General features: G+C 36.4%; 59 protein-coding genes (2 of these 59 running past the window's edge). 26 read left to right on the top strand and 33 right to left on the bottom strand.

Features of this window, described 5'->3' with window-relative positions; translation table 11 throughout:
- The 5 genes from J2786_RS03865 to J2786_RS03845 form a co-directional block, all read right to left on the bottom strand.
- Positions 1-202, bottom strand: the 5' portion of a protein-coding gene (locus tag J2786_RS03865) for an acetyl-CoA C-acyltransferase (protein WP_156121426.1). Its footprint begins 974 nt before the window's first position; only the first 202 of its 1,176 coding nucleotides appear in the window; the start codon lies at positions 200-202; the stop codon falls past the left edge of the window.
- Positions 203-356: 154 nt separating this feature from the next.
- Complete coding sequence (locus J2786_RS03860) at positions 357-857, bottom strand: endonuclease V (RefSeq protein ID WP_047431194.1); 501 nt, start codon at positions 855-857, stop codon at positions 357-359.
- A 9-nt stretch (positions 858-866) separates the two neighbouring features.
- A complete protein-coding gene (locus tag J2786_RS03855; RefSeq protein ID WP_047431196.1) occupies positions 867-1,229 on the bottom strand; it encodes a VOC family protein in 363 nt (120 codons plus the stop codon).
- A complete protein-coding gene (locus J2786_RS03850; protein ID WP_047431199.1) occupies positions 1,226-1,675 on the bottom strand; it encodes a GNAT family N-acetyltransferase in 450 nt (149 codons plus the stop codon). The genes J2786_RS03855 and J2786_RS03850 overlap by 4 nt, the downstream gene beginning before the upstream one ends.
- Before the next feature lie 116 nt (positions 1,676-1,791).
- Positions 1,792-2,832 carry a M28 family metallopeptidase gene (locus J2786_RS03845; RefSeq protein ID WP_047431202.1) on the bottom strand — a complete coding sequence of 347 codons (1,041 nt, stop codon included), beginning with the start codon at positions 2,830-2,832 and terminating at the stop codon, positions 1,792-1,794.
- A gap of 161 nt (positions 2,833-2,993) precedes the next feature.
- Here J2786_RS03845 and J2786_RS03840 point away from each other — a divergent pair, with 161 nt between their 5' ends.
- Positions 2,994-4,133, top strand: coding sequence for an aminotransferase class I/II-fold pyridoxal phosphate-dependent enzyme (locus J2786_RS03840; protein WP_047431204.1), 1,140 nt, complete (start codon positions 2,994-2,996; stop codon positions 4,131-4,133).
- A gap of 141 nt (positions 4,134-4,274) precedes the next feature.
- Here J2786_RS03840 and J2786_RS03835 read toward each other — a convergent pair whose 3' ends face one another.
- Positions 4,275-7,007 (bottom strand): sodium-translocating pyrophosphatase, encoded by a 2,733-nt coding sequence (locus J2786_RS03835; protein WP_047431207.1) that lies wholly within the window; start codon positions 7,005-7,007, stop codon positions 4,275-4,277.
- 134 nt (positions 7,008-7,141) lie between these two features.
- Between J2786_RS03835 and J2786_RS03830 the strand changes: the two genes are divergently transcribed.
- Complete coding sequence (locus tag J2786_RS03830) at positions 7,142-8,863, top strand: amidohydrolase (protein ID WP_310024037.1); 1,722 nt, start codon at positions 7,142-7,144, stop codon at positions 8,861-8,863.
- A 25-nt stretch (positions 8,864-8,888) separates the two neighbouring features.
- On the top strand, positions 8,889-9,848 hold the full coding sequence (locus J2786_RS03825) for a SphA family protein (protein WP_047431213.1): 960 nt from the start codon (positions 8,889-8,891) through the stop codon (positions 9,846-9,848).
- Positions 9,849-9,943: 95 nt separating this feature from the next.
- Here the strand turns inward: J2786_RS03825 and J2786_RS03820 are convergent, their stop codons facing one another.
- From J2786_RS03820 to J2786_RS03770, 11 genes are all read right to left on the bottom strand, one after another.
- Entirely contained in the window at positions 9,944-10,555 is a 612-nt protein-coding gene (locus J2786_RS03820) for an inorganic pyrophosphatase (RefSeq protein WP_047431214.1), read from the bottom strand.
- Positions 10,556-10,573: 18 nt separating this feature from the next.
- Entirely contained in the window at positions 10,574-11,086 is a 513-nt protein-coding gene (locus J2786_RS03815) for a DUF7935 family protein (RefSeq protein WP_047431217.1), read from the bottom strand.
- A 24-nt stretch (positions 11,087-11,110) separates the two neighbouring features.
- Positions 11,111-12,286, bottom strand: a complete 1,176-nt coding sequence (locus J2786_RS03810) for a hypothetical protein (RefSeq protein ID WP_047431219.1) — start codon at positions 12,284-12,286, stop codon at positions 11,111-11,113.
- A gap of 88 nt (positions 12,287-12,374) precedes the next feature.
- Positions 12,375-13,271 carry a phytanoyl-CoA dioxygenase family protein gene (locus tag J2786_RS03805; protein WP_310024034.1) on the bottom strand — a complete coding sequence of 299 codons (897 nt, stop codon included), beginning with the start codon at positions 13,269-13,271 and terminating at the stop codon, positions 12,375-12,377.
- Between the two features lie 109 nt (positions 13,272-13,380).
- A complete protein-coding gene (locus tag J2786_RS03800; protein WP_052186975.1) occupies positions 13,381-14,295 on the bottom strand; it encodes a hypothetical protein in 915 nt (304 codons plus the stop codon).
- The gene (radC, locus tag J2786_RS03795) at positions 14,292-14,969 is read right to left on the bottom strand and encodes a RadC family protein (protein ID WP_047431223.1); all 678 of its coding nucleotides are present in this window, start codon (positions 14,967-14,969) and stop codon (positions 14,292-14,294) included. The genes J2786_RS03800 and radC overlap by 4 nt, the downstream gene beginning before the upstream one ends.
- Before the next feature lie 25 nt (positions 14,970-14,994).
- Positions 14,995-15,573 carry a murein L,D-transpeptidase catalytic domain-containing protein gene (locus J2786_RS03790; protein ID WP_047431226.1) on the bottom strand — a complete coding sequence of 193 codons (579 nt, stop codon included), beginning with the start codon at positions 15,571-15,573 and terminating at the stop codon, positions 14,995-14,997.
- 16 nt (positions 15,574-15,589) lie between these two features.
- On the bottom strand, positions 15,590-16,258 hold the full coding sequence (locus tag J2786_RS03785) for an ABC transporter ATP-binding protein (RefSeq protein ID WP_047431228.1): 669 nt from the start codon (positions 16,256-16,258) through the stop codon (positions 15,590-15,592).
- 304 nt (positions 16,259-16,562) lie between these two features.
- Positions 16,563-18,158, bottom strand: a complete 1,596-nt coding sequence (locus tag J2786_RS03780; RefSeq protein ID WP_310024028.1) for a dihydrolipoyl dehydrogenase family protein — start codon at positions 18,156-18,158, stop codon at positions 16,563-16,565.
- 108 nt (positions 18,159-18,266) lie between these two features.
- Positions 18,267-19,268, bottom strand: a complete 1,002-nt coding sequence (gene pdhA, locus J2786_RS03775; RefSeq protein WP_047431233.1) for a pyruvate dehydrogenase (acetyl-transferring) E1 component subunit alpha — start codon at positions 19,266-19,268, stop codon at positions 18,267-18,269.
- 317 nt (positions 19,269-19,585) lie between these two features.
- Positions 19,586-20,014: an NIPSNAP family protein gene (locus J2786_RS03770; RefSeq protein ID WP_047431236.1), complete on the bottom strand. Its 429-nt coding sequence runs from the start codon at positions 20,012-20,014 to the stop codon at positions 19,586-19,588.
- Positions 20,015-20,215: 201 nt separating this feature from the next.
- Between J2786_RS03770 and J2786_RS03765 the strand changes: the two genes are divergently transcribed.
- From J2786_RS03765 to J2786_RS03755, 3 genes are read left to right on the top strand one after another with little or no spacing between them, the layout of a single operon-like run.
- A complete protein-coding gene (locus J2786_RS03765) occupies positions 20,216-20,818 on the top strand; it encodes a phosphatase PAP2 family protein (protein WP_047431240.1) in 603 nt (200 codons plus the stop codon).
- A gap of 8 nt (positions 20,819-20,826) precedes the next feature.
- Positions 20,827-21,324 (top strand): BlaI/MecI/CopY family transcriptional regulator, encoded by a 498-nt coding sequence (locus J2786_RS03760; protein ID WP_047431243.1) that lies wholly within the window; start codon positions 20,827-20,829, stop codon positions 21,322-21,324.
- A 24-nt stretch (positions 21,325-21,348) separates the two neighbouring features.
- Positions 21,349-23,133 (top strand): DUF4153 domain-containing protein, encoded by a 1,785-nt coding sequence (locus J2786_RS03755; RefSeq protein ID WP_047431246.1) that lies wholly within the window; start codon positions 21,349-21,351, stop codon positions 23,131-23,133.
- Positions 23,134-23,195: 62 nt separating this feature from the next.
- Here the strand turns inward: J2786_RS03755 and J2786_RS03750 are convergent, their stop codons facing one another.
- Both J2786_RS03750 and rbp read right to left on the bottom strand, forming a co-directional pair.
- Positions 23,196-23,948 (bottom strand): hypothetical protein, encoded by a 753-nt coding sequence (locus J2786_RS03750; RefSeq protein ID WP_052186976.1) that lies wholly within the window; start codon positions 23,946-23,948, stop codon positions 23,196-23,198.
- A 137-nt stretch (positions 23,949-24,085) separates the two neighbouring features.
- Positions 24,086-24,436, bottom strand: coding sequence for an RNA-binding regulator (gene rbp, locus J2786_RS03745; protein WP_034696719.1), 351 nt, complete (start codon positions 24,434-24,436; stop codon positions 24,086-24,088).
- A 367-nt stretch (positions 24,437-24,803) separates the two neighbouring features.
- Between rbp and J2786_RS03740 the strand changes: the two genes are divergently transcribed.
- From J2786_RS03740 to J2786_RS03695, 10 genes are all read left to right on the top strand, one after another.
- Positions 24,804-25,217, top strand: coding sequence for a DUF6157 family protein (locus tag J2786_RS03740; RefSeq protein ID WP_047431248.1), 414 nt, complete (start codon positions 24,804-24,806; stop codon positions 25,215-25,217).
- A 95-nt stretch (positions 25,218-25,312) separates the two neighbouring features.
- Entirely contained in the window at positions 25,313-25,708 is a 396-nt protein-coding gene (locus tag J2786_RS03735; RefSeq protein ID WP_034696721.1) for an acyl-CoA thioesterase, read from the top strand.
- Complete coding sequence (locus J2786_RS03730) at positions 25,705-26,265, top strand: helix-turn-helix domain-containing protein (RefSeq protein WP_047431249.1); 561 nt, start codon at positions 25,705-25,707, stop codon at positions 26,263-26,265. The genes J2786_RS03735 and J2786_RS03730 overlap by 4 nt, the downstream gene beginning before the upstream one ends.
- 222 nt (positions 26,266-26,487) lie before the next feature.
- Positions 26,488-29,349: a heavy metal translocating P-type ATPase gene (locus J2786_RS03725; RefSeq protein WP_047431252.1), complete on the top strand. Its 2,862-nt coding sequence runs from the start codon at positions 26,488-26,490 to the stop codon at positions 29,347-29,349.
- A 4-nt stretch (positions 29,350-29,353) separates the two neighbouring features.
- Positions 29,354-30,082, top strand: a complete 729-nt coding sequence (locus J2786_RS03720; protein ID WP_047431255.1) for a DUF72 domain-containing protein — start codon at positions 29,354-29,356, stop codon at positions 30,080-30,082.
- A 296-nt stretch (positions 30,083-30,378) separates the two neighbouring features.
- Positions 30,379-31,248 (top strand): polysaccharide deacetylase family protein, encoded by an 870-nt coding sequence (locus J2786_RS03715; protein ID WP_047431256.1) that lies wholly within the window; start codon positions 30,379-30,381, stop codon positions 31,246-31,248.
- Between the two features lie 74 nt (positions 31,249-31,322).
- Positions 31,323-31,982 (top strand): YggS family pyridoxal phosphate-dependent enzyme, encoded by a 660-nt coding sequence (locus tag J2786_RS03710; protein WP_047431257.1) that lies wholly within the window; start codon positions 31,323-31,325, stop codon positions 31,980-31,982.
- 56 nt (positions 31,983-32,038) lie between these two features.
- Positions 32,039-33,223: a sigma-54-dependent transcriptional regulator gene (locus J2786_RS03705; protein WP_047431258.1), complete on the top strand. Its 1,185-nt coding sequence runs from the start codon at positions 32,039-32,041 to the stop codon at positions 33,221-33,223.
- A gap of 101 nt (positions 33,224-33,324) precedes the next feature.
- Positions 33,325-34,686, top strand: coding sequence for an MATE family efflux transporter (locus J2786_RS03700; protein WP_047431260.1), 1,362 nt, complete (start codon positions 33,325-33,327; stop codon positions 34,684-34,686).
- An 85-nt stretch (positions 34,687-34,771) separates the two neighbouring features.
- The gene (locus J2786_RS03695; RefSeq protein ID WP_047431263.1) at positions 34,772-35,260 is read left to right on the top strand and encodes a hypothetical protein; all 489 of its coding nucleotides are present in this window, start codon (positions 34,772-34,774) and stop codon (positions 35,258-35,260) included.
- A 121-nt stretch (positions 35,261-35,381) separates the two neighbouring features.
- Here the strand turns inward: J2786_RS03695 and J2786_RS03690 are convergent, their stop codons facing one another.
- Together J2786_RS03690 and J2786_RS03685 are read right to left on the bottom strand one after the other, a co-directional pair.
- Positions 35,382-35,885, bottom strand: coding sequence for a GNAT family N-acetyltransferase (locus J2786_RS03690; protein WP_047431266.1), 504 nt, complete (start codon positions 35,883-35,885; stop codon positions 35,382-35,384).
- A 327-nt stretch (positions 35,886-36,212) separates the two neighbouring features.
- Positions 36,213-36,776 carry a Crp/Fnr family transcriptional regulator gene (locus tag J2786_RS03685; RefSeq protein WP_047431269.1) on the bottom strand — a complete coding sequence of 188 codons (564 nt, stop codon included), beginning with the start codon at positions 36,774-36,776 and terminating at the stop codon, positions 36,213-36,215.
- 77 nt (positions 36,777-36,853) lie between these two features.
- On the opposite strand from J2786_RS03685, the gene J2786_RS03680 reads away from it, so the two are divergent.
- Positions 36,854-37,543: an HAD family hydrolase gene (locus tag J2786_RS03680; RefSeq protein WP_047431272.1), complete on the top strand. Its 690-nt coding sequence runs from the start codon at positions 36,854-36,856 to the stop codon at positions 37,541-37,543.
- Positions 37,544-37,701: 158 nt separating this feature from the next.
- On the opposite strand, the gene J2786_RS03675 is transcribed toward J2786_RS03680, so the two are convergent.
- On the bottom strand, positions 37,702-40,104 hold the full coding sequence (locus tag J2786_RS03675; RefSeq protein WP_082001964.1) for an alpha/beta hydrolase family protein: 2,403 nt from the start codon (positions 40,102-40,104) through the stop codon (positions 37,702-37,704).
- Positions 40,105-40,222: 118 nt separating this feature from the next.
- Between J2786_RS03675 and J2786_RS23080 the strand changes: the two genes are divergently transcribed.
- Positions 40,223-40,372, top strand: a complete 150-nt coding sequence (locus tag J2786_RS23080; RefSeq protein ID WP_310019254.1) for a bacteriocin-like protein — start codon at positions 40,223-40,225, stop codon at positions 40,370-40,372.
- 58 nt (positions 40,373-40,430) lie between these two features.
- Here the strand turns inward: J2786_RS23080 and J2786_RS03670 are convergent, their stop codons facing one another.
- Complete coding sequence (locus J2786_RS03670) at positions 40,431-40,859, bottom strand: DoxX family protein (protein ID WP_047431274.1); 429 nt, start codon at positions 40,857-40,859, stop codon at positions 40,431-40,433.
- Between the two features lie 68 nt (positions 40,860-40,927).
- Positions 40,928-41,803, bottom strand: coding sequence for a GTPase Era (gene era, locus J2786_RS03665; RefSeq protein ID WP_047384549.1), 876 nt, complete (start codon positions 41,801-41,803; stop codon positions 40,928-40,930).
- 318 nt (positions 41,804-42,121) lie between these two features.
- Between era and J2786_RS03660 the strand changes: the two genes are divergently transcribed.
- The 4 genes from J2786_RS03660 (at position 42,122) to J2786_RS03645 (ending at position 44,132) form a co-directional block, all read left to right on the top strand.
- The gene (locus J2786_RS03660; RefSeq protein ID WP_047431278.1) at positions 42,122-42,685 is read left to right on the top strand and encodes a Crp/Fnr family transcriptional regulator; all 564 of its coding nucleotides are present in this window, start codon (positions 42,122-42,124) and stop codon (positions 42,683-42,685) included.
- Positions 42,686-42,734: 49 nt separating this feature from the next.
- Complete coding sequence (locus J2786_RS03655; protein ID WP_156121428.1) at positions 42,735-42,881, top strand: hypothetical protein; 147 nt, start codon at positions 42,735-42,737, stop codon at positions 42,879-42,881.
- Positions 42,882-42,941: 60 nt separating this feature from the next.
- Positions 42,942-43,274, top strand: a complete 333-nt coding sequence (locus J2786_RS03650) for a DMT family transporter (RefSeq protein WP_047431281.1) — start codon at positions 42,942-42,944, stop codon at positions 43,272-43,274.
- 147 nt (positions 43,275-43,421) lie between these two features.
- Positions 43,422-44,132: a T9SS type A sorting domain-containing protein gene (locus J2786_RS03645; protein ID WP_047431284.1), complete on the top strand. Its 711-nt coding sequence runs from the start codon at positions 43,422-43,424 to the stop codon at positions 44,130-44,132.
- A 48-nt stretch (positions 44,133-44,180) separates the two neighbouring features.
- Here the strand turns inward: J2786_RS03645 and J2786_RS03640 are convergent, their stop codons facing one another.
- The 6 genes from J2786_RS03640 to J2786_RS03615 all read right to left on the bottom strand — a co-directional run bounded on the left by J2786_RS03640 (position 44,181) and on the right by J2786_RS03615 (position 50,206).
- Positions 44,181-44,948: a class I SAM-dependent methyltransferase gene (locus J2786_RS03640; RefSeq protein ID WP_047431287.1), complete on the bottom strand. Its 768-nt coding sequence runs from the start codon at positions 44,946-44,948 to the stop codon at positions 44,181-44,183.
- A complete protein-coding gene (gene map, locus J2786_RS03635) occupies positions 44,948-45,757 on the bottom strand; it encodes a type I methionyl aminopeptidase (RefSeq protein ID WP_047431289.1) in 810 nt (269 codons plus the stop codon). The genes J2786_RS03640 and map overlap by 1 nt, the downstream gene beginning before the upstream one ends.
- A gap of 157 nt (positions 45,758-45,914) precedes the next feature.
- Positions 45,915-46,346 (bottom strand): BT0820 family HAD-type phosphatase, encoded by a 432-nt coding sequence (locus J2786_RS03630; protein WP_034696738.1) that lies wholly within the window; start codon positions 46,344-46,346, stop codon positions 45,915-45,917.
- Between the two features lie 87 nt (positions 46,347-46,433).
- Positions 46,434-47,411 (bottom strand): acyl-ACP desaturase, encoded by a 978-nt coding sequence (locus J2786_RS03625; protein ID WP_047431293.1) that lies wholly within the window; start codon positions 47,409-47,411, stop codon positions 46,434-46,436.
- 150 nt (positions 47,412-47,561) lie between these two features.
- Positions 47,562-49,103 carry a 2,3-bisphosphoglycerate-independent phosphoglycerate mutase gene (gene gpmI, locus J2786_RS03620; RefSeq protein ID WP_047431295.1) on the bottom strand — a complete coding sequence of 514 codons (1,542 nt, stop codon included), beginning with the start codon at positions 49,101-49,103 and terminating at the stop codon, positions 47,562-47,564.
- A 173-nt stretch (positions 49,104-49,276) separates the two neighbouring features.
- Positions 49,277-50,206 (bottom strand): DUF2268 domain-containing putative Zn-dependent protease, encoded by a 930-nt coding sequence (locus J2786_RS03615; protein ID WP_047431297.1) that lies wholly within the window; start codon positions 50,204-50,206, stop codon positions 49,277-49,279.
- A 162-nt stretch (positions 50,207-50,368) separates the two neighbouring features.
- Here J2786_RS03615 and J2786_RS03610 point away from each other — a divergent pair, with 162 nt between their 5' ends.
- The gene (locus J2786_RS03610; RefSeq protein ID WP_034696743.1) at positions 50,369-50,692 is read left to right on the top strand and encodes a translation initiation factor; all 324 of its coding nucleotides are present in this window, start codon (positions 50,369-50,371) and stop codon (positions 50,690-50,692) included.
- Positions 50,693-50,694: 2 nt separating this feature from the next.
- Here the strand turns inward: J2786_RS03610 and J2786_RS03605 are convergent, their stop codons facing one another.
- Together J2786_RS03605 and J2786_RS03600 are read right to left on the bottom strand one after the other, a co-directional pair.
- The gene (locus J2786_RS03605; RefSeq protein WP_047433303.1) at positions 50,695-51,594 is read right to left on the bottom strand and encodes a leucine-rich repeat domain-containing protein; all 900 of its coding nucleotides are present in this window, start codon (positions 51,592-51,594) and stop codon (positions 50,695-50,697) included.
- A 58-nt stretch (positions 51,595-51,652) separates the two neighbouring features.
- Positions 51,653-53,806: an alkaline phosphatase PhoX gene (locus J2786_RS03600; RefSeq protein ID WP_047431300.1), complete on the bottom strand. Its 2,154-nt coding sequence runs from the start codon at positions 53,804-53,806 to the stop codon at positions 51,653-51,655.
- Positions 53,807-54,273: 467 nt separating this feature from the next.
- Between J2786_RS03600 and J2786_RS03595 the strand changes: the two genes are divergently transcribed.
- The gene (locus J2786_RS03595) at positions 54,274-54,669 is read left to right on the top strand and encodes a helix-turn-helix domain-containing protein (protein WP_226798616.1); all 396 of its coding nucleotides are present in this window, start codon (positions 54,274-54,276) and stop codon (positions 54,667-54,669) included.
- A gap of 161 nt (positions 54,670-54,830) precedes the next feature.
- On the opposite strand, the gene J2786_RS03590 is transcribed toward J2786_RS03595, so the two are convergent.
- Complete coding sequence (locus J2786_RS03590) at positions 54,831-56,660, bottom strand: cytochrome-c peroxidase (protein ID WP_047431305.1); 1,830 nt, start codon at positions 56,658-56,660, stop codon at positions 54,831-54,833.
- Between the two features lie 229 nt (positions 56,661-56,889).
- Between J2786_RS03590 and J2786_RS03585 the strand changes: the two genes are divergently transcribed.
- Both J2786_RS03585 and J2786_RS03580 read left to right on the top strand, forming a co-directional pair.
- Positions 56,890-57,375 (top strand): hypothetical protein, encoded by a 486-nt coding sequence (locus J2786_RS03585; RefSeq protein WP_047431309.1) that lies wholly within the window; start codon positions 56,890-56,892, stop codon positions 57,373-57,375.
- Positions 57,376-57,400: 25 nt separating this feature from the next.
- Positions 57,401-57,671, top strand: partial view of a nucleoside phosphorylase gene (locus J2786_RS03580; RefSeq protein ID WP_047431311.1) — the beginning only. 584 nt of this gene lie beyond the right edge of the window; 271 of the gene's 855 nt are visible here — the first part of the coding sequence; the start codon lies at positions 57,401-57,403; its stop codon lies beyond the right edge, outside the window.

Raw genomic sequence — 57,671 nt, 5'->3', positions numbered from 1 at the left:
GCCTGGCTGGTGACTGGCCAAGTCCGGCACTCAATACATTTCCCATATACACACTGTCAATGTGCTCAGGAGAAAGTCCAATACTTTCATAAGCATTCTGAATGGCCAAAGCTCCCAGCTGAGGTGCTGTAAATCCGGACAGGCTTCCCATAAAACCACCAACCGGGGTTCGTTTTGCTGCTACGATAAATACTTCTTTCATAGATTTTATTTTTATAATATACCGATCGGTACATTTTTGATTTAAAAAAATCCCTTTTATTTGATCAGGGAATTACAACAAAGATAACTAAAATATACCAATCGGTATATTTATAGATAAGAAAAAATCTTACTTTTTGGTAAGACTTTATTATTTATGCTCTGCTTAGCTGATCAAGTTTTTTTAATAATGCAGGAATTCTGTAAGCACCGTGCATCTGTTCTACTTTCGATTGAACTTCATCTACATTCATTCCTCTGGCAGTTACAAAAAGTGGCGTTTTGCTTTCTCCACGCACGACACTTCTTCGCTGGGAATCCGGTGTTGTAAATTCATTTTTTGCAATCCCCACTACAGGATACTTTCCTTCCAATTCTTCATAAAGGTGTCCACCCAGTCCAATTTTCCCATCATTATCCAAGGTAACATATCCGTCAACAATGATGATATCTTCTGGTTTTAATGTTATTTTCTTCAACAGGCTTACAATGCAGGGCAATTCTCTTTTGTAAAAGGCTCCGCTTTCATATTCTGAACTCACAGGAGTCTGTTCTATAAAAGTTTCCACTTCCTTTTCAGAGGTCCAGTCTTCAAATGCAATACACACGGTATTGGCATAATCCTCATAATAGTAGGTATCAAATGCGTAAATCATATTTCTTTTTTAAAAAAACTCACCGAAATGCCACAAAATCCCTGAAGGATCATGCACAAAACACTCTTTTCCCCAAGCCATCGTTCTGACAGGAGTGAGTTTTACATGTTCATATTTATCCGTAAGCCCCAGAGACAAAAGCTCTTTCCAGAATTCATCGGTATTGTCCACTTCCATAAAGATCATGGTATTGTCAATCCAGTCTTTTGTATAATAATCCTGAAGATAAAATCCAATTTCTTCACGGATAAACAATGATAATTTAGCTTCCAGAACAACTTCTTCAAATCCCAGATCTCTATAAAAATTTCTGCTGACATCAAAATTCTGTGCTCCAATAAAAGGTCTGATAGATTTTAATTTCGGTATCATAATTTTTTACTTTTCCAGTTTTCAAAGGTCATTTCAAATTTGATTTCTCCTTTTCCATGGATTCCTGTTTCTTTCCAGCCGGATTTTCTGTAAAAGATTTCAGCCCTTGTTTCAGGTGAAGTACCCAGCCATACGAAATCTTTATTTTGTTCAAAATACCAGTCGAGCATAATATCATGGAGTTTTCTGCCAATTCCGTGATTTTCAAATTCCGGATGTACAAAGAGTGCCCAGATATTATTTTCTTTCAGATCTGCAATGGAAAAACCAACAATCCGATCTTCAACCTCAACTACCCATCCTTTTCCTCTTTGAAAAAGAAATTCCTCACAGTCTTTATCTGTAACCAATCCCGGATCTGACAATGTATTTTCTTTCACCGAATTTCTTACAACCTGTATTTGCGGAATGTCTTCCGGTTTTGCTTCTCGTATGATGGTTTTCATGGTAATGGTTTTATTGTGCAAGGATTTTATCTCCGATAAAATCTGATCCTGTTGAAAGCGTCTTTAAACTCTTAATCCTTGTCAAGGTTTTGAACCTTGACAAGGATGATATCTGTTTATTTTCTATCCACTACAATTCTTTCTTCTCTGTTGGCGATGTCCCAGGCCGTTGTAAAAATAAGCTGGGTTCTTTTCTCCAACAACTGGTAATCAATCTTTTCAGGATCATCTCCCGGTTTGTGGTAATCTTCATGAATACCGTCAAAGAAAAATGCTACAGGAATATTATGTTTGGCAAAATTATAGTGATCTGAACGGTAATATAATTGTTCAGGATCATTTAAATCATCATATTTGTAATTTAGTTCAAGATTATTGGTTCTCTTATTCGCTGCTTCATTGATTACTTTAAGCTGAGAACTTAACATTTCAGAACCAATTACATAAACATATTGCTTTCCTCTGTTGGCAGGATCATCACGTCCGATCATATCAATATTAAGATCAACAACGGTATTGGCTAATGGGAAAACAGGGTTCTCTGAATAATATTCCGAACCAAACAGTCCGTGCTCTTCCCCTGTAACATGCAGAAACAGAATTGATCTTTTAGGTCCCTTACCTGCTTTTTTAGCCTGCTGAAATGCTTTAGCAATTTCCATTACGGCTACAGTTCCGCTTCCGTCATCGTCTGCCCCGTTGTATACTACTCCATTTTTTGTTCCTACGTGATCATAATGTGCAGAAACTACTACAATCTCGTCCGGTTTTTCACTTCCTTCAATAAAAGCTAAAATATTTTCAGAATCCGGCAGGTTCCCTCCTCCTCTTTTCTTCATGAATTCAGACGGTACTTTCTGATAGTAAGAGCCTAATGCTTTAGGGGCTGCAATACCCAGATTTTTATAGTAATTAATCATATATTCGCCTGCTTTTTTCTGTCCTTTGCTTCCGGTGTCACGACCTTCCATATCGTCTGCTGCAATGACATACAGGTTTTTCTTTAAATCCTCTGCATTAATCTCTTTATAGGCATTATTAAATGCTTTATTATGTTTTGTTGAAACAGGATGCGAAGCATTTCCGTCAGCTATTTTTGCCGTTCCACAACTGGTCACTACAGCCATTGCGAATAACGGAATAAGTATTTTTTTCATAAAGAATAAATTTCTTAAAAATAACAATTTTTATTGAATCCCCGCATCAATAATCACGAGGACAAAATAATATGCATTTCATTATAATTCTGACAATACATAGATTTTAAGTATAATTTTGATATTAAAATTTTATTATATTTGATTAAAATACAAAATAGATGGATAAAATTTACGGATTTACTCATTACTCCTTTTTTACGGAGATGTCGGAACTGGCAACCAGGCACGGAAGCTTTGATCTTTCTTTGGGACTCCCGGATTTTGATATTGATGAACGCCTCTCCGAATTTTTAAAAGAAGCTGCTGAAAAAAACACTTACCATTATGAACCTCTTGCCGGCAGCCCTCTGCTGATAGAAAGTATCATTCGTTTCAACACAAAACGGGCTCACAGTATATCAGTCACCAATAGGGAAATTACTATTGTTCCCTGTGCAACCTTTGCTTTATATACTTCCCTGAAATCAATTCTGAATCAAGGCGATGAAGTCATCATTATTCAGCCTTCTTATTATACTTATGGGCCGGCTGTTGTGATGAATGGCGGTATTCCAGTTTACTATGATCTTGATGGCGACTTTACAATCAAATGGGATCTTTTCAAAAAATGTATCACTCAAAAAACAAAAGCCGTCATTGTCAATTCTCCCCAGAATCCAACCGGAAAAGTATGGAAGAAAGAAGAATGGAACCAGCTTTATGAACTGATTAAGGATCACGATATTTATTTAATTTCTGAAGAAATATATGATACTTACTGTTATGATGAAGAAGAACATTACAGTTCTTTTATTCATCCGGGACTTAGGGAAAGGACTTTCTGCATTTTTTCTTTTGGTAAAATGTTTCATACTTCTGGCTGGAAAGTGAGTTATATGCTCGCTTCTGAATGTTTAACCTCAAGATTTCAATGTCATCAGCAGTATATTTCATACAGCGCGAATGCTCCGGCACAATATGCTATCGCAAAATATCTCGATGTATTTGATCCGGATATCAATAAAAAATTCATGCAGAAGAAAAGAGATACTTTTAGTGCAATGATTAAAGAAACACCATTTCTGATCGAACAGCAATCCGAAGGAAGTGTTTTTCAGGTGGTTAATTTCAGGACTATTTCTAAAAGCATGACGGATGTAGAGTTTTCAAAATGGCTGACGATTGAGAAAAAAGTTTCCTGTCTCCCGCTTTCTGCTTTTTATAATTCCAGAGATAATTCAGATTATATCAGGTTTAGTTTTGCTAAAAAAGATGAGCTCATTATTCAGGCCTTGGAACATTTGAGAAAGAGTCTTTAATCTTGTCACATATTTTTTCCCACAGATTGCACGGATTTTCACAGATGATGATGGATATTTTTGGCTGCATTTATTTTTTAGGACCTGAATAGATACGAAAAAGCACCGCCCGGGCGATGCTTTTATTATACTTTTTTGATTTTAAAGAGCGAGTACTCTTACGTCAATTCTTCTGTTTTTTGCTTTACATTCATCAGTGTCATTAGTTTCACATACAGGATGTAGTGACCCATATCCTTCTGCTTCTATTCTATCTGCTGAAATACCTAACTCAAGAAGTTTCAGTTTTGCTGTCTGTACTCTCAGATTAGATAATTTGATATTGCTATCCTCATTACCGCTATTATCTGTGTATCCACCCAATTTTATTTTCAGATCGGGATAAGCATTTAAAATTTCTGCCAACGTATTAAGCTGAAGTGCGGATTCTGCTTTCAGATCACTGGAACCTGTTTCAAAATAAAGGTTTTCAATGGTGTACCATTTATTAGGATCTAAAGCCGATTTATCTTTTTGTTTCACCACATTATAAAGCTGGTAAAGCTGGCTTCCATCACCAATAGCAATTGTTTTTCCTCCATCCAGTTTTATTTTCTGAATATTTCCTGTTTCATATACAAAGTCTCCGTTTTCATTAAGATGTCCTTTAACTTCTCCCGGAATGACCGTAATTATTTTAGAATCTCCATTTACAGTGGGTGCACTGCTTGAAATTCCTGTAAGACTTTCAATTTTTGCTTTTCTGTTAGCCTCAATTTTATCTTTATGTAAAACCGCCAAAGTAGGTGCAATCACCAGAGAAACAATTGACATTAGTTTGATCAGGATGTTCATAGATGGTCCTGATGTATCTTTAAACGGATCTCCCACGGTATCTCCTGTTACGGATGCTTTATGAGGTTCCGAACCTTTGTAATACGTCTGTCCATTGATATCAACTCCTTTTTCAAAGGATTTTTTAGCATTGTCCCAGGCACCTCCTGCGTTGTTCTGGAACATTCCCATTAAAACACCACATACGGTAGCACCAGCAAGAAATCCTCCCAATACTTCAGGGCCGAAAATAAATCCGATTAATAAAGGGGAAACAATGGCAATAGCACCAGGAAGCATCATTTTTCTGATGGATGCATCGGTAGAAATGGCAACACACTTCTCATATTCAGGCTGTGCTTTCCCTTCCAGAATTCCCGGAATTTCGCGGAACTGTCTTCTTACTTCCTCTACCATCGCCATGGCCGCCTGTCCCACCGCTGTAATGGCAAGTGATGAAAAGATAAACGGAATCATTCCTCCGACAAAAAGTCCGGCAAGAACATCTGCTCTGTAAATATCAATACCATCAATTCCTGCAATTCCTACAAAAGCTGCAAATAAAGCCAAAGCTGTTAAAGCAGCTGAAGCAATGGCAAATCCTTTTCCGGTAGCTGCCGTTGTATTTCCTACAGCATCCAGAATATCTGTTTTTTCACGTACTTCTTTGGGAAGTTCACTCATTTCAGCGATACCTCCGGCATTATCTGCAATGGGTCCGAAAGCATCGATAGCAAGCTGCATTGCTGTAGTCGCCATCATTCCGGCAGCTGCAATAGCTACACCGTAAAGTCCTGCACACAAATAAGAGCCATAGATTCCTCCTGCAAGTACAATAATAGGAAGTAAAGTAGATTCCATCCCCACAGAAAGTCCGCCGATAATATTGGTTGCATGCCCTGTAGAAGATTGTCTCACAATACTGGAAACCGGTCTTTTCCCCATAGCAGTGTAATATTCTGTAATAATACTCATTAAGGTTCCTACAACCAATCCAACCATTATCGCTCCGAATACTCCCATTTTCGTAAACTCATGTCCTCTCAGAACCATTTTTTCGGGAAGGATATAGGTTACCAGAAAATAGGACGCAATGGCAGTAATTACAATACTTCCCCAGTTTCCAAGATTTAATGCGTTTTGTACGCTGGAAGTGGATGACCCTTCATTATCATTAATTTTCACAAATAAAGTTCCGATCATTGAAAATATAATTCCTGTTCCTGCAATCAGCATGGGTAAAAGGATTGGAGCAAAACCTCCGAAAGCATCATCGGAAACAGTTTCCCTGCCTAATACCATGGTAGCCAGAACTGTCGCTACATAAGAACCAAAAAGGTCGGCTCCCATTCCCGCAACATCTCCTACGTTATCTCCTACATTATCTGCAATGGTAGCGGGATTTCGGGGGTCATCTTCAGGAATTCCGGCTTCTACTTTTCCTACAAGGTCAGCACCTACATCTGCCGCTTTTGTATAAATACCACCTCCTACTCTTGCAAAAAGCGCTATGGATTCAGCTCCCAGAGAAAATCCTGTAAGAATTTCAATTGTTCTTTCCATTTCATGGGAATCCACTGTAGCTTCAGGGGCAAAAATCTGTTTAATAATCAGAAATAACGCTCCCAAACCTAAAACAGCAAGTCCGGCAACGCCCATTCCCATTACAGAACCACCTGTAAAAGATACTTTAAGTGCCTTTGATAATGAAGTTCTTGCTGCTTCTGCCGTTCGGACATTAGCTTTGGTAGCTATTTTCATCCCGATAAAGCCAGCACATGCTGAAAATATGGCACCTACTGCAAAGGCGATACCGATACTCCAGTGGGAATTGGCATTCGTTGATCCCATCACTGCTAACAGAATGGCGACAACTACAACAAAGTAAGTTAAGATTTTGTATTCAGCCTTTAGAAAAGCCATTGCACCATCTGCAATATGGCCGCTGATTGTTTTCATTTTTTCATTTCCGGCATTCTGCTTGTTGACCCAGTTGCTCTGAAGAAATGTATAAAGCAAAGCTATGACACCAAAAATTGGCACTAACATAAATAGATCCATAGTTTATTATTTTATATTAAAAATTGAGATTAGTCTTATAAATATAATGAAATTATAAACACATAATAAAATTCACTAATAATAATCTATTATTTTGTAAATTTGTTTCTCACCATGATTTGAATTAATTATTTATGAAAAGGATACTATATACTCTTTTATTATCTGCAGGCATAAGCAGCTGTCACCATAAGATTCCACAAGAAAAAGCTGAGATCCTCTATTTTGGAGGTCCTATTATAACAATGGAGGATTCTTCTCCCCAGGTTGAAGCTGTAGCAGTAAAAGATGGTAAAATACTTTTTGCCGGAACAAAATCGGATGCAGAGCGCTTTTCAGAGCCAGCCACAAAATTGATTAACCTCAATGGAAAAACTCTTCTTCCCGGCTTTATAGATGTCCATGGGCATCTTACTTCAAGAGCCGGGATGATGGACGCTGTAGACTTATCGCCTGAACCTTATGGAACGGTGAATTCAATTAAAGATTTACAGATTACGGTTAAGAACTACATCAAGGACAATAAAATCACAGGTAAGCAGCCGATTATCGGAAATGGTTATGATGATGCCATTATGACAGAACATCGTCATCCTACAAAAGCAGAGCTGGATGTTATCAGTAAAACCAATCCTATTATTGTTATTCATGCTTCTGGTCATGCCAGCGTAGCAAACAGTGCGATGCTGCAACTTCTGGGAATCACAGAAGCCTCAAAAGATCCTGAGGGAGGACATATCGGCAGGGATAAAAAAACAGGAAAACTGAATGGTAAATTAGAAGAGAACGCAAGTTTCACTGCTTTACTGACCTTAACGGAAAAAATGAATAAGGGCAAAGATACCCAGGTTCACTCCATAAAAAATCTGATGAAAGCCCAGGATGAATGGCTCAGCTATGGACAAACTACTATTTGTGATGGAAGAACTATGGGAGAAAGTGTTGCTCCGTTAGAAAAAGCAGCGTCCCAGAATCTTTTTAAAGCCGATATCGTTTACTTTCCTGATTATGAGTATTTCAAAAAGGATTTCAGCCGTTTCAAACCAAAGTATATGAAGTATGAAAACCGCCTGAAACTGGCTGGGTTCAAATTTTCTGATGATGGTTCTCCACAAGGAAAAACAGCCTGGCTGACTCAACCTTATTTAGTTCCACCTGAAGGCCAGTCTAAAGACTACAAAGGATTTCCCATATTTACGGATGAAATATTGTATAATGATCTGAAAACACTATTCCAAAATCAGATAACCGCACAGCTTCATGTGAATGGAGATGCCGCAATAGATCAGGCTATACGTGTTATTAAAAGGTTAAAAGATGAAAATATATACAAACCGGAATTACGTGCCACATTGATTCATGTACAAAACAGCCGCCCTGATCATATTCAAAAGATAAAAGAATTAGGGGTAATTCCTTCTTATTTTTCTACTCATGCTTATTTATGGGGAGATTGGCATTACTCAAGTGTTTTTGGTCCTGAAAGAGCTGCTTTTATAAGTCCTGCTCACTCAGCATTAAAAGCAGGAATTACGTTTACCATTCATCATGACGCCCCGGTTACACCACCAGATCTGATCACTGGAGTATATGCCGCAGTGAATAGAAAAACACGTTCAGGGATGATTTTAGGACCCAATGAAAGAATCACTCCTCTTGAAGCCTTGAAAGCGATTACCATCAACGGAGCTTATCAACTGCAGGAAGAAAACAGAAAAGGGTCTATTAAAGCGGGTAAACTGGCAGACTTTGTTATTCTGGATCAGAATCCTTTAACGATAAGTCCTGAAAATCTTAGAAACCTCAAAGTTTTAGAAACCATCAAAGAAGGTAAAACTTTATATAAAAGAGATTAAGATGATGACTAACTGATCATTGACTATGAAAAAAATTATTATACTTATTTTGGGCCTTTTATGGGGAATATCCGCTTTTGGACAAGGTCACTACACGGGTTCTTCATTCAACCCCAATGATTATTTTGCACCACATCCCGGATGGATTATTCCCGTATGGTACGGCTATGCCAACATGGACTATCATAATGCTTCCGGCCAAAAGTCTGACCAGCTTATTAATCCTGCTCCGGGAAATCCTACAGAATTGCATATCAAGCAGAATGTAAAGACTCATTCTTTTATTCTGATGGCCATTTATGGAGGAAAAGGAAAAATTCTAGGAGCCAACTGGGGAATGATGATCATCCCTACCCTGAATAGTCCTACCGCCAATATTGCACTGGATTATTACTCCAGCCAGACCGGATCAGGGAATTATGTTTTCACCAATAAAAGTATTGGGTTTGGAGATATGTACATTCAGCCGATATGGCTATCCTGGACCAAAGGAAAGTTTAGCTATGCTTTTAATTATGGAGTTTGGGCTCCTACAGGAAAATACAAACCTCATGATCTGGATAATGGAGGGCATGGGTATTGGTCTCATAATATCCGTGTAGCCGGAAAAATGAAGCCGACCTCTAAGACCAATATCAGTATTGCCACGACTCTGGAGGTCAATCAGTGGCAGAAAGATACCGATTTTAAAGAAGGAAGTCACTTTACAGTAGATGCCGGCGGGTCATTTGTTTTAGATTCAAGGGGGGATGAAGTGGGTATTTTTGGTCATTATACAACTCAGGTTGGAAATGATAAAGGAACGAATGGCGGCTTTGTCTCTGATCAGATCGCTGGAATTGGTGCCTTTGCTTCTTACTGGATTGTTCCTATGAAAATTGGATTGATGGGAAGAATCACTCAAAACTTCGCTGTGGAAAACAGGTTTGGCGGAACGGCTGTTCAGGTGGGTCTTAATTTCTTACTCCCAAGCACCGCTCATTAGTATTTCAAAAAAAATCGAAGATTATTTCAATGATATCAATCAAAAAGGCAGATGAATTTTTCATCTGCCTTTTTAGTATGTCTGTAAAGGAAATATTATCCTCCGAATTTATCTGCGTAGTCTGTCTGAGAAGCTTTAATCACTTTTCTTGCATGTTCAGCTCCATAAACTTCCTGAATTCTGCATTTTGCAGGCTCATCTGGTAAATTCTTGTACGTTAGAAAGTAGTGCATTAATCTTCTAACTTCTGCTTCAGGTAATTCAGCGATATCTCTGAAATGTCCGAAAGCATGGTCGTTGATCATTACGGCTACAATTTTATCATCAGCTTCTCCACCATCGATCATTTTAAAACCTCCGATTGGAATAGCTTCCATCAATAAACCTCCAGCATGAATATTGTGAGAACTTAAAACACAAATATCAAGAGGGTCATGATCTCCCATTGTAACATCCGTAGCTCCTGCTTCTACAGCAAGTTTCATCACTTCCTTATCACAGTATGTTCTTGGAACAAAACCATATAAAGCAGGGATGATGTTAGAAAATTTCTGCGGTCTGTCTACCTTTAAGTATCCTGTTTCTTTATCTACTTCATATTTAATAGTATCTGAAGGAACAATTTCCACAAATACGTTTACAACATTTGGCGCATCTTCTCCTGCAGAAATTCCGTGCCATGGATGTGCTTTAAAATTTGGAATCATTATTTATCTGTTATTTTTTTAAGTTATTATTAAAATTTCTTTTCGTAAATCTTCTATGGTTTCAGCAATATAATCATTGCTTTCCATATAGTTCATGATGAAAATCGTTTTGAATTCATCCAGCTGAACTTCTCCTTTCAACCCGTCATACGTTTTGTGAAGCAGTTCTATAATCGCATTTTTTGAGTCTACGATATTCTTCCATGAATTTTTTGTAATGTATAACTGCTGTGAAGAGTTATACTCAAATTCTTCATTGATTGCCTTTTCAGTCAGGTAAATAAACTCATGAACAGCTAATCCCCTGTCAAACCTCTGTATAAGGTTTGAAGGTTTCATTCTGTCCAGAAACAAGGTCATTCTTTCATAGGAATGTGCTTTGTTCTCTGAATTTGACTTCACAGTGAGTAATTTGATTTCCTGGTTTTTAAGCGTAATGTATGAGTGTACAAATTGTCTGAGCAAAACCAGAAAAGGAATTGCAATAATCAATGCAAATGCATAGGGTAAATATCCTGAGAGACTCGTCATAATTTTAGACTGCAAAATTACTAATTATTTTCCGTCTTCTAAAGAGTTTTTAAAGATATCCACTTTAGAAATTTGTATATAGACTAATGCAAGCATAATTATAAGATAAAAGCCAAGCATCATCCTGTTTACCAGAGACGGAAAAACCAAAAATCTCAACATAACAGCTCCATAAATAATAGCAAAAAACAAGAGCTGAGCCTGATTTTTTTTATTATAAAATGAAAAACGATTCGCCAAAATGATTACCATGAAAATCAACAAGATTGGAAAATAGGAAGAGTTGAATTCCAACATTATATTCCTTTTAATAAAATGAATATAATCTGAAAAGGAAAACGGATCGGGCTGTGACAGAGGATAAATCTGCACTTTTGTAAACTGATTCATAAAAAGTGTAGACCACAAAACCTGATTAAAAGCCTGTATTAAAAAGAAGGAAAGAAATACATATCCGTAAGATATCAATAAGGTACCTGTTTTAATCCGGAGATTATTCCTGTAAAAATAAATAAAGGCGTATAAGAATGAGTACAATATAAAATATTCCGGCCTTGTGAGGACACACAGCATAGCTAATATGCCTGCAAAAAAGAAATTTTTCCTCACTAAAAACACATAAAAGCTCAAAAGAAGCAACAGACATGATAAGGAATCTGCTGAAACATGGCGGGCCGACTCCGGCAAAGGTTTGAATAGTGAAATTAAAATAGTAAGGATAAAGGCCAGAGGATAATTTTTCAGAATTTTTATCAAAAAGATGAAAATGAGAATAAGTATCAAAGCATACGAAATAACTGAAATTAAAGAGATGGAGGCAGAAGCACTGAAACCAAGCTTAAATAATGACCAGCCGATAAAATTATAAAAAGGTTTTACCACAAAAAGCTGCAGCTCTTCTTCGTAGGCTTTGGGATTTTGCGAAATGATTTTATAGTATGTGCTCTCCCCTTTTGCTATTTCTTCAACCATTGGATCAACAGGGCCAAGTCCGGCAAAATCCGGATTCTTTTCCCTCAGCTCGTCATATACCTTCTGATGAATTTCTTCAATTTTCATTTCAGGATATTCCGTTTTATAAATCAGCCCCATATAGGCTTCCATATCAGTGTTGTAATAATGGTTGTTATACAGGTAGTATGACATAAAGCATACATACATTGAAAATATTAAAACAAGAATATTCTTCTTTTTTTCCATACACTGATATTATGAATACAAATGTAAAAAAACTATCTTTTAAACTTATATTCTTATAAAAGCTTTTATAATAAAGGATAAGCCTTAGTTAAAGTTCAAAGAGCGCCGGCCTTTGAGTTACTTCGTGATAGCACACACTATTTTCGTCAAAGAAATGATATACAAGACTTTTTCTCGTTCTGTTTTTATTTGTGTGAGGCTCTCCTCCGTGAAGAATATTGGCATGCCAGATTAGTAAATCCCCTTTTTTTGCTTTAAAAATTTCTTTTTTTAAACCTAATTCTTTTACTTTATCTTCAAGGAAAGTTTCATAAGCTCTGTAGCTTTTCTTTCCTATTTTCAGGGATGTCCCTTCATTATCGTAATCTGAATTCAAAAAATAAGGGAGTTTATGGCTTTTAGGAATATAGTGAAGAGCACCGTTACTTTCATCTACATCTTCCAGCGCAATCCATACTCCAAGTAATCCTCCCAATGGATATGTGGTCATGTGAATACTGTCAGAATGGGTTTTCTGCTGGCTTCCGTTGATGAAGTTGATACTTTGGAAAAGCTTCGATTTTCCATCCAGCAGAACAGATAAAAAGTCTAAAAGTTCTTTATTACTTCCTATATTTTTAATGATTTCAGAATGATGGATTGCAAACATCAGTTTTCCTCCATAGATAAATTTCAAAGTTCCATCCTCCATCAATTTATCAATTTCAGTATTGATCTGATCTGCTGTTTCCGGAGTGAGGTAATTCCTCAGAATCATATAGCCATTCTCATCATACTGAAGAGCACTTTCTTTATTTTCTTCAGAAAGTTTCTTAAAAAAAGGAGTTTCCTGCAGTTTTGTATCATCCAGAGTCCTTTCGCTGGCGGGAAGGTGGGCAAAATCTTTGCTTGAAATACTTGAAAAATAGCTCTTATTGATTCCGTATTTTTTATATAAGGGAATATTATGCTTTAATTTATTTTTTTTAAATAAGTTATAAAGCATGTATGACAATTTGTACTGACGAATCTGTTGTAACATAACTGTTTTACTAAGGATTTTATAAAGTTACGGAATATTACTTAATTAGAACCAATCTAAACAATGCTTTTCATCATAAAAAAGACCTTCCTCTTACTACAAGATATGCTAACTTTTTGAAAAGGTTCATTTTTGAATTTTCAATAATTCCGTAAGGTCTTAATTCGGGGCGAAATCCCCTGAAAAACTCTTCAATATTGGGAAGTTCTCCTCCTTCGAAATCAAAGATATGAGTTTCTATATTTTCTTTAATAACATGATCAATCAATACAGATGCTCCTGATAATCTGACATAATCTTTATCATTAAAATTCCCTAAAAGTGCTACCATATTACTATCCGAATACGTAGCAATCACATTAGCAATCTTTTTCTGATAGTAAAAAGCTGTGAATTTCAGATATCCGGACTTATAAAAGCTCTCGAAAATTCTCATGAATTCAGAAAGATCATGGTCTTTGTTCAGCCCTATCGTATTGGATTCAATAAAAGCTTTTGCTTTCTCATAAGGAATTGTTTTAATTTCTGATTCTTTTACAACAGCTTCATCTAACCGAAGTTTTCTTTTTCTTTTGGGTGAATATCTCGAATATACTTTCTCATAAGCCTCAGGATATAGTAAAAAGTTTTTCTTGATTCTGATCTTTGTACGAAGCTGATTGACATCATTGAAAGGATATGCCCTTATCATATAATTTTTTTCCAGATATTCTAAAAAAGCTTCATTAAGTTCAAGGTTATCTTTCTCAGAAAAAACACCAAGCTGCTGGCAAAGTTTAGGGTTATGGACAATTTTCATCCCATATTTTCTCACAAAAGGGACGGGCATCACCGCTTCATAATCTTTATAAACCAGAATATCCCATGGCATTGTAGAAGTAGTGTCCAGAAAATCTTTTGCTGCAGAATATTTTCTTTGTTCGGAATTTTCTAAACATTGAGCATATTTTGCAAAATCAATTTCATGGTATTTCAATCTTCTAATCATAATAATCCTGCGTCTGAGAAACTAAAATAAGAATCCTGCGTGACAATAATATGGTCTAAAAGCTGAATACTTAATGTATTTCCCGCTTCTTTTATTTTCTGTGTGATATTGATATCTTCCCGGCTTGGTTTTAAGCTTCCGGAAGGATGGTTGTGGGCAATGATAATACCGGTTGAAAAATGATCCAATGCGGCTTTGTAAAGGGTTCTTACATCTACAATAGACTGGCTGATTCCTCCCTGCGTGAGTTGAGATACATGAATTACTTTATTACTATTATTTAGGAAAATCGCCCAAAACTCTTCTGTTCTCAGATCGGAAAGCTGATTTCTCAGAATTGCATAAGCATCATGGCTGTTTCCGATAATTGTTTTTTCAGGAATTTCCTGTACAGCTCTTCTTCTTCCGATTTCTAAAGCTGAAATAATTGAGATGGCTTTTGATTCTCCGATACCTTTGAATTTCATCAGATCCTTGGCAGAAAGTAAGCTTAATTCATGCCAGCTATTATTGACGGAAATTAAAATTTTCCTTGCTAATTCCAAAGCGTCTTCCTCTCTATTTCCGCTTCCCATAATAATTGCCAGAAGTTCAGAATCAGAAAGTGAGCTTTTGCCTTTCTGCAAAAACTTTTCTCTGGGTCTGTCATCTTCAGCTAGGAGTTTTATGGCCATGGAAAAATATTACGAATATTATCAATTAATAGAAAGCATATAAAATGACAGGTTTTGTAGAACTATCAATATATTTTGCCGTTTCTTTGAGGGCATTTACAGAAAGCATAGGGCATCCTAAACTCAGACATGCAGGAGCCTGCGATTCTGCGTCAGGAATGCATCCGTAAGAATGAAGAACGATTGCTCTCTGCATGGCATTGCTGTTGGTAACATCCAGTCCTGCCAGGCGGTAAACTTTCCCAAATTTCCCCACATAGCTTTCTCCGATAGCATATTTTCCAAGGGATGACTGATAAGAGCCTTCAACATTACTGAATTTTAAAGCATCCGATTTTGGAATGACAGAACCTGAACCATGAGAAACTACAGCCTGCTGCAGAATTGTATTGTTTTTCAGGTTATAAACAAAATAACGATACTTCCCCGAGGGGATTTTAAAGTTGATAAAAACAGCCAGTTCCTGATTGTACTCTTTTCCTTTAATAAAATTTTTAATTTCCGAAATTCTTGTCTGAGGAATACCCAACGGATTCAACTGCTGGGATTCAGCTTTTGAACAGGAAATTAAAATTAAAAAAAGAAAAATAAAGTGTTTCATCATCTGGCGTTGTATAGTGCTACTCTATGATCATTCCGTCTTTCATAACAAGCTTGCGGTCTGTAATTTCTGCAAGATTCGGGTTATGGGTTACAATGACAAAAGTTTGATTGTATTTATCTCTAAGATCAAAGAACAGTCGGTGAAGATCATCCGCATTCTTGGAATCAAGGTTACCGGTAGGTTCATCCGCAAAAATGATTTTCGGAGAATTAATTAAAGCCCTTGCCACCGCTACCCTCTGTGCCTCTCCACCTGAAAGCTGGTTGGGTTTATGATTCAGCCTCTGTTCTATCTTCAGGTCTTCAAATAAAGCATAAGCTTTTTCAAGAGCTTCTCTTTCGTTGGCTCCTGCTATTTTTGTAGGAAGCAAGACATTTTCCAGCGCTGTAAACTCTGGAAGAAGCTGATGAAACTGAAATACGAAACCGATATTCTGATTTCTGAACTTCGACAGCTGCTTATCATTCATGTTAATAAATGACTCTCCTGCTATTTCAATCTCCGTATCATACTTACCGGATTGGGTAGGATGATCCAGTGTTCCTAAAATCTGCAACAGTGTAGATTTACCTGCCCCTGATTCTCCCACAATAGAAACCACCTCTCCTGTTTTGATATGAATATCAACTCCTTTCAGTACTTCTAAATTCCCATAAGACTTATGGATATTTCTTGCTTTAATCATGATTCAAAAATAGTGAATTGCCTGCAAATAAAAAACCGCTTTTTGAAGCGGTTTGTATTTTATTTTAGATTTATTAGAATTAGATTTCTCTGATCCATTTATACAGTTCTTTTCTATTAATTTTTTTAATTACTACAGTCTTATTTTTTATAAAAACATTTTTAATAGAGCTTTTTTCTAAACCTTTCTAAACCTATAAGGTTTTTGAAACCTTATAGGTTTGGCATTTATCATCATTTTCATTTACCCACAAAAACAAAAAACCTCCCAATTTGGGAGGTTTCACTATTTTCAATTCAGAAAATTACAGTAACAATGTTAATGGACTTTCTAAATATGTTCTTAATGTCTGCAGGAACTGAGCACCAGTAGCACCGTCTACTACTCTGTGGTCACATGCCAATGAAAGCTTCATGGTGTTTCCAACTACAATCTGACCATCTTTAACGATTGGTTTCTCGATAATTGCTCCTACTGAAAGGATAGCAGAGTTTGGTTGATTAATGATACTTGTAAACGTTTCGATTCCAAACATTCCTAAGTTTGAAATAGAGAATGTAGATCCTTCCATTTCGTTAGCCTTAAGACCTTTGCTCTTAGCTCTTGAAGCCATATCTTTTACGGATGCAGAAATCTGAGTATACGTCATCTGATCTGTATTTTTCAATACAGGAACTACCAGTCCGTCTGGGATAGCTACCGCTACACCAATGTTGATATTTCCTCTGTGAATGATCTTATCCCCTGCCCAGCTTGAATTTACCTGAGGGTGTTTTCTTAAAGCAATTGCAGTCGCTTTAATAATCATATCATTGAAAGAGATTTTAGTATCAGGTAAAGAATTGATTTCTTTTCTTGCTTCAATTGCCTTATCCATATTAATCTCAACCATCAGATAGTAATGAGGTGCGGAGAATTTACTTTCAGAAAGACGTTTTGCAATGATATTTCTTACCTGTGAATTTGGAGTTTCTGTATCTTCACCTTGTACAAAGCTTACTGCAACAGGAGCAGCACTTGCCGCAGGAGCTGAAGCAGCTGGTTTTGCAGCTGGCTGATAATTTTCAATATCTTTTTTAACGATTCTTCCGTTTTCACCAGATCCCTGAACACTGTTGATATCAACTCCTTTATCCTGAGCCATTTTCTTAGCCAGTGGAGAGATTGCCACTCTGTCAGAAGATGAAGTCTGAGCAGCCGGAGCAGCTTTTTCTTCTGTTTTAGCCTCTGCTTTTGGTTCAGCTGGTTTTTCCGTGGACTGACCCACTGCTTTTGGAGCACCTACAGCAGAAACATCTGTTCCTGCAGGGCCAATGATTGCCAATACGGAATCAACCGGAGCAGCACCTCCTTCTTCTACCCCCTGCTTCAATAATACTCCATTGAATTCAGATTCGAAATCCTGTACTGCTTTATCTGTTTCGATCTCAGCAAGAAGATCTCCTTCTTTTACTGTATCACCTACATTTTTGTGCCATTTAGCGACCTTACCTTCTGTCATTGTATCAGAAAGTCTTGGCATTGTAATAATTTCTACTCCTGCGGGAACTTCTGCAGCAGCAGGTTCAGCAGTTTCTGCTTTAGGCTGTTCTTCTGACTTTTTCTCTTCAGAACCTGCATTGGGAGCGGCAGCTCCGCCTGTCAATCCTGAAATATCTTCTCCTTCATTCCCGATGATAGCTAAAACAGAGTCTACAGCAGCAGCAGCACCTTCTTCTACACCTACGTATAAAAGGGTCCCTTCTATTTCAGATTCGAAATCCTGAACTGCTTTATCAGTTTCAATTTCAGCTAAAATATCTCCTTCTTTTACTTTATCTCCTACTTTTTTATGCCATTTTGCCACCTTACCTTCCGTCATCGTGTCGGACAGGCGGGGCATCGTAATTACTTCTGCCATAATTTATTTTAATTTGAAAATTTAGCAATCTGAAAATTTGAAAATTAAAAAAGGACATCATCTATCACATTTTCAAATTCTCAAATTGTCAAATTAACTCATTATCTTTTAGTTTTCTAATTTGTCTAGGAATGGATAATCTTCCTGAGCATATACATACTCATAGATTTTTTCTGTATCCGGGTACGGAGAGTTTTCCATAAATTCGATACACTCTTCAACAAAGTCTCTGGACTTGTTATCCATCACTTCCAATTCTGCTTCTGTAGCCCATCCGTTTTCTAAAATTCTATGTTTTATCAATTCGATTGGGTCGTCATTTTTATGAAGAGCAACTTCTTCTTTAGATCTGTATGGCTCAGCATCAGACATAGAGTGTCCTCTGTAACGGTAAGTTCTTGCTTCAATGAAAGTAGGTCCGTCTCCTCTTCTTGCTCTTTCAATAGCTTCGTAAGCAGCTTCTGCCACTTTTTCAGGATCCATTGCATCAACAGCAAGGCAAGGCATTTCGTATCCTAATCCTAATTTATAGATATCTTCGTGGTTGGCCGTTCTTTTTACAGAAGTTCCCATTGCATATTGGTTGTTTTCTACAACAAATACTACAGGAAGTTTCCAGTTCATTGCCATGTTGAAGGTTTCATGTAAAGAACCCTGTCTTGCAGCACCATCACCAAAGAAACAGATGTTTACTGCTTTTCTGTCGAAATATTTATCTGCAAAAGCAATACCTGCACCTAATGGAATTTGTCCTCCAACGATACCATGTCCTCCGTAAAAACGGTGTTCTTTACTGAAAATGTGCATAGATCCACCCATACCTCCGGATGTTCCTGTAGCTTTACCACAAAGTTCTGCCATGATTCTTTTAGGATCTACTCCCATCGCCATTGGATGGATGTGACATCTGTAAGCAGTAATCATACTATCCTTTGTAAGATCCATTGCATGTGTAAAACCGGCAGGGATAGCTTCCTGACCGTTATACAAATGTAAAAATCCTCTGATCTTTTGTTTTAGGTAAAGAGAACGGCATTTGTCTTCAAACCTTCTCCACATTGTCATATCTTCATACCACTTCAGGTATACCTCTTTAGAAAATTCTTTCATGTGTTAGCTCTTGCTTTTTTATGATGAAATAGTTGAGCAAAATTATGAAAAAAACTTTGTTTTTATTCTATACATACATAACTTTTCGATTTTTCTGCAAAATCTATTTGCGGGCTGTATGGATTATTCTTAATTTCCGACCCCTTGGAAGAATGACAAAACTGCGTTTTATCCTTTATATTCTTCCTGTCAGATCCCTGAAATCACCCTACCCATAATGCTTTTCTGAAAAAATATATGATTCTGAGATATTGAAATTCATTACATTTTGTTCTTCTATTTCATTCCTCTTTAATTATTGTTAATATACCTTTTGGTTATTTCAACAGCTTCTTTTCCGGGGAAAAATCTGTAAGTTTGAGGGTTCTGTCTTCAATTTCATTAACGAAATTCCCATATTGCTTTGCGGTTTTGGCTTTAATTTCCTTCCATTCCTTATCGGCCATAAATCTTTCCCAGGATTTTTTCATAGTAGCTTCATCTTTCCACTCAAGCAGATAAACAAATTCTGTTTTATCTTTAGATTCCGATTCCCAGATCGCCACAATGGTAAATCCATATTTCTTCATTATTCTGAGCGCATGATCCCGGAAACGATCCAGAAACACCAGCTTATTCTCTTTGGGAATTTCATAGATTCTTAATTGATGGATAGGTGGTAGCATAGAAATATTTTCAGTGGAAACCTTTTGACCAAAAGCCAAAGAGCCTGATAATATCAATAAGAATGTGAATAGATGCTTCATTATAATGATGATTAATACTGATCAATTAAAACTAAGCATTTCCCGCAAAATTTAATATGCATGTGTATAAGAAAAAATATTTAATCCCCTCAAAAAACACCTGACAACCCACCCACTTACCCATTGAATCAACGATTCCTTCTCGTGGTTTTCATTTGATGTTTGAGGTTATAATAGTATATTTGATTTTTAAATTTGATTATGGAAGAAAAACAATCTTCATTACTGCACAAAATTTCAAAAGTCATTTCTGATTTTTTTAATCCATTCGTCTCTCTGATCCTATTTTTTGTCTATATGAGTATCAGGGAATATTCTCTTAAAGATTCTATCTTATATTTTCTTCCTGTGTTATTAATGATCATCATTCCGGTTGTGATATGGCTGGTATGGAATGTAAAGACGGGAAGATATACCAATATGGATGTTTCCAACCGTGTTCAAAGGAAAAGCTTATACATATTTATTGCAGTCTGTGTGATCGCGTATCTTCTTTTTAATTACATCAGAAACGGATATATTGATCTTGTCATGCTGTTTATTCTGGTACTTCTTTTCGCTCTTCAGATCAGCAATCTTTTTATCAAAAGCTCTATGCATACGGCGTTCAATGTATTTGTGGCAGCACTTTTTTTCTCGTTTGACTGGAAAATGGGTCTTGGGTGGCTGGGCATCGCTATTTTGGTTGGAATCACCCGTATTATTTTAAAAAGACACACCATAAAAGAAGTATTTATGGGGGCTGGAATAGCTTTTTTGGTATCTTTTATCTATCTTTATTGCAATATTCAATTTCAACATTAGAATACTCTATGAAAATAAATCATCTTACTGCCGCAGAAGAAAACTTTATGAAGCTGTTTTGGAAAATGGAATCTTTCTATCTGAAGGACGTTATGGAGCAGCATCCGGAACCGAAACCACACCAGAACACGGTTTCTACTTATTTGAAAATATTAGTTGAAAAGGGCTATCTATCTACTGTAAAAGAAGGAAGAATCTTCAAATACAGTGTGCTTGTTCCTTTAGATGGGTATAAAAAATTCCTGTTAAAAGAGCTTTCGCACAACTTTTTTAATAATTCAGGGAAGGAAATCCTGGAGCTCCTGTTAAGTGAAAAATTAATCTCCCAGGAAGATATGAAAGGTTATTTTGATCTTAAAATCGAGATAAAGCCAGCCAAAATCGAAGAACCTAAGTTTGAATTTGCTGAAGAAATTTTAAGTCCGAAAAAAGAGAAAAAAACAAAGGGAAAGGATAAGGAGAAAGAAAAAGACAAGGACAAAAAGAAAAAAAAGAAAAAAGATTAATCTAAATCCCAAAAACACCAAATCATGAAAACAAAACTCCAGGAAACTCTAAGCCGGGCCAATGAAGTCATTTTCCGATATCCTATGGTTTTGGCAATGGCTTTATTAGCTGCTATTGGTGCCATATGTATTGTGGAAACAGAGCGCAGTGAAATTACTTCTTATATTAAATTCACTATTTGTTCATGTCTCGGAATTTCTCTGATGTTTGCATTAAAAATGCTGTCACAGAGAATCGGGAAAGAATTACTACTACACGTATCCGGTATAATTTTCCTTATAGGTTTTTATTGTGTCCTGCCTGATAAAAAAAACAGCTTTACGGAAGTGTATGCTTATATCATTGCTGTTACTGCTCTACTCTCTCACTTACTGGTATCATTTGTTCCTTTCCTGGAGAAAGACAGGGAGCTCAGATTCTGGCAGTACAACAAAAATCTTTTTATCAATATTTTTCTCACTGCCGTATTTACAGGAGTTTTGACAGGTGGTGTGGAATTAGCCATCTTAGCGGTTGATAAACTTTTTGACTTTAACTTCCATGACAGGATTTACAGAGATACATTCTTTGTCCTCGCTATTTTGGGGAGCAGTTTTATTTTCCTTTTATTTAATGATAAAGGCTTAAATAACCTTGAAAAAGATGGAACTTATCCCGTTGTTCTGAAGTTTTTTACTCAGTTTATATTAATTCCGTTACTCCTTATCTATGTAACGATTCTTTATTTCTATTCTGTTAAAATATTAATCAACTGGCAGCTTCCAAGAGGCTGGGTTTCTTACCTTGTTTTAGCTTATAGCATTGTGGGTATTCTTGCACTGCTTCTGGTTCACCCGCTGAAAGAAGAAAACGCAAAATCCTGGGTCAGGATATTTTCAAAAGCATTCTATTATACAATTGCTCCTTTGATCATTTTGCTTTTCACCGCTATTTTCACCAGAATTTTAGCGTATGGCTATACAGAACCAAGGTATTTCGTTCTCCTGCTCGCTCTATGGTTGTTAAGCATTGTTGTATATTTTATTTTCAGCAAAAAAGCTACGATAAAGTTCATTCCGGTCAGCTTATTTTTATTTGGAGCTTTTGCCTTAATTTTCCCTTACCTTAATGCATTCAGTGTGGCTAAGAGAAGTCAGAAAACAGAATTGATGAATATTTTAAATCAGCATCAGCTAATGAGTGCAGGCAAGATTAATTTTCAGAAAAAAGTTACTGATACTGTCCGTAATGAAATTGCTGATAAATTTGAATTTCTGGCTGAAAGAAAGCAAGGTGAATTTCTATCAGCTCTGCTGAACGAAAAAGATCAGACTGAATTAGCTGATAATATTGAAAAAGGCACCTTTTACAGTATCAATTATAGCATTCAGAATAAGTTTGCAAACGTGGATGTGACGGTAAAAAACAAAGCATATGAAATGAACAGACTCGCTCTTGTTCGTGAAGAACAGGCAGTAGAACTGGGGAATTATCAGTATTTAATTTCTTTCCATCGGTATAGCAGAGAGCCTCAAAAAGTGAATAATGACCAGTTTGAACTGACAGACGATCTGACAGAAAAATCCTCATTAAAACTAAGTTTAAATTCTCAGGAAGAAATAGATTTCGGGCCACAGATTATTAAATTATTCGAGGAAAATAAAAACAAAACCGGAAACGTAAAAGTTCCTGAAATTGCTATGGAATCAGATTTGGGCAAATACCATGTTAAGCTTATTTTCAGTGAAATCACAAGGGAGAAATACTCAGAAAATGACACGCCGAGTATTTATTACGAAAATGTTTACATCTTTATCAGATTAAAATAAGCATTTAAATAAAAAGAGACTACCTTGTGGATAGTCTCTTTTAGTTTTATCTAAATAGGTTGTTATCTATTAGTTCCTGAACTCCATAATGGAGTATAATCGCTATAGACAACTAAGTTTCCGTCATTTTGTACAGAAAGTTTGTTGGCTCCTCTGCGGGAAGTATTTGAGCTCCAAACTGCTTTATTATAAGAATCATAAACAACCAGATTTCCATCTGACTGGAATTCAGCTCTGCTTCCTTTATTATCTGTTCCGGATGCCCAGATAGAATCTCCGTTATCGTAGGATAAAACAAGATTTCCGTCATTTTGGAATGTCAGATAATAGCTGCCATTAGGAGAGAACACTTTTGTTCCTTTACGGAATTTGTACCCTGTACTTATATTTCCATTCCCACGGCCAAAACCATTGTCTCTTCCACTATTTTTCAAATCGCTTTTTGAAGCCCATAGCGGATTGTTACCGTTATAAATAACAAGATTCCCATCATCCTGAATGGTTAATCTTTCAGCTCTTCTACCATTAGTGTTAGAACTAAAAGCTACTCCATTTCCGGGAGTATACACTACTAAGTTCCCGTCATCCTGAAAAACAGCTCTTACTCCTTTGTTATTTGTTCCTGTATCCCACATGGCAACTCCGGCTCTGTTATATAAAACCAGGTTACCATCATTTTGAAAAGTTAAATAGTATCGGTTGTTACTTGCCCAGTATTTTCTGTTTTGCTCAATGTTCTGACCGGTATAAATGTTTTGTGCATTGATTAATAATCCACCAAACACCATCATTAGTGCTAATAAATGTTTTTTCATTATAATTATTTTTGATTGATTGATAATTTCTAAAATTATGCCAAAACATCATCCTATTCCAACCCAGTTTATAATTAAATGATTTACTGGAAATTAAATTCCATAAAAAAAGCGGCTTAAAAGCCGCTTCATATTTTTTACCAACGATTTCCGCCTCCGCCACGGTTGTTACCATAGCCTCCGCCTCTATTGTTGTTGTTACCATAACCTCCACCTCTGTTGTTATCGAAGCTTCTTCTTGGCTTCTCTTCTCTTGGCTTAGCTTCAGATACGTTTAGAGTTTTTCCGTTGAATTCTTTTTGGTTAAGAGCTTCAATAGCTTGCTTTCCTTCTTCATCACCCATTTCTACAAAACCGAAACCTCTGGAACGACCAGTTTCTCTGTCTGTAACGATTTTAGCTGATGATACATCCCCAAATTCTGCGAATAGATCGTGCAACTCATACTCTTTAGTTGCGTAATTGATGTTTGAAACAAAAATGTTCATTTTAAATAAATTAAAAAATTAATAAAAATTTGGTATATAAAAGAAAAACAACATAAATTAATGAACAAATATTGATTCCAAATATAAACGTATGCAAGATACAATTAAAAATTTCAAATCAAAGCTTTTTTTAAATATTTCTCACATTATGTTGAATCTCAATATAAAAAAAGCACGCAAAACAACTGTAACAGAATGAATACCAATCAATTAAACAAAATCATATTTTATTATAAAATTAGTTAAAGATTGAAAACAAATGCCAACGCTTATTCCTCAAAATCAAGTTAATATGGCACACGACATTCTGTTTATCAACGTCATTACCAACTTATTTTTCATAAAATTTTAAATCCTGAAACAAAATATGAAAACTTACACCACAAATTATACCAATACACTCATTGAAATTGCTGAAGACTGTCCGGCTTTCAAGGCACAGATTCCTCCTGAAAAGAAAGAAAAAACACTTGCCAATCTCCAATATGAGAAACTTATAAAAAGTCCTTATCAATATTCATCCGATGACATTATTTTTGAATGCTATGCTATTAAAAATGATATTTCAGAAAACGAAAAAGAGAATGAAAGGCAAAAATTCTTTTCGAAGGGTCAACCCTGCCTCCGATGTTCTCCTTTAGCAAAGAAATATGGATTTGGATTCCATCATAACAAGGAAGGAAAAGTAGCTCTGATCGCCATAGAAAGTGAAGAATACCAAACATTGCTGAATGATTCTTCAATCGCAAAAACCAAAGCCATGCGTTCCAAAAGAAAATGATTGAGAAAATGAATGATTCTTTTCAGATCAATAAATACTATTCTTTTGAAAAGATCAGCTTTTAACACTAAATTTGTACTGCAAATTATTAAAAGATGAACTACCATACCAGAAAATGGGTAAAACCCGAAGACTTAAACCCTAATCATTCACTTTTCGGAGGAAGACTTCTTCAATGGATTGATGAAGAAGCGGCTCTTTATGCTATCATTCAGTTGGAAAATACCAAAGTAGTCACCAAATTTATTTCTGAAATCAACTTTGTCAGCTCAGCCAAGCAAGGAGATATTATAGAAATAGGAATTGAAGCTACTCATTTCGGATCTTCTTCTATTACTTTAAGATGTGATGTAAGAAACAAAATGACCCATCAAACCATTATTACGGTAGAAAGAATTGTAATGGTAAATCTTAACGAAGAAGGCAATCCTGCTCCTCACGGCAAAACCCAGATAGAATTCGTAAAAGACAGGTTAAATAACAGCCTATGAAGATCTTTATAAAAAATATGGTCTGCAACAGATGCATTGCGGCAGTAGAAAATATTTTCCGCAATGCAGAGGTAGAGACAACGAATGTCTTATTGGGGGAAGTGGAAACAGAAGCTGAAGTATCTTCTGAAAAAATGCAGATTATAGAAAAAGAGCTGCTTGATACAGGCTTTGAAAGGATTATGGATTCAGCTCATCAGACAGTAGAAAAAATTAAAAACCTGATCATTATCAAAATAAGCGATCTTGATATCCCGGAAGACTTCCTGCTTTCCGAATTTTTAAGTTCGAAACTTCACAAAGATTACAGCGCTCTTTCCAAGACATTTTCTCAAAACGAAAATATTACATTGGAGCAATTCTTCATTCTTCAGAAAATTGAAAAAGTGAAAGAGCTCCTTTTATATAATGAATTCAATCTTACTGAAATTGCAGGAAAAATAGGTTATAAAAGTGTACAACACCTTTCTTCCCAGTTCCGGAATATAACAGGATTCACGCCTACTGAATTCAAAAAACTCAAAGAACACCATCGCAAAGCGCTTGACAATCTATAAATTTGAGTATTTGAGCGTTTAGAGGTAAAGGAGTTAAATATTCCTATTTCAATTACAAAACTCTCAAACGCTCACACCCTACAACTCACCAACCCTCTTACTCTTATACTCTCCCACTCTCAAACACCTTCACCCTCCAACTTAATTTTATAACTATTATCCTTAAATTTATAACAACCTTAGTTTTCCATTTTGGAAATTTGTACTATAAATTTAAGAATCATGGAACAACAGTATAAAATACTCGGAATGACCTGTTCCGGCTGCCAGAAAAAAATTTCAAATCAACTGAACAGTGTTGACGGTGTTAAAGCCGATGTCAATCTGGAAACCCATACCGCAACCATCACTTCGGATCATGAAGTGAAACTTTCAATATTAAATGACGCCCTGGCAGAAATAGGAAAATACAGACTTGAAGATCCAAATCATCCTGAAACAGCCTTTGTAAAACCTCAGGACCGCATATCTCCGTCTTCAGTATACTATTGTCCAATGGAATGTGAAGGAGATAAAGTATATTTCAAACAAGGTGAAAGATGTCCTGTCTGCAAAATGTATCTGGTTCCTATTGAAGAAAAGCTGGCTAAAGATCCTAATCACAAACCAACCTACTCATCAACCAACCTTCCTGAAAGCTTTAAAAATAGTATCGGGAAGCATTATTGTCCGATGTTTTGTGAAGGCGACAAAGTATATGATGAGAAAGGCAGTTGCCCTGTCTGTCATATGGATTTAGAACCGATTACGGAAGAACTTGCCGAAAAAGCAAATTTACACCAGCATCACTCTCATTCTCACAGCCATCATGATCACCACCACAGCCATAGTCATGAAACGCCTAAAGTAACTGATGAAATGGCAGGCAGATATTATTGCCCGATGTATTGTGAAGGCGATAAAACTTACGATTCCAATGTGGGATGTCCGGTTTGCGGAATGGATCTTGTAAAATACCCTGAAAAGAAAACCGCAAAATATACCTGCCCTATGCACCCGGAAATCATTCGTGACGAACCGGGAGACTGTCCGATCTGCGGAATGGATCTCGTAAGAATGCCCGACAGCGCTGATGATGATGAAGATGAAACCTATACTATATTAAAAAGAAAATTCATTACTTCACTGGTGTTTACTATTCCGGTTTTCATCCTTTCGATGGGAGGAATGTTGATCAACTTCCCTTTCTCTCATCAGATTCAGGGATTTATTGAACTTGCTTTAACACTTCCAGTGATGTTTTATTCAGGCTGGTTTCTGTTGAAAAGAGGATGGGTTTCCTTCAAAACATGGAATCTCAATATGTTCAGCCTTATTGCACTGGGAGTGGCTGCGGCCTTTATTTTCAGTATTGTAGCATTAATTTTCCCGGACATTATTCCGCATGAAATTCGTGGTCACAACCATGAAATCCCATTGTATTTTGAGGCGGTCTGTGTGATTTTAACTCTTGTCATTTTAGGTCAGCTGATGGAAGCTGCCGCTCATAAAAAAACAGGAAATGCCATTAAAGAATTAATGAACCTTTCACCGGATGAAGCCAATCTTATGATAAATGGAGAAGAAAAGAAAGTCCTGCTTTCTCAGGTGAAAATAGGCGACTTATTAAAAGTAAAACCAGGCGAAAAAATTCCTGTGGACGGAAAAATTACCGAGGGAAATTCTATTGTAGATGAAAGTATGATTACCGGAGAACCTGTTCCTGTTGAAAAAAATGTAGATGATAAAGTATCTTCCGGAACCATCAACGGTAATCAGGTATTCATTATGAAAGCGGAAAAAGTAGGTGATGAAACCCTTCTTTCCCAAATCATTAAAATGGTTAATGAAGCCAGCCGAAGCAAAGCTCCCATCCAGAAACTTACAGATAAAGTGTCAAAAGTATTTGTCCCTGTAGTTATTCTTATTGCAGTACTTACTTTTGTTCTTTGGCAGTTTTTCGGCCCGGAAGGAAAAAGAACTTTATTTGCTTTTGTGAATGCGGTTGCCGTTTTGATTGTGGCTTGTCCATGTGCCCTTGGGCTAGCAACTCCAATGTCTTTAATGGTAGGAATAGGGAAAGGTGCCAAAAACGGAATCCTTATCAAAAATGCCGAAGCTCTTGAACAGATGAATAAAGTAAATGTTCTGATCACAGATAAAACAGGAACTTTAACAGAAGGGAAACCTTCAGTAGAGCATATTGAAACAATAAACGGAGATCAGCATCAGATTTTAAAACTGGCTTTTTCTCTGAATCAAAATTCTGAACATCCGCTTTCCAATGCTGTCATAAAAAGAGCAAAAGAAGAAAATCTGACGGCGGAAAAAGTAGATCAGTTTGAAAATATATCCGGAAAAGGAGTGAAAGGAAATATCAATGGCAATACAGCTTATCTGGGAAATGAAAGTCTATTGACCTCACATCAGATTGTGATTCCTGAGAACTTAAAACAGAAAGCAGTAGAAGTTCAGTCGAAAGCCCATACGATTTCGTATATCGCACAGGATCAGCAGGTGCTGGGATTCGTAAGCTTTACAGATAAAATCAAAGAAAGCTCTAAAAAAGCGGTAAAACAACTGATGAGCGAAGGGATAGATGTCATCATGATGACCGGGGATAATGAGCATACAGCCAAAGCCGTAGCTGATGAGTTAGGAATCAAACATTTCAAAGCCAATTGTCTTCCTGAAGATAAACTGAACGAAGTAAAAAAACTACAGCAACAAGGCAAGATCGTTGCTATGACCGGAGACGGAATCAATGACTCTCCCGCCCTTGCACAATCTGATGTTGGAATTGCCATGGGAACAGGAACGGATGTAGCCATTGAAAGTGCTGAGATCACCTTATTAAAAGGAGATATCTTAGGGGTAGCCAAAGCTAAATTACTTAGTGAAAAGCTTCTCAAAAACATTAAAGAGAATTTGTTCTTCGCATTCATCTATAATGTTCTGGGAGTTCCGGTTGCGGCAGGATTATTGTATCCATTTTTCGGAGTTCTGTTATCACCAATGATTGCGGCTGCAGCAATGAGCTTCAGTTCCCTGTCTGTGATACTTAATTCATTAAGATTAAACTCTGTAGATCTGGATATAAAATAATAACATGACAAAAGAAAATCTTTACATAGGGTGCTCGGGATTTTACAATAACGACTGGAAAGGGTCTTTATATCCTGAAAATGCCCAAAGTAAAGATTTTCTTTCTTTATACTCAAAAACATTCAATGCTGTAGAGATCAATTCTACTTTTTATAGAAAACCGACCTCCAAAACATTATTGAAGTGGCATGATGAAACACCTGATGATTTCAGATTCTTCATTAAAATTCCAAAATCCATCACGCATCAAAATAGGCTTGAAAATTCCAGAGACGAGATTGCTCTATTCTGCAATCATATTCAAAACGGCCTGAAGGATAAACTTTCCGGATTTCTATATCAGCTTCCTCCTTCCTTTACCAATACAACAGAGAATATAGAACGGATCATCAACAATATTGATCATAGATTTCTGAACGTCATTGAATTCCGTCACAGTTCATGGTGGCAAAAAGAAATATTTGAGTTTTTAAAAAAGCACAATATTGTTTTCTCAGGTGTAAGTTTTCCCGGCAATCTTCCCGAAGACCTTATTATTAACCATGCGGAAATACTCTATTACAGACTTCATGGGAAGCCCGTTCTTTATAAATCAGAGTATAGCAAAGATTTTATGGAGTCACTGGCTGAAAAGATTAAAGATAGTAAGCAAACCTCATTTATCTTCTTCAATAATACCTGGGGAACTGCAGCTATTAAAAATTCTCTGTATTTAAAAAGCATTTTAAAATAACGATTTTATAAAAGTTTCAGACTTTTTGTTAAAATCAAATAATTCCCCATTCCATGAGGAATATCAAAACACCAACATATATAGAAGAAAACTATTAGTTTCTCATTTATAAATGTTAAATAATAAAGAAAAACAAATCATAAATTTACTATTCATCAATCAATGGAAATCTATCTTATAATAAAGTTCTTAAAATAAACTTAAAAAGAAAAAACACTGCACAGCTTGGCATATAATTTGTTAATTTTCACCTGTTATTTTTAACGATTTTTAACAATTTAAATTCCATTATCTTTATGAAAAAAATTTTTGCGGGAAAGTCAAAAAATATGACTTTTCTTGGGATGGTTGCATTGATGAGTGCAACTTCGGCTTTATTGAACAGCTGCAATTTCAAAAATGAAGTGAATAATGACCCCGTCGTCAGTTCACAGGAACATCCTTCCGCAGAAATAATCCCCAATCATATGGATGATGAAAACGTAGACCCGGATAAAAGAGTGATCTACCTTACTTTTGATGACGGCCCTAATCAGGGAACAGAAAACCTTTTAAAAATTCTGGACAAAAGAAATGTTTGTGCAACTGCCTTTCTGGTGGGTAAGCATGCTTATGGAAGTAAAAAACAAAAAGATGACCTGCTCCTGCTTAAGCAAAATCCTCTTGTAGAACTGGCCAATCACAGTTTTTCTCATGCTCACAATAAATACACAGATTTTTATAAGAATGCACAAGCTGTAGTTCATGATTTTGATATCGCCAAAGACAGCCTGAAGCTCACCGATAAAATAGCAAGAACTCCCGGAAGAAATATCTGGAGACTCAACAATATTAATGTAACAGATATCAAAAGTTCCACTGTAGCAGCAGATGGCCTTAAAAAAGCCGGCTACAAAGTAATTGGCTGGGATCTTGAATGGAGACCTTCTCAGAAAATGACTCTAAAAGGAAGTCATGAAGCCATGATCAAGAAAGTAGACAGTATTTTCTTAAACGATCTTGAAAAAACTTCGAGACACCTGGTATTCCTTACCCACGACCAGTATCTGAGAGATGCAGACTCTATCAATGAACTGGATATGTTTATTGAAAAACTGCAGAAGAGCAACAAATTTGTGTTCAGAAAAATCTCTCAGTATCCAAAGATCAATGAGGTTCTGAATTAATTTTACCATAAAAGTGTCATGTAAAATGTATTCATAACTGGCAACTGTCAGGGAATTTTCGGAAATTTGCATCCATGAGTATTAAAGAAAATTATAAAACTATAAAAGACCAGCTGCCATCCAATGTTCAGCTGGTTGCTGTTTCAAAAACACATCCGGCTTCTGCAATAGAGGAAGTATATGATCTCGGGCAAAAGGTTTTTGGAGAAAATAAAGTACAGGAACTGATGGAAAAAGCCCCTCTTCTTCCTCAGGATATCCAATGGCATCTGATTGGTCACTTACAGACCAACAAAGTGAAGTATATTGCTTCTTTTATAGATACCATACAAAGTGTGGATTCTGAAAAATTATTAACAGAGATCAATAAAGAAGCAGGAAAGAATAACAGAATCATTAAAGTTCTTCTGCAGGTAAAAATTGCAGCTGAAGAAAGCAAGTTCGGGCTTGAAATTTCCGAAGCAAAAGATCTTTTCCAACAATTTATTGAAGGTAAGTTTCCGCATGTTGAAATTACCGGCCTGATGGGAATGGCAACATTCACCGATGATGAGCAGCAGGTTAGAAATGAATTTTTAACACTGAAGAGGCTTTTTGATGAATTAAATCAATCAAAAACATTAAATACTTTATCAATGGGAATGAGTGATGATTTCCCGATAGCAATCGAGTGTGGGGCTAACTCTGTGAGGGTTGGATCTGCCATTTTTGGAAGAAGAGACTACTCAAAATAGAATATTTAGGTACAGTTTTTGCTAATAATTGAAACAAAAAATTTAAATTTGCAACTATGCAAAAAATCCTTATAGTAGAAGACGAAAAAGCAATCTCGGGGGTACTTCACAGTATTCTTTCGGATGAACTAACCGATTATGAATTTGTTATTGCCGAAGACGGCCTTGAAGGTTACAAACAGGTAGAAAAAGAAGATTTCGCATTGGTGATTTCTGATATCAAAATGCCTAAGCTTTCAGGAACAGAGCTTTTGAAACAAAGTCTTGCATTAAAACCAGAAACTACTTTTATCATGATCTCAGGACACGCAGATATTGATTCCGCTGTTTCCTGTTTGAAAGAGGGCGCATATGATTTTATCTCCAAGCCAATTGATATCAACAGATTGATTACAAGTGTGAAAAATGCATTGGTGAAAGAAACCCTGAAGAAAGAAAACAAAAATCTCCAGACTGAAAATAAAACCTTAAAGAGAAAAGTAAGTAAAAAATACCAGATGATTGGTACCTCTCCTGCTCTTCAAAAGATTCAGGATATGATTGAAAAGGTAGCTGCTTCCGACGCCAGAGTTCTGATTACAGGGCCGAACGGTGCAGGAAAAGAGCTGGTAGCTCATGCTATCCATAATCAGAGTGACCGTGCAAGAGGTCCTATGATAGAGGTAAACTGTGCTGCTATTCCGTCTGAACTTATTGAGTCTGAACTTTTCGGACACGTAAAAGGATCTTTTACAGGTGCTATTAAAGATAAGCAGGGAAAATTTGAGCAGGCCAATGGTGGTACTATCTTCCTTGATGAGATTGGAGATATGAGCCTTATTGCTCAGGCTAAAGTATTGAGGGCACTACAGGAAAGTAAAGTTTCTCCTGTGGGAAGTGATAAAGAAATTAAAGTTGATGTGAGAGTAATTGCAGCAACCAATAAAAACATGCAGAAAGAAATTGAGGAAGGAAAATTCAGAGAAGACCTTTATCACAGACTTTCTGTTATTGAAATCTATGTTCCGCCGTTGGATGAAAGAAAAGAAGATATCAAATTATTGGTTGAGCACTTTTCAGGAATGATTGCTGATGAGCATGGTACTTCTACGAAAAAGTTTGATGATAAAGCTATTGATGCTTTAAAAGCACTTTCATGGACTGGAAATATCAGAGAATTAAGGAATGTTGTCGAGAGGTTGATTATTCTTGGTGGAAACACAGTTTCTGAAGGTGACGTTGCAAGTTTTGTAAGGAAATAATAGCTTATTATTTACTATATTATAAAAATTTGCAGTGTTACCACTGCAAATTTTTTTTTTGACCCAATTTGAATTATAAACTATATGAATCTTAAAATATTATGAACTTTTTAAACAAAAATTATACAAAAGAATGCCTGACTTTGGCTCTGCCTGTGATGCTTACCCAGGTGGGGCAGGTTTCGGTAAACTTATTCGATAATATTATTGTCGGAAAACTATTGGGTGCTGATGCGTTGGCATCCGTTTCATTAGGGAATGCGGTGTTTTTCTCCATATTTGTATTAGCACTGGGCTTTTCATTTGCCATCCCGCCATTGGTTTCGGAAGCACATTCAAGAGAGGATCATGCGACAATTAACTCTGTTTTCAGCCATGGGTTTATCATCAACATGTCTGTTGGGGTAATTCTGATGGTCATTCTCCTTTTGGGGATGCCGCTACTCTATCACTCCGGGCAGCCGGCCAAGATTATTCCTGATACGGTAGGTTTCTTAAGTATCATGGTAGTCAGCATGATCCCATTTATGGCATTTCAGACCCTTCGTGAAGTTTCTGAAGGTTTGTCCTATACCATTGGAGTTACCAAAGCAACTATTATTGCCAATATCATCAATATTGCCTTAAACTACGTCTTTATCAAAGGGCTTTGGGGAATTCCTGCGATGGGAGTACAGGGCTCTGCTTTGGCAACGTTGATTTCCAGAATTTTCATGGTGGTTTTCCTTTATTTTGTCTTGGTGAAAGAAGAAAAAACAAGACGTTATATCAAAGATTTCTCTTTAAAAATCAAGGATTTCTCCAAGCAAATGTTTGATAAAATGGTGAAACTGGGATTGCCTACAGCTTTACAGATGTTCTTTGAAGTAACCGCTTTTGCAGGAGCTGCATTTATCTGCGGATTGATTTCTGCACATGATATTGCATCCCACCAGATCGCCTTAAGTATGGCTTCTTTCACCTTTAACTTATGTGTTGGGTTTAGTGTTGCTTCTACGGTAATGATCGGTAGAAAAGTGGGTGAACAGAATTTTGTGGAACTTAGAAAGGTAGGAATCAACAATCTGAAAATCGCCTTTATTTTCATGTGCATCTGTGGATTGGTATTTATTTTAGGAAGAAATATACTCCCTACTTTCTTCACGAAAAAAGAAGAAGTGGAAGTGATTATGCTGGCGTCAAAACTCATGATTATTGCAGCACTGTTCCAGCTTTCTGACGGAATTCAAGTAACCGCATTAGGAATGCTGAGAGGATTACAGGATGTGAAAATTCCATCAATTTACACCTTCATTGCCTATTGGGTCATTACGATTCCTTTAGGATATTTCTTCTGTGTTACTTTGGAGATGGGTGCATTCGGAATGTGGATCGCACTTGGACTGGGATTAACGGTCTCCGCTGTTTTCCTGGTGAAACGATTCCTGAATATGTCTGCGAAAAGAATTAAGCAGAATTCATAAAAAAATAAAAATCATAAATATTAACGCAGAGCTCAACAACTCTGCGTTTTTTATTTAACTTTAGTTATGAAAATATAAGTCAACTATGGATTTAACTAAAGAAGACCTTCGAAACGATGCTCTGAATTATGATTTTAGCTTCGGAAGATTAGAAACTATTGTAAAGGGGCTCAAGGAAGCTATACACTATTTAAGGGGTAGTGAACTTAGTATCGACTGGTGGGGAACTATGGATGAAAAATATGAACATGAATCCATATATAATCTTGCAATTCTTTCTTTTGAACATTATTTAAAAGCAGTAATAACAGACTATAAACTAGTTAATGAAGAAGATAGCACACAACTTTACTATTCCGATCCAGATATTTCCTTAATTTTTGTTCTGGCAAAATACATAAAAAATGATCTGGAATCACCCCAAAAAGCTTTAAGTTATTATAATTTAAATATTCATGATTACCCCGTGTACAATGGTATTATTGCCCTAGACCCTAAAAAAGACTTAGATGAAATTTTAAATCAAATAAAAAAATGGAGAAATAAAATTATTACTATGTATTATGAGGAATAAAAAAAGCTGTTTCAGTATTTGAGACAGCCTTTTTTATATTCATTAATTTACAACAGAACTATGCATATTTTCTAAACACAAATTAAATTCACAAATAGATACAAGATGATTTCTGCTCAATTTAATCTATTCTCTTTCCTAAAATTTTCAGACTTCTCTCTACACCATCCAAGATAGCTACATTAGGAAGACTTCCCCAATCTTCAAATCCAAAGTGTCTGAACAGTTTTAAACTTGGCTCATTATGAAGGAAAATAAGTGCTACAAGGTTTTTTACTCCAAACTTTCCAGCGTTATCAATGCAATACTGAAGAATAGTTTTTCCATACCCTTTTCCTCTGGAGGTTTCGTCCAGATAAATGCTCACTTCTACCGTACCATTATAGGCTGCTCTTTCATGGAATGAACTGAAACTTACCCAGCCAATGGTTTGCTCCTGGTCATCTTCAACTACCCAAAGAGGTCTTGTCTGAGGATTGTGTTCTTCAAACCACTTCAGTTTGCTTTCTACAGAAACTTCTTCCATATCTGCAGTGACCATTCTTGAAGCAATGGTTGAGTTATATATGGCTACGATTTTATTTAAATCAGCCAACTCAGCATTTCTGAACTTTAATTTTTCCATGAATATTGGATTCAACTTATTCTCACGCAAAAATACTAATTTTAAAAAACACCCCCCTAAAAACATGTTTAATTTATTATATTTTTATATTTAAAGCAACACACCCCTAAAAACACTATTATTTTTTTTAGAACACGCAAAGACGGAATAAAATTGAAATCTGGAATATTTTTAAGACGCAAGGATTTTATCTCCGATAAAATTGAATTCTAATGATTTTCTTGCTCGCAGATTATACAAACTTTACAGATTGTTATGGAAAAATCTGCGCAATCTCCTCAATCTGCGAGAAAACTACCCGTGATTTCATTGGCATATTTAACAAAATTATTTCAAATCTTTTAAAATTCTATTTAGACTTCTCACCGCAATTCCTAGATACGCTGCCATATCCTCTTTGGAAATCTGAATATTCTGTTTAGACTGCATTTGCAGCAATTGTTTTAAAGTATGTTCTACTGTATAGAGTTGTTGATAGGATGCCCTGCTGGATGTATTAATAATCCGTTCTGCAAAAGATTCTAAAAGAAGATTGTTCAGTACAAGATCATTTTTAATCAAAGATTTAAAAGAAGGAATCTTTACAGCGTATACTATAACTTCCGTGAGCGCTTCAATACTGCATAAACAATTTATATTTTTGATAAGCTCCACCTCTCCTATTACTTCCCCACTTCCCAGAAATTCTACAATGTATTCTTTTCCGTTCTCTTCAACAAAATAACATTTGACAATACCTTCTTTAATCAGCATAACATGAGAAAGCTGATGATCCTGTATTAATAATTTATCCCCTGCAGAAAAAGCTTTTAGTGTGATATCATCACCATCATTCTGCTTTTCATACAGCTCATCGAGATAGTTTAAAAATGTATGATTTGTTCTTAACATATTTCACCCGGGACAAATGTCCTTTTCTTATTGAGTTTTTATATTGAATTTTGTGGACAGAAAATTACAAAACAAAAATGAATAATCATATTACTACGATTGCCTTTGATGCAGATGACACGCTTTGGATCAACGAACCTTATTTTCAGGAAGCAGAAAAAGAATTCTGTGTGCTCCTTGAAGATTATCTTCCACAACATTCGGTGTCACAGGAATTGTTTACAACAGAAATGCAGAATCTCCATCTGTACGGCTATGGAGTAAAAGGATTTATGCTGTGTATGATTGAAACCATCAGTAGAGTATCTAATAATACCGCTTCATTGGAATTAGTCAACAAAACCATTCAACTGGGTCAGGAGCTTCTTCAGAAACCTATTGAACTGCTGGCTGGAGTCATGGAAACTCTTGAGAGTTTAAAGGGAAAATACAGGCTGGTTGTTGCCACAAAAGGGGATCTTCTCGATCAGGAACGTAAACTGAAAAATTCGGGATTACAGGATTATTTTCATCACATTGAGATTATGAGTGATAAAAAAGAACATGAGTACAAAAAGCTTTTGAAACATCTGGACTGCCAACCTGAAAATTTTCTGATGCTTGGAAATTCTATCAAATCTGATGTATTACCTGTATTGGAAATTGGGGGATTTGCAGCTCATATTCCTTATCACGTAACCTGGAGTCATGAGCAGCATGATGTAAACCTGGAGCATCAGAATTTTATGGAACTTAAAAGTGTTGATGAAATCTTAAAGCATCTTTAATAATGTAAACCAAAGGTTTATTAAGCTGATAAGATTATGAAGAAGAGCTTCGCTTTAAGTATTTGTATCTTAAGCTTTTAATAAACATCTTTACTTCCTTATTATATTTTTAAATCAAAAAAAAGAGACTGTTTCCTATAAACAGTCTCTTTCTTTATTTATTTCTTCAGGCACTTTTCAAGGAACTGATCCTGTTCCCATAAAACGTGTAAGATATTTTCTTTCGCCTGGTAACTGTGGGCTTCTTTTGGAAGAAGAACCATTTTCACCGGAGCACCCAGGTTTTTCAGTGCCTGGAAGTATCTTTCAGTCTGCAATGTAAATGTTCCCGGGTTGTTATCTGCATCCCCATGAATCAGAAGAAGTGGTGTTTTCATTTTGTCTGCATGCATGAACGGAGACATTGTGTTGTAGATTTCCGGAACATCCCAATAGTTTCTCTGCTCACTCTGGAATCCGAATGGTGTCAATGTTCTGTTATAAGCTCCACTTCTTGCAATTCCACAGGCAAAAAGGTTAGAATGCGTCAGAAGGTTTGCCGTCATAAATGCACCGTAAGAATGCCCTCCTACAGCCACTTTCTTCCTGTCAATATATCCTAAATGATCTACCGCATCAATGGCAGCAGCTGCATTGGCTACCAACTGAGGGATAAAGGTATCATTAGGTTCTGTTTTTCCTTCCCCAACAATTGGGAAAGCTGCATTATCTAAAACAGCATATCCTTTTGCCGTCCAGTACACAAAAGATCCATACGTAGGGAACGTAAAATCATTATCATTTTGAGTACTCTGTCCTGCAGTATCCTTATCTTTATACTCTCTTGGATAAGCCCAGATTAATAAAGGTAATTTTTCTTTCTTTGCCTTTCTATCATAATTTGCAGGTAAATAAAGGGTTCCCGTTAGGGTAACACCATCATTTCTCTTATAAGTAATCACTTCTTTATAAACGTCTTTGATACTTTCAAAAGGGTTTGCAAAGTTGGTTACTGCTTCTGCTTTATTGGATTTAATATTCTTTTTAAAATAATTCGGATACTGGCTTGGCGACTGCTGCGTTGTCAGGATTTCTCCTCTTGAAGGGTTTAAAATATCTACAATCCCTTCTTTAGCATTTTTCAGATCAGAGGTATAAAGTCTTTTCTTTTTCAAAGATTTAATATCCATTTCGTCGATAAATGGATGCTGTCCATCTTTGGTAAATCCATCACCAATAAGGTAGGCTTTTCCACCCTTCATATCGACTACAGATTTTCCGTATTGATTTTTCGTTGTATTAAAATGTCCGGGATCACTGTAAACATCCTGGTAATTTCTGTCATCGAAAACTTTAGATTCTCCGTTGTTAAGATCCAACAGGTAAGATTTTGTATTTCTTGTATCATACCAGCCTTCAGAAACAATAGCATAATGATCATTAGTCCACACCACGTCCTTATATCTCTGCTTTGTTTTGAAGAAAGATTTCGGAGCCGCTGTAAACGGAGCTTCCCAGATAAATATCTCGTCTCTGTACTCTGCTGTTTTAGACTGATCTCCTCCATCCAAAGCTTCCGCATAAGTAAGGGTAGCCGGAGCATCGCTTCTCCATGCCATTTCTCTTTTTCCGGTTCTTACAGAGGAGAAACCTTTTGGCATGATTTCATTCAAAGGAACATCATTTACCGTTTTCACAGTATTTCCATTCATATCATACACCATCGTTGTAGATGGAAATCTGCTGAGTGGTACAATATAGGAGAATGGCTTTTTAATAATTGTGGCCAACAGGTACTTTCCGTCCGGAGATAAACTTAAGCCGGCATACATATCCTGGTCTTTCAGTTTCTTAAGATTTCCTGTAAGATTTACATTATAAATTTCAGAAGCAGTAAGGGTCTCAAAGTTTTTTTCATCCTGAGGATTCTTCAAAAGGTCCTGATAAGTTCTGTTCTGGGAAACCTTACCATCTGCTGTTGAAACAATCGGGCCTGTCGGAAGGTCTTCGTCTGCATTTATAAGAGCTGCTCTGTTTTGTGGAAGAGTTCTGATCAGGAAGCTTTGAGAATCGTTATTCCATAGATACGGCATTCCTAAATTGGCATTGAGATTATCAGCTGTAATTTTTTGGGCTGAAGCTGTTTCCATATCCACTACCCAGAGTTCTACCCCTTTAGCGGTTGTATTGGTAAAGGCCAGTTTCTTTTCATCCGGTGAAAACGAAATGTAGGCAATTTTTGAATGGGAAGGTAAATTTTTTACCTGAATTTCATTTTTATCATGGAGCTTTCTGATCTTCAGATTATTGGAGTAGATCATGCTGCTTGAAATATTAGTGACCGGATTGATTCTAAGTCCACCAAGCTTCATTTCATTCTGACTGAGGTCTTCCAATGTTTTATATGTAGGGCGATACGTAAACACTACCCAGTCTTTTTTGCTGTTCATCAGAACACTTGGAGGTCTTTCATAATCTGCAAGTTTTAAAATCTCCGCAGAAGGTTTCTGATAGTTAATATTTTCCTGTGCATCATAAAAATTGAGAAATGCCAATAGGCAAATAGTCAGTTTTATCTTCATTATAAATTCATTTTCTACGAATGTAGTGAATTTTAAAAGAATTTTAACACTTAAAATAAGACTCCTTTTAGTGTCATATTTGTTTTTTTATTACATTAGTCTTACAAATTAAAATAATATGAAAAATTTAAAAAAATTATCAAAAGGACATTTAAAAATGATTAACGGAGGAAGCGCTCCATTATGTGATTCAGGCTTTATGGCTTGCAGAGTAAGGGACGAAAACGGAGCCCTGATCTGGGAATGCTTGCCTAACTGCAATTATTAACAACGAAAAAGGCACTTCATTTCCTGAAGTGCCTTTTCTATTTTATATTCTTATAAGATTACCAGTCTGAAGCTCTTTTTCTTCTTTCAATCATATGATCTACTGACACTTTTCCTGCGCCTATCACCATAAGTAAAAGATAAACGGAAAGATAGACAAGTGCCATTTCTCTTTTTTCGAATGGATCTGCTCCATGCACTACAAAACCTGCAATAATCATGGTAAAGATTAAAAATCCAAGAGCAACTCTTGTAAAAAGCCCTAATATAAGAAGTATTGAACATACAAATTCAGCAAAAACCGTAAGGATCAATGATACTTGCGGACCCAATCCCATAAAATCAAAAAACTCAATTTTACCACCTGCCAATAGCATCTGAAGCTTTGGAAAACCATGAGAAAGCATAGCAAAACCAACAAACACTCTTACGGCCAGTAAAATAATATCTTTAAGTATGGAGCCGAAATTTGAATTATTATAGTTCATGTACTAATAAATTTATACTAAGGTAATAAAAAATCTGTTAATACAACGGGATTACAGGCTATTTTAGTCTATCTGTAACCGAAATTCTTAAGATCTCTGTCGTTCTTTCTCCAGTCTTTTTTCACTTTTACAAAAAGGTTTAAGTGAATTTTTTTGGTGAAGAACTTCTCAAGGTCTAATCTGGCTTCAGTTCCAACTTTTTTAATCGCTTCTCCTTTGTGCCCGATAATAATTCCTTTTTGAGTATCTCTTTCTACATAAATAATAGAGTCTATAAAGATAATTCCTTCTTTCTCTTTGAACTGTTCTGTCACTACTTCTACAGAATATGGAATTTCTTTATCATAGTTCAAAAGAATTTTCTCACGAATTGCTTCATTAACAAAGAATCTTTCAGGTTTATCCGTGTACTGGTCTTTATCATAGTACGGCGGATTCTCAGGCAGTAAAGATTTTATTTTAGGTAAAATAACCTCTGTATTAAAGGCGTTCAATGCAGAAATAGGCAAAATTTCCGCCTTTGGAATTCTGTTGTGCCAATCTTCCACCAATTTTTCAAGGCCTGCCTGATCCGTCTGATCTACTTTATTGAGAAGAAGAAGTACGGGTACAGGGATTTTATTCAGTTTATCTATTAAAAATTCTGATGGTTCTGCTTTATCGGTAACATCTACAATAAACAGGAAAACGTCAGCATCCTGTAAAGAATCCTTTACAAAATCCATCATTTTTTCCTGTAGTCCGTATTTTGGATCCAATACTCCCGGAGTATCAGAAAATACAATCTGAAGATCATCTTCATTATAAATACCAAAAATTCTGTGGCGGGTTGTCTGAGCTTTCTGCGTTACAATCGCCAACTTCTCTCCCATCAATTGGTTGAGTAAGGTCGATTTTCCCGCATTGGGCTTTCCAACTATATTTACAAATCCAGCTTTGTGCATAAAAATAATATTACGAACTGCAAAGTTAGTAAAACAAAACTGGTCTTTACAGTTAATCTTAATTTTTAAAGAAAAAAGAGAGTTATATTGTGAAATATAGGATTGTAAAAGTAAACTATCTCCATCAAAAATTCTTTGAATTTTCGCTACCCTCCTGTGGTGGGGAATTTTACTCTTTCCTTTGTAATATTGATACTAAAAAAATTGGATTCGGAATAATTTGATCCGATTTATCCCAAGATTTCTGATAAAAATTACAGGATAATTTTGTATTGCATTACTTAAAACTAATATTTTTGAATATTAGAATTCATCTTTATGAATATAGACCAGATTCTTGATAAGGTTTACCTTCTTCCTGAGGCATCAAAAAACAGTTTAAAAGAACATATTACGGAGATTTCCTATCCTAAAGGCTTCTGTCTGATGGAAGCCGACAAAGTGATTCCTTATCTGTATTTTATCCGAAAAGGAATTGCAAGAGCCTATTCTTCAACGGCTGATAATGATATTACTTTCTGGTTCGGAAGTGAGGGACAATGTATTCTCTCGATGAAAAGTTATGTGGAAGACAAACCCGGCTATGAAAGCATTGAATTACTGGAAGACTGTGATCTGTACAGAATGGAAACAGAAAATCTAAAAAAACTGTTCAATGAAGATATCCATATTGCCAACTGGGGACGAAAGCTGGCAGAAGCAGAAATGATAAAATCTGAAGAACTGATTATTTCCAGACAGTTCAAAACTTCTCTTGAACGTTATAAAGATATTATGGCTTATCAACCTGAGCTGCTAAAAAGGGTTCAGCTGGGGTATATTGCGTCGTATCTTGGGATTACGCAGGTAAGTTTAAGTAGAATAAGAGCTGAGATAAAGTAAATTTTCAGTTTAAAAATTGAGGAATTGAAAGATTAAAAAATCTTATGTTTTGGCTAAAGCCAAAGGAATGATTGTTTATATTGAAAGCGGACTAAAGTCCACTCCTATTGATATGAAGGCAGCCTTCTATTCAAATCCTCCATCTTCCAGCTCCCAGCTTCCTTCCTTTAAAACTATTCTCAATTTCATTTTTTAACAATTGTAAAATTTTTTCTCCTGTCAAATTCTGAACTTTGCAGTAGAAAAATTTAAAAAAATGAATTGGTTACTATTAGTTATTGCGGGATTATTTGAAGTTGCCTTCGCATCATGTCTGGGAAAGGCAAAAGAAACGTCAGGGACTGAGATGTACCTGTGGTATGCCGGTTTCCTGATAACCATGACTATCAGTATGGTTTTATTAATTAAAGCGACCCAAACCTTACCTATTGGTACTGCTTATGCCGTTTGGACGGGAATTGGAGCGGTAGGAACTGCTTTAATGGGAATTATCTTCTTTAAAGATCCTGTAAGCTTTTGGAGAGTTTTCTTTATTGTAACACTTATTGGTTCTGTAGTAGGCCTGAAAGCCGTGTCTTCATCACACTAAGAGACATAAACTTCTATCTATATTTAAAAATGAAACCGTCTTCGTAATGAAGGCGGTTTTTTGTTCTCAATTTTGCGCTTTATTATCCTGATCAACTGACCGGTAGGAATGAATTCTTTTTATATCTTTACCGGAAACTTTTAACTTATGAAGAAATTACTATTCCTTTTAGCAGGTAGTTTACTGACTGCCCAGCAAACTTCTGAACTGCTTTCCAATAATTGGTATATTTCCAAGATGGTGACCAGCAGCGGCCAGACAACCAACACGCCTTTAATAGATAATGGAGTTCCTGCTACGACCTTTAATTCTGCGGGAGGAACAAGCTATGTCATTAACTCCAGATATTATAACACTTCTATGATGAGTTTCGGGGTTGTACCGGGAGGTAATAATCTCATCAAAACAGCAAGCTCTTGTACTCTTTTATTTTATAATGGAGGAAATGCAGGACCTGTTCGTGCCTACGATCAGAAAAACTGTGATGCGTATGTTTTAGGTGCTTACGGATCTATATACAGTTATCAGATCACAACCAACGGTAATGTTAAAACGCTTATGATCACGGATCCTTCAGGAAATAAGATATATTATAACAACAGTGCACAGCTAAGTACTAAAGAAACTGAAACAGCGACAAAAACTTTTAAAGCGTATCCAAATCCTGTAAAAGAGGTTTTGCATCTTGAAAATATTGAGAGAAAACTTCCGCTTAAGATCTATGATCTATCAGGGAAACTGGTATTTGAAACCACAACAAATGACATTAAAATATCAATTGATACAAGTCGTTTGCAAAAAGGGCAATATATTTTAGTTTTGGAAAATTATAAAGCATATCCTTTTACAAAAGAGTAATAGGGAAATAAAAAAACCGTCTTCAATAATTGAAAACGGTTTTTTATTTTATTTTTTATAAACTACAGGCAAGATTTCATTGTGTCTTAACCCGAATTTTTTTATTTCTTCTTCAGAGAATGTCTGTGAATAGAAATTGGACTCTACTTCGAAACCTGCTTTTTTTAGACGGTCGAAATAATCCATTCCATACCAACGAACGTGATCATATTGTCCGAAATGTTTCTGACGTTCTTTGGGATCTTTAATCGTGAAATCTTCGTAGGTTTTCTCCAATGAATTTTTCATCGGAACCTGAAGAATCCCCCATCCGCCGGGCTTCATTACTCTGTACAGCTCGCTCATAGCTTTTGCATCATCTTCAATATGTTCCAGAACGTGGTTACAGAAAATGATATCAAAACTGTCATTTTCGAACGGTAAATCCAGAATATCAGCCTTTACATCTACAATAGGAGAATACAGGTCTGCCGAGATATAGTTCAGGTTGCTCATTCTCTTGAATTTCCTTAAAAATTCCTGTTCGGGAGCAATATGCAGAACTTTATAATTCTTAATGAAAAAATCAGTTTCGTTCTGAAGATACAGCCACATCTGACGGTGTCTTTCCAAACTTAACGTTCCCGGAGAAAGTGCATTTTCTCTTTGTTTTCCGTATCCGTACGGAAGAAATTTTCTGTAAGATCTTCCATCAATAGGGTCAAAGAACTGATCTCCTTTGAAAAACTGATAAATAAGCGGTCTTGCCCAGATGCTCATTTTAATAAGCATAGGGCGTGGAATTTTATTCAGTAAAAGCTTGGTTACCTTTTTCATTAAAAATCCAGTTGGAACTGCTTTTCTTCATCACTTACGATCCCTAAAGCTTCGTATACATAATCAAATGTTGAAAGCAATACCGGCTTACCATTGATTACTGCTACATCATGTTCGAAGTGAGCAGAAGGCATATTGTCTAAAGTAGTTACTGTCCAGCCATCGTTATGAAACTTCACTTTTTCAGTTCCCATATTAACCATCGGCTCGATAGCAATTGCCAAACCGTCTTTAATAACTTTTCCGCTCCCCTGTCTTCCATAATTCGGAACCTGTGGATCTTCGTGCATTTTTCTACCTAATCCATGGCCTACAAGTTCTCTTACCACTCCATACCCTTCTTTTTCACAATGTGCCTGGATAGCATGGGAGATATCTCCTATCCTTTTTCCTCTGACAACCTGCTCAATTCCTTTGTATAAAGATTCTTTGGTAACCTGCAGTAATTTTTTAACCTCAGGCTTCACTTCCCCGATTTCAAAAGTATAGGCATGATCTCCTACAAAACCGTTCAGAATAACTCCACAGTCTACAGAAAGAACATCTCCTTCTTTCACTATATCATTGTTTGGGAAACCATGAACTACCTGCTCATTCGGAGAGATACAAAGGGAATTTGGAAATCCTCCGTATCCTAAGAATGCGGGTTCGGCACCATGATCTTTAATAAAATCATGAGCCAGTTTATCTAAATATAAGGTAGTAATTCCCGGTTTAATTTCTTTTGCCAACATTCCCAATGTTTTAGAAACCAGTCGGGCGCTCTCCTTCATCAGACGTAATTCGTCTATCGTTTTTAATTGAATCATTGTTGTATAGATATTAGATATCAGATGTTAGAAGCTAGATTACAGCGTGATGTGTATTTCTATATTATAACAATCTATAAACTTTCTCTGATCAAAAAACAGAAGCTTTGATTTGACATTAAAAACTAATTTCTAATATCCGGCTTCCCGTTCTATCCTACCAGAAAAGTCCTTTTTTCTTTTCTTTTTTAAGTTTTGAATAGGCAAGAACTTCTTTTCCTTCTACACGGAATTCTATTCTTTCCTGAATAATATTGTAGATCTCACCCCATCCTGGAAATCCTCCTAAATTCCTGTCGTCAATAAACCAGTCTGCATCTAATTTTCTGGACTGATTTTCGGGGTCAAAAACTTCTCCTTCAAAGCTTGAGTTCACGGAATAAAATTCTATTCCGTTTTTTTTACAGAATTCTACAGCTTCATCTAATGTTTTTCCGTGTCTGTATGTCCAAAGTATCAATCTGAAACCTTCAGATTGAAGTCTTTTTAAAGTTTCGAATGCAAAAGTTTTCGGTTTTCCAATGGCCGGGTAAGCATCATCAACAATAGTCCCGTCAAAGTCAACAGCAATCTTTTTATTATTTAACATTTTGTTTTTTTTTAGCTTTGCAAAGATAAGAAATAAAAAGAGTGCCCAAAAGAAAGGCACTCAATACTTTTATATTTTAAGATCTTATTAGCTTTTTACCCAGCTAAACTGGAACTGAAGATCAGGAGTAGACACTCTGTCTGTAATCTTCTGTAGTCTTGCAGGAAGCTTCATCAGGTATTCCTGTGCTTTTTCTGCTTTCTCTGTAAGTCCTTTTACGTGCTCAATTTTCCATTCATCTAAAAGGTCTTTCATGATATTGATATAATCCTGACCTGTGTAGACCATGCATCTTTGCGCAGCATCTGAGAAATGTCCCCAAAGTTCACCGGCTTTCTGTCCGGACTGTCTCATTAAGTGAGCAGGCATTACAATTTTCTTACGCATCATATCTTCGAATGCAAGAATCATTTCTGAAGGATCTACCTCAAGGATTTTTGCTACGAAATGTTTGTATGCTTTAGCGTGTCTTGCTTCATCTGCAGCAATTACACCACACATTTTTGCCAGTTTTCCGTTTCCTGATTGTTTAGCCAATGTACCAACTCTTCTGTGAGAGATATTGGTAGCGGTTTCCTGGAAGCTTGTGTAAATAAAGTTTCTGTATGGATCCATGCTGGTTCCTAAATCGAAGCCATCATTAATCAGGTATTGAGTGGTAATTTCCACTTCTCTCATGTTTACTCTTCCGCACAGATAAAGATATTTGTTTAACAAATCTCCGTGTCTGTTTTCTTCAGCAGTCCATGCTCTTACCCAATTGGCCCAGCCTAATTTTTCTTCCTGATTGATGCCATCAACTCCCATTAACCAAGACTCATAGGAAGGAAGAGCTTCTTCTGTGATACAGTCCCCAATCAATGTTACAAAAAGATCGTAAGGCATTTCACGGGCAAAAGTCTGGATTTCTTCCAGGTCGTGTTTAAATTCTTCGCTTGAAGGATCTGGTAAATAATCGGAAGGCTGCCATATTTTTTCAATTGGCGTTAAAAATTTATCAAGAAAAGAACCTACTTCCTTTTCCAATAATCCCATTACTTCTTTCCTAACAAGCTTTTGATACATTTTACTATTCAGTTTTAATTTACAAAGATATAATTTATTTATTATTTAGCGCATAATAAAGTATGCAAGTCATACTTTATCTGACATAAATCATAAAAAAAATGCCGCTGCTAAAGCATAACGGCATTTTTTTAACAATATTGTTGAATTTTAACTAACTAAAACTTCTCCGGTCATTGCTTCTGGTATTTCAACACCCATTACATCAAGGATAGTAGGCGCTACATCACCCAGTTTTCCTGGCTTCAGATTCCATGTACGGTCTTTATCCATTACGATAAAAGGAACCAGGTTTGTAGAGTGCTGAGTATTTGGAGTTCCGTCCGGATTGATCATTACATCTGAGTTTCCGTGATCGGCAAGGATGAAAACAGCATATCCGTTTTCATAAGCAGCTGTTGCTACTTTTTCAATACACTGGTCTACAACCTCAGCGGCTTTTACAGCAGCTTCAAAAACGCCTGTGTGGCCCACCATATCTGTATTGGCGAAATTCAGACAAACAAAGTCAGCCGTTCCCTGCTCCAGCTCCGGTACGATTGCATTGGTGATATCATATGCTGACATTTCCGGCTTCAGATCGTAAGTAGGAACATCTTTCGGGCTTGGACAAAGCAGTCTTCTTTCTCCTCTAAACTCTTCTTCTCTTCCTCCTGAAAAGAAGAAAGTAACGTGTGGATATTTCTCTGTTTCTGCAATTCTTATCTGGGATTTTCCGTTTTTTTCAAGAATTTCACCCATAGTTTCTGTCAGAACATTTTCATCAAAAACTACCTGTACATTCTGGAATGTTTTATCATAATTCGTTAATGTAATATAATACAGGTTCAGTTTTTTCATTCCAAATTCCGGGAAATCCTTTTGGGAAAGAACTTCGGTGATTTCTCTTCCTCTGTCTGTACGGAAATTAAAACAGATTACCACATCATCTTCAATGATTCTTGCTACCGGCACTACATTTCCTGTAGCGGTTGTTTTCATCAAAATGATTGGTTTCAGGAATTCATCGGTAACATTATTATCATAATACATCTTAATGGTTGCCAGAGCATCCGTTGTCTGTTCTCCTATTCCTTCTACAAGGGCACCGTACGCTAATTTTACACGTTCCCATCTTTTATCTCTGTCCATGGCATAATATCTTCCCACCACTGTTGCCAGCTTTCCGGTAGTTGCTTCCATATGCTTCTGAAGTTCATCGATAAAGCCTAATCCTGAGTGCGGATCACAGTCTCTACCATCAGTAAATGCGTGCACAAATACATTCTCATTCAATCCGAATTGTTTTGCGGCAGTTAATAATCCTTTCAGGTGATTGATATGTGAGTGCACCCCTCCATTGGAAACCAGTCCGATAAAGTGTACTTTTTTATTTTCTTTTTTTGCGTATTCAAAGGCATCCTGAATCACTTTCTCCTGACCCAATGTTCCATTTTCAACAGCCATGTTCAGCTTTACCAGGTTTTGGTATACTACTCTCCCGGCTCCCAGGTTCATGTGTCCTACTTCAGAATTTCCCATCTGGCCTGCTGGTAAACCTACAGCCAACCCACTTGCTTCAAGCGTAGTATGGGGAAATTTTTGGTAACAGCTGTCTATGAATGGTGTATTTGCTTTATCTATAGCAGAAACGTTAGGGTTTGTTCCCAATCCCCATCCGTCAAGAATGGCCAGTATTGCTTTTTTCGACATTTTGTAAAACTTTTGTTAGACAAATTTACCTAATTTCCTATGAATAGAAGAATTTGAGGTCTTGAATTTTATGGACTGCTGATGATTAGTCAATTACTTTTGAAATTTTAACCGTGTCAAGGTTTAAAACCTTGACACGGTTCGGGTAATGATGATCTATTAAATTGCCAGTATTATTCTTTAAAAAAATCTTCAAAACTGCTATTATTTTGCTTCACATATTCTCTGATATACCGATCCAGAAAACCACTGTCTTTCAGAAACAGAAGAGGATTCTGGATATTTAAAATATTATAGATAGCCTTATGCTTGTCTGATTGTTTCAAGAAATAAGCCTCAGAAATTTTATATCCCATCCAATACCCAAGATCATTAGGACGATCATCTTTTTTACTGGTTCCATAAAGCCAATCTGTAGGATCATTCTTCTTAAGGACAGTTACAAATTCTTTGTACAATTTATCAGCATTGGCTTCTCCATATTTATAAAACGGACTGTTATTGGTTTCTCCTGATACCAGCTCACTGAGAAAATCAGCACTCCCTTCACTTAATGTGTATTTTAAAAGGTTATCAGTTCCTTTGATATCCTGTTGAAAGTGAATCGTCTCATGTGAAACAAGTCCTGCAATGCCATCCAGATTCTGAAGAGTTTCAGTGCCGATCATAATTCCGTCTTTAGAAAATGTTCCTCCAGTATTAAATCTTCCATATACAAAATATATAGGTGGAAATTTTGCTTGCGGATACCAGTATTTTAATGCACTGTAAACAGCTCTGATCCTTCTTCCTTTTTGATTGATCCCTGCCAGAACATGACGGCTTTTCAGATAGTCCTCTTTTCTCTTTTTGACCATGGTATACAATGAATCAGCATTAATGATCCTGTATTCCATAAAACCTTTTACGCCTTGAGATCCGTTGTTGATATAATCTGTAAAAGGGTTTTCTTTTGAGGCACCCATTTTATCAAATGCTTTCCAGAACCGGTCTGTATCTTTAGTTTCAAAAACTGCACTCAGTGGATCGGTGGAGAAATTTGTCTGTGCTTTTGCAATTCCGGAAGCTAAAAGAAGACATGTAAAAATATATCTGGTTTTCATATTAGTTTTTTAAGATATCTTATCAAACGGTTAAAAATATAAAAACTTATACAGAATCGAAATAAACACTGTTAAAGTTTTGAACCTTGACAAGGTTAGAAAAATTGAAATTTCGTTGATTATTTCCCTTCATTAATCCGTAAATCTTTTTAATTTTGCGTTATGGATTTACGAGATCAATTGAAGAATCTTTTTCCTGATCATGAAGAGCAGGATTTCGAGATGCCTGAAGAACAATTCAAGCAGAAAGAGCCTTTGGTGTGCAAATTTGAGAAAAAAGGAAGAAACGGCAAGCCTGTAACGATTGTTGAAGGCTGGGAAGGCAGTGAGGAAGACCTGAAAAAAATCTCAAAGAAAATAAAAACCACCTTAGGTATAGGCGGCTCTGAGAAGGATGGAACGATTATCATCCAGGGGGACAACCGTGATAAAATAATGAATATCCTTAAAGAAATGGGATATAAAACCAAACGTGTAGGCGGATAGTTCTAGAAATAGATCTGAGTTTCCGGCAGTAAGGTTTTTAAGTTTTCAATGGCAGATTTTTCTATAGGATTTCCTGTAAGAATCAATGTTTTCAGATTTTTAAGCTGCTTGATTTCTACAGGGATATCTTTCAGATTATTATTGGCCAGATTCATGCTGACGATATTTTTCAGCCCTTTTACTTTGGGTGACAGTTCTGTAATATTATTTCCGCTTACATTCAGAAATTCAAGATTTCTTGCTTTAAAAAGATTTTCAGGAAGCCTGATGATGGCATTCTGCTGCAGTTCAAGGTATTTTAAATTTTCAGGAAAAGACAAATTTCCAAGGTCATTGATCTGGTTGTCTGAAAGATTGAGAAATTTGAGGTTTTTGATGCGGTGCAACCTGTCTGCTATAAAGCTGATCTGGTTTCCCTGAAGATTTATTTCTTCCAGAGCCGGAATTTCCATAAGGGCCTCGGGAAAAGTATTCAGATTGTTGGCATCAAAATGGACAACTTTGAGGTTCTGAAGCTTTGCAAGGTTAGGATTAATGCTTGTCAGGCTATTCAGATTCATTGAAAAAGTGGTCAGTTTCTTCAGATTACTTACTTCATCGGGAATATATTTAATACTATTTTCATTCACATTTAATATTTCCAGTTCTTTTAAGGCAAAGAGTTCATGATCCATTTTCTCAAGCTTATTCGCCATGATATTCAGAAAGAATAATGAATCCAGTTTCACGATCTGAGGAGGAAGATTAAACAGTCCCTTTTGCCTGAAGCTCATACTGTACACTGCTTTTTTACTGCTTAGTGCCTCTTCAATATTGGTAAACGTCGGATACTTCACCGGATCAATCTGTGCTTTGATTTGTGAAAGCGATAGTATGGAAATAAGTAAGAAAAGCTTTTTCATATACATAAAAAGGTCTGCCAGCAACAGAAGTCACTGACAGACAAGAATTATAAATAATTTATTTCTTTATAAGTTTAACTGTTTTCTGGAATCCTCCTTCAGCTTCAATATTTAAAACTAAAACCCGTGATCCTTCCAACTGTTGTGTGAAATTAAGATCCAATACTTTATTGGTTCCATTGAACTTCTTCGTGTAAACGATTTTCCCGTCCATGCTGTAAGCTGTTACAGAAATATCTTTCAATCCTTTTGCAGAATTAATTTTAACGATTCCTGAAGTTGGATTTGGTGCTACCGTTATTGTATTTTCTGCAGTTTTGGTATCAATAGTTCCTAAAGTTCCTTCAGTTCCAAGGTTATTTTTAAGGGCAATAACGATCGTTGCTGATTTTCCTTTATAATCAATCGTATTTCCTGTTGCATCTACGTCTGTAGAGATTGTTGAATCCGGGTGCTGAATAGAGAAGAAACCGAATTTATGATCTGGCGTGAACGTAAGACCTGTAGGCTCTGAACCAGCCGGCATAGAAGCAAATAATCTTACTTTCGGGTTGGCCTGTGTGTGATCCGGAGCAATGACCCAGATATAGTTTTTACCTCCATCCTGAAGTACCCAAAGGTTTCCAAGTTCATCGAAAGTAAGGTTGTCGTTTCCATCTCCCCAGGCTTCAGACTTCATTCCCTGAGCCGTATTGAAAGAATATACAGAAGAACCTCCACCTACAAATGTTTCTACCTGAGAAGTTGTAGTTCCGTTATCCTGTAAACGGTATACTCTATCTAATCCTTTTGCTGTAAAATAGATTTTTCCATCCAGCGGACTGATATCAACATCTTCTACTCCATTGAATTTTGTTCCGCCTAATGACAGGGCGTTGGTGTTGGTATTATTCTGGTCAACTTTAGTTTTGTTAGGAACCTGAATCCATGTTCCTGTAGTTCCTGCCGGATCTCCTGCTGCCGTTAGTCCCTGATCGAGTTTCAACACATAAAGATTTCCTGACGAAAGATCATTTGGAGTATCCATTACGTATTTGTATACCATGTGAGTTCCACCATCTTCTCCATAATACGCTATAGTTCCTGCATTATTGATCACTACGTTTTCATGGTTCATGATTCCCATCTGCCAAAGTTTTCCTTTGGAACCGTCAGTATTTTTAGAAATAACCTGTGCTGTTGCAGGATCAATTTCTACTAACCAACCGTAATCTTTGTATCCATCATTGTTAACGTCATTGGAAGTCACAGACTCTTCTGCTGTTACCACGGTTCCCCATGGTGTAATTCCTCCGGAACAGTTTCTGATGGTTTGTACCAAACTTGGATCTGAGAAACTTACCGCTCTTGATTTTGTCAACTGCCAAAGTTTTGAAGTTGCGTTATAGTTAATTTCTGCCATGGTAACTCCTCCGGGATTCGTTTCATGGTTTACAGAAAGATATCCGTTGGTACTGCTTCCTGTTTTTGGAACATAAGCGGTAAAGTCATTCTGACCTCCCACTAATCCTCCGCCTTCAGTATAGCTGTCTCCTTCTTTTAAAATAAGCTGGTATTTGTGTTCAGCGGGAATAATTAACTTATCAGTCTGTGCTGTAGGAACAATAGAAGTAAAGCAGCTGATATGCGTTCCGTTACAAGCAACAGGAATGGTTGTATTAGATGTAGTTTTCAGGTAAGCATCAATTCTTAAATCTGAACTGGTTGTGCTTCTGTTATGCAATTCTATTGAAAGTCTGTTAACACCGTTTACAAATTTTGATTTCGGAATAGTGAACAGGTTGTAAACACTTTCTGCCGCTCCATCAATAGTTGTAGATGAAAAGGTATTGAATGTAACAGCACCTGCAGGCATATTGTCTCTTACGACTTCCTCTCCGTTTAGGTAGACGATAATACCGTCATCTCTCATTATTCCCAGCTCCATAGTATCGGAAAGCGTAGAAAGATCTACTGTAAAATCTTTAGCAAAATAAGCTGTAGTAAGCCCTGAGTTGATGGTAGTCGTTACCGGATCTCCGTATCCTAAAGGACCGTTTCCTACTGCCCATGTTGAAATATCATAGGTTTGGGCATTCCAACCGGCCGGTTGTGCCTGGTTGTTATCTTTGTAGCTCCACGACGCATTCTTATTGAATATCAAGGTCTGCGCCTGAAGACCAGAACTGGCAAGTATAGCCAAGGCTCCCACTGTAAGTAGTTTTTTCTTCATTTTATATTTGATTTATTAGACCTTGCAAAATTATTTTTTTAGCGCTTTCTCTCTGTTAATAGGATTTTAAATCTAAATCACTGAATATTAACTTATCAAAAACCTAATGTTAAGGGGATTAATTTTGTGTTAAATGACGCAGGGAAGGTAGGGTTTGAGTATGGGAGAGTTTTAGGGTTGAAGTTTCTGAGTACAAGTGGCGAGGGGCTAGATTCGAGATTTGGGATGCGGGATGCGGGATTTCGCGGTGTGGGGTTCAAGTCGATAATTGATAGTTGTGGGATTTGTTTTTTGATGTATTGATGTTTATCGTATTGGTTGATTAATTCTAAAAATACTTTGATCAATAAGATAAAAGAGAAATTTTTATTCGAAAACCTGAGTATTTTAGAAGATAATTTATTTTCAAAACGAGCTTTATTCTTATCTCCTAAAACTTTATATTTGTTATTATGATTGACACAGCCATGCAAAATAAAAAAATACATCAGGGCAGAAATATCAAACGTTTCCGTGAAATACTGGGTATCAAGCAGGAAGCTTTAGCTTTTGAATTAGGTGACGACTGGAATCAGAAGAAAGTCTCTCTTTTGGAACAAAAAGAAATTGTAGAGTCTGATGTTTTGGCACGGGTAGCTCAGATTCTGAAGGTTCCGGCAGAAGCAATTGAGAATTTTGATGAAGAACAAGCGATAAACATTATTTCTAATACAGCCACTTTTGATAATTGTCAACAACCAGCCTTTTTTAATAACCAACCCACTTTCAATCCCCTTGACAAGATGATTGAACTTTATGAGCGTATGCTAAAACAACAGCAGGAAATGATTGATAAGCTGGAAAAGCTGATCCAAAATAAATAAACAGACAGGTTGATCCGATCTGTAAAACTTTAGGCTAGATTCTGAAACAAGCGTAAGTCACATTACACAAGTTCAAAATTTAGCCTATTTTTATTAAAACCATATCATTCCTACCGAATCTCGGTCCTCACAAACCCGTAATCCCGAACCCCGTAACCCGCCTATTTCGCTTTACTCACATCCGTAAGAGCATTCAGAAAGGCAATGATCTGTTTTATTTCTGTTTCGGTGAGGTTTAATTTATCTGGGGCGAGGGTTTGGTTTTTCATTTTCAATCCTAATCCTTCTCCTCCGCCTTCGTTATAAAAATCCAGTACTTCTTCCAAGGTATTGAAAGCTCCGTTATGGAAATAAGGTTTCGTAAGTGCACTATTTCTTACCGTTACCGTTTTGAATGAATAATCATAAATCCATGATTTTTCCTTTTTCACCGGGCTGTTTCCTCTTCCCAGATCCTGATCAAGCTCTACAGGAAGCTGTTTGATCGGTCTGGTGGGTATTCCCAGCACTTCAGATTCATTTTCATTAAAAAATGGTGGGACTAATCCAGAAAAGGTGGGCGCAAAATGACAGGTTGCACAATTGGCTTTCCCCATAAACATGTTGAATCCTTTTTTCACATCATCAGAAATATTCTTTTCGTTCCTCATAAAACGATCAAAATCGCTGTCAAATGAATACAATGAAGCAACATAAGAGCTTAGTGCTTTTGAAAAATTTTCTTTGCTGATCTTCCCATCTTTAAATGCATTTCGGAACGCTTTCTTATATTCTGGTTTTGTTTTTAGTTTCTGAATAATACTTTCATAGCTTGTATTGAATTCCTGTTCATTATAAATAACGTGCTCTGCCTGCTGTTCCAGATAAAAAGCCCGAAGATCATAGAAAAACCTCTTGGCAAAAACCGCATTATATAAAGATGGAGAGTTTCTCAATACAGTTTTCCCTTCTACATTGCTTTGTGATTTTGTTTTAAGGTCTGTAAAAGCATTTTCCTGAAGGTGGCAGGTTGCACAGCTCATTTTACCATTGCCACTTAAGTTTTGGTCATAGAAAATGGATTTTCCAAGGCTGCGAAGTTCCGGTTTATCTTCCGAGGACTTCAATAAGGTATAAAAATACGGATCTAAAAAATCACTGCTGAAAAAATTCTTACTTCCAACATTCCAGCCGGAAAATTCTTTAAGATCATCAGGCCTTCCGTCCCATTTTCCCAATTCTTCATACAAAGGCTGCACATATTTTTTATAAAACTCAATCCTGTCAAAGGTTTCGAAATCGGTGTTTTTTGAAAGATAATTAATTGCTTCGGTTAAAATTTGATTGGCTTTCTGACTGTTATAATTTTTAAAATAAGGATCATCATTAATATACTTCTGCATTCCGGAAAGAGCATGGCGTGTCTCCTCAGAAATATTAAGAGATCCTGGGGTATCAAAGCCAGAAACGCCAAGGGAATAAATCCTGATCAGCTCTATGCGTAAAGGCAATGTTTTGTTGTTTCCTTTGCTCAATCCATTTTTTAAAGCACTCAGATAAAATCCGGAATAGCTGTTGTATAAAAAGGTAGTAATGGTTTTGATCTTTTCTTTTTCATTTCCTGCTTCATCTGAAAATATCAGTTCATCCAGCACCTGCAATCCTTCAGGAGGAAGTGTATAGGCTGATGTTCCCGCAGCTTCAATGTGAAACAAAGGCGCTGCGTTAAGGTGGGTTTTGGTAAATTCCGGATAATGGTAAGCAATGTAGAATTCAATTTCTTTGAATGAATTTCTTGTGCTGCTGAGTGATTTCTGTAATTCCTGGAGTGAGATACGATCTTCTGAGAACTTTTCAACATCTGATTTCAGCTGCTCAAGCTTGGTTTTAAAGTCGGACAACCCTTTATTGACAAATGTATTTTCGCTTTCTCTTCCTTTATAAACAGGATTAAAAGACATTACTGCAAATCCTATCAGAAGGACGATTACAAGCAGTGGATAAGATCTCATGAATTTTTAGTGGCAAAAGTATCGATCTGATGTTATGTCAGTTTTAATAACAGATTAAATAATGTTTATATTTCTGATACAATATTTTTCACTAATTTTAAACCCCGAAATCAAATTCATTATTCTAAAGAAACGGTTTTTCGAAATACCGGTAAAATAATGGCGGGAGATTATTGGGAGAGGATTTTTTTAAATTAAATTCAACACATCAAAAAAACTAAATAGGAGTATGAAAACAAAACTATGGTTTGCTGTTGCGGCAAGTTTCCTTTCTGTGACTGCATTTTCCCAAAAGAAGAAGCAACCGGAAAAACAGGAAACAAAGCCACAGGAAATGGCTGTATATGCCGAGAAAAGAGGATCTGATTATTATTTGGTCCGCCTGGAAAAAGATAAAAACATTCCCAATGTCTATGTACATTCCAATGGGGTAACCAAACCTTATAAAAACTATTCTGACCTGAAAGATATTGTTACAGAATTCCCCGGAATGATGACTTCCAACAATTCAACAAAGGAAGAACTGATTTCTATTCTTAAAAAAGATGATCACTTCTACGAAATCACTTCACAGAGGAAAGATCCTAAAAACATAGAAAAGACCGTCATTACTGTATATGAGGTAATGAATGGTCAGAAAAGGATTGTAGAAGAATACAATGACATCTACGAGGTAATGGCCTCTCCTTATAAAGAAGCCATTATGATTAACTAAAAAAAATCAAAAAAATATACATATTATGCTAAACAAACTCGCTGCCTCAGAACTTGTTCTGAATGAAGACGGAAGTGTATACCACCTGAATCTTTTACCTGAAGATATTGCTGACAAAATTATCCTTGTGGGCGATCCGGACAGAGTGGCAAAAGTTTCAAAATACTTTGATACCGTAGAAATCAAAAAAAATAAAAGAGAATTCTATACCCATACAGGAACGCTTCGCGGGGAAAGAATTACCGTAATGTCGACAGGTATTGGTACCGAAAACATTGATATCGTGATGAACGAGC

The organism is Chryseobacterium vietnamense (genome assembly GCF_031454475.1).
GTDB classification, from domain to species: domain Bacteria; phylum Bacteroidota; class Bacteroidia; order Flavobacteriales; family Weeksellaceae; genus Chryseobacterium; species Chryseobacterium vietnamense.
This window is presented reverse-complemented; position numbering and strand designations above follow the sequence as displayed.

What these genes read in the sequence shown, in the direction of transcription:
- J2786_RS03860 (WP_047431194.1), bottom strand. Translation starts at nt 857, where the DNA reads ATGATTTACGCATTTGATACCTACTATTATGAGGATTATGCCAATACC.
- J2786_RS03855 (WP_047431196.1), bottom strand. Translation starts at nt 1,229, where the DNA reads ATGATACCGAAATTAAAATCTATCAGACCTTTTATTGGAGCACAGAAT.
- J2786_RS03850 (WP_047431199.1), bottom strand. Translation starts at nt 1,675, where the DNA reads ATGAAAACCATCATACGAGAAGCAAAACCGGAAGACATTCCGCAAATA.
- J2786_RS03845 (WP_047431202.1), bottom strand. Translation starts at nt 2,832, where the DNA reads ATGAAAAAAATACTTATTCCGTTATTCGCAATGGCTGTAGTGACCAGT.
- J2786_RS03840 (WP_047431204.1), top strand. Translation starts at nt 2,994, where the DNA reads ATGGATAAAATTTACGGATTTACTCATTACTCCTTTTTTACGGAGATG.
- J2786_RS03835 (WP_047431207.1), bottom strand. Translation starts at nt 7,007, where the DNA reads ATGGATCTATTTATGTTAGTGCCAATTTTTGGTGTCATAGCTTTGCTT.
- J2786_RS03830 (WP_310024037.1), top strand. Translation starts at nt 7,142, where the DNA reads ATGAAAAGGATACTATATACTCTTTTATTATCTGCAGGCATAAGCAGC.
- J2786_RS03825 (WP_047431213.1), top strand. Translation starts at nt 8,889, where the DNA reads ATGAAAAAAATTATTATACTTATTTTGGGCCTTTTATGGGGAATATCC.
- J2786_RS03820 (WP_047431214.1), bottom strand. Translation starts at nt 10,555, where the DNA reads ATGATTCCAAATTTTAAAGCACATCCATGGCACGGAATTTCTGCAGGA.
- J2786_RS03815 (WP_047431217.1), bottom strand. Translation starts at nt 11,086, where the DNA reads ATGACGAGTCTCTCAGGATATTTACCCTATGCATTTGCATTGATTATT.
- J2786_RS03810 (WP_047431219.1), bottom strand. Translation starts at nt 12,286, where the DNA reads ATGGAAAAAAAGAAGAATATTCTTGTTTTAATATTTTCAATGTATGTA.
- J2786_RS03805 (WP_310024034.1), bottom strand. Translation starts at nt 13,271, where the DNA reads ATGCTTTATAACTTATTTAAAAAAAATAAATTAAAGCATAATATTCCC.
- J2786_RS03800 (WP_052186975.1), bottom strand. Translation starts at nt 14,295, where the DNA reads ATGATTAGAAGATTGAAATACCATGAAATTGATTTTGCAAAATATGCT.
- radC (WP_047431223.1), bottom strand. Translation starts at nt 14,969, where the DNA reads ATGGCCATAAAACTCCTAGCTGAAGATGACAGACCCAGAGAAAAGTTT.
- J2786_RS03790 (WP_047431226.1), bottom strand. Translation starts at nt 15,573, where the DNA reads ATGATGAAACACTTTATTTTTCTTTTTTTAATTTTAATTTCCTGTTCA.
- J2786_RS03785 (WP_047431228.1), bottom strand. Translation starts at nt 16,258, where the DNA reads ATGATTAAAGCAAGAAATATCCATAAGTCTTATGGGAATTTAGAAGTA.
- J2786_RS03780 (WP_310024028.1), bottom strand. Translation starts at nt 18,158, where the DNA reads ATGGCAGAAGTAATTACGATGCCCCGCCTGTCCGACACGATGACGGAA.
- pdhA (WP_047431233.1), bottom strand. Translation starts at nt 19,268, where the DNA reads ATGAAAGAATTTTCTAAAGAGGTATACCTGAAGTGGTATGAAGATATG.
- J2786_RS03770 (WP_047431236.1), bottom strand. Translation starts at nt 20,014, where the DNA reads ATGAAGCATCTATTCACATTCTTATTGATATTATCAGGCTCTTTGGCT.
- J2786_RS03765 (WP_047431240.1), top strand. Translation starts at nt 20,216, where the DNA reads ATGGAAGAAAAACAATCTTCATTACTGCACAAAATTTCAAAAGTCATT.
- J2786_RS03760 (WP_047431243.1), top strand. Translation starts at nt 20,827, where the DNA reads ATGAAAATAAATCATCTTACTGCCGCAGAAGAAAACTTTATGAAGCTG.
- J2786_RS03755 (WP_047431246.1), top strand. Translation starts at nt 21,349, where the DNA reads ATGAAAACAAAACTCCAGGAAACTCTAAGCCGGGCCAATGAAGTCATT.
- J2786_RS03750 (WP_052186976.1), bottom strand. Translation starts at nt 23,948, where the DNA reads ATGAAAAAACATTTATTAGCACTAATGATGGTGTTTGGTGGATTATTA.
- rbp (WP_034696719.1), bottom strand. Translation starts at nt 24,436, where the DNA reads ATGAACATTTTTGTTTCAAACATCAATTACGCAACTAAAGAGTATGAG.
- J2786_RS03740 (WP_047431248.1), top strand. Translation starts at nt 24,804, where the DNA reads ATGAAAACTTACACCACAAATTATACCAATACACTCATTGAAATTGCT.
- J2786_RS03735 (WP_034696721.1), top strand. Translation starts at nt 25,313, where the DNA reads ATGAACTACCATACCAGAAAATGGGTAAAACCCGAAGACTTAAACCCT.
- J2786_RS03730 (WP_047431249.1), top strand. Translation starts at nt 25,705, where the DNA reads ATGAAGATCTTTATAAAAAATATGGTCTGCAACAGATGCATTGCGGCA.
- J2786_RS03725 (WP_047431252.1), top strand. Translation starts at nt 26,488, where the DNA reads ATGGAACAACAGTATAAAATACTCGGAATGACCTGTTCCGGCTGCCAG.
- J2786_RS03720 (WP_047431255.1), top strand. Translation starts at nt 29,354, where the DNA reads ATGACAAAAGAAAATCTTTACATAGGGTGCTCGGGATTTTACAATAAC.
- J2786_RS03715 (WP_047431256.1), top strand. Translation starts at nt 30,379, where the DNA reads ATGAAAAAAATTTTTGCGGGAAAGTCAAAAAATATGACTTTTCTTGGG.
- J2786_RS03710 (WP_047431257.1), top strand. Translation starts at nt 31,323, where the DNA reads ATGAGTATTAAAGAAAATTATAAAACTATAAAAGACCAGCTGCCATCC.
- J2786_RS03705 (WP_047431258.1), top strand. Translation starts at nt 32,039, where the DNA reads ATGCAAAAAATCCTTATAGTAGAAGACGAAAAAGCAATCTCGGGGGTA.
- J2786_RS03700 (WP_047431260.1), top strand. Translation starts at nt 33,325, where the DNA reads ATGAACTTTTTAAACAAAAATTATACAAAAGAATGCCTGACTTTGGCT.
- J2786_RS03695 (WP_047431263.1), top strand. Translation starts at nt 34,772, where the DNA reads ATGGATTTAACTAAAGAAGACCTTCGAAACGATGCTCTGAATTATGAT.
- J2786_RS03690 (WP_047431266.1), bottom strand. Translation starts at nt 35,885, where the DNA reads ATGGAAAAATTAAAGTTCAGAAATGCTGAGTTGGCTGATTTAAATAAA.
- J2786_RS03685 (WP_047431269.1), bottom strand. Translation starts at nt 36,776, where the DNA reads ATGTTAAGAACAAATCATACATTTTTAAACTATCTCGATGAGCTGTAT.
- J2786_RS03680 (WP_047431272.1), top strand. Translation starts at nt 36,854, where the DNA reads ATGAATAATCATATTACTACGATTGCCTTTGATGCAGATGACACGCTT.
- J2786_RS03675 (WP_082001964.1), bottom strand. Translation starts at nt 40,104, where the DNA reads ATGAAGATAAAACTGACTATTTGCCTATTGGCATTTCTCAATTTTTAT.
- J2786_RS23080 (WP_310019254.1), top strand. Translation starts at nt 40,223, where the DNA reads ATGAAAAATTTAAAAAAATTATCAAAAGGACATTTAAAAATGATTAAC.
- J2786_RS03670 (WP_047431274.1), bottom strand. Translation starts at nt 40,859, where the DNA reads ATGAACTATAATAATTCAAATTTCGGCTCCATACTTAAAGATATTATT.
- era (WP_047384549.1), bottom strand. Translation starts at nt 41,803, where the DNA reads ATGCACAAAGCTGGATTTGTAAATATAGTTGGAAAGCCCAATGCGGGA.
- J2786_RS03660 (WP_047431278.1), top strand. Translation starts at nt 42,122, where the DNA reads ATGAATATAGACCAGATTCTTGATAAGGTTTACCTTCTTCCTGAGGCA.
- J2786_RS03650 (WP_047431281.1), top strand. Translation starts at nt 42,942, where the DNA reads ATGAATTGGTTACTATTAGTTATTGCGGGATTATTTGAAGTTGCCTTC.
- J2786_RS03645 (WP_047431284.1), top strand. Translation starts at nt 43,422, where the DNA reads ATGAAGAAATTACTATTCCTTTTAGCAGGTAGTTTACTGACTGCCCAG.
- J2786_RS03640 (WP_047431287.1), bottom strand. Translation starts at nt 44,948, where the DNA reads ATGAAAAAGGTAACCAAGCTTTTACTGAATAAAATTCCACGCCCTATG.
- map (WP_047431289.1), bottom strand. Translation starts at nt 45,757, where the DNA reads ATGATTCAATTAAAAACGATAGACGAATTACGTCTGATGAAGGAGAGC.
- J2786_RS03630 (WP_034696738.1), bottom strand. Translation starts at nt 46,346, where the DNA reads ATGTTAAATAATAAAAAGATTGCTGTTGACTTTGACGGGACTATTGTT.
- J2786_RS03625 (WP_047431293.1), bottom strand. Translation starts at nt 47,411, where the DNA reads ATGTATCAAAAGCTTGTTAGGAAAGAAGTAATGGGATTATTGGAAAAG.
- gpmI (WP_047431295.1), bottom strand. Translation starts at nt 49,103, where the DNA reads ATGTCGAAAAAAGCAATACTGGCCATTCTTGACGGATGGGGATTGGGA.
- J2786_RS03615 (WP_047431297.1), bottom strand. Translation starts at nt 50,206, where the DNA reads ATGAAAACCAGATATATTTTTACATGTCTTCTTTTAGCTTCCGGAATT.
- J2786_RS03610 (WP_034696743.1), top strand. Translation starts at nt 50,369, where the DNA reads ATGGATTTACGAGATCAATTGAAGAATCTTTTTCCTGATCATGAAGAG.
- J2786_RS03605 (WP_047433303.1), bottom strand. Translation starts at nt 51,594, where the DNA reads ATGAAAAAGCTTTTCTTACTTATTTCCATACTATCGCTTTCACAAATC.
- J2786_RS03600 (WP_047431300.1), bottom strand. Translation starts at nt 53,806, where the DNA reads ATGAAGAAAAAACTACTTACAGTGGGAGCCTTGGCTATACTTGCCAGT.
- J2786_RS03595 (WP_226798616.1), top strand. Translation starts at nt 54,274, where the DNA reads ATGCAAAATAAAAAAATACATCAGGGCAGAAATATCAAACGTTTCCGT.
- J2786_RS03590 (WP_047431305.1), bottom strand. Translation starts at nt 56,660, where the DNA reads ATGAGATCTTATCCACTGCTTGTAATCGTCCTTCTGATAGGATTTGCA.
- J2786_RS03585 (WP_047431309.1), top strand. Translation starts at nt 56,890, where the DNA reads ATGAAAACAAAACTATGGTTTGCTGTTGCGGCAAGTTTCCTTTCTGTG.